Annotated in this window: 54 protein-coding genes and 2 pseudogenes (1 of these 56 only partly in view); 28 read left to right on the plus strand and 28 right to left on the minus strand. The window is 59.7% G+C overall.

Going from position 1 to position 56,286, the window contains the following annotated elements; all coding sequences use genetic code 11:
• A pseudogene (locus DYL59_RS15075) lies at positions 1-535 on the minus strand (oligopeptidase A); the annotation flags it as partial.
• A gap of 102 nt (positions 536-637) precedes the next feature.
• On the opposite strand from DYL59_RS15075, the gene DYL59_RS15080 reads away from it, so the two are divergent.
• Positions 638-1,180 (plus strand): gamma carbonic anhydrase family protein, encoded by a 543-nt coding sequence (locus DYL59_RS15080; RefSeq protein ID WP_135289913.1) that lies wholly within the window; start codon positions 638-640, stop codon positions 1,178-1,180.
• Positions 1,177-1,836, plus strand: a complete 660-nt coding sequence (locus tag DYL59_RS15085; RefSeq protein ID WP_135289914.1) for an HAD family hydrolase — start codon at positions 1,177-1,179, stop codon at positions 1,834-1,836. Before DYL59_RS15080 ends, DYL59_RS15085 begins: the two co-directional genes overlap by 4 nt.
• Before the next feature lie 95 nt (positions 1,837-1,931).
• Here DYL59_RS15085 and DYL59_RS15090 read toward each other — a convergent pair whose 3' ends face one another.
• Positions 1,932-2,975, minus strand: coding sequence for an aminopeptidase (locus DYL59_RS15090; RefSeq protein WP_135289915.1), 1,044 nt, complete (start codon positions 2,973-2,975; stop codon positions 1,932-1,934).
• A gap of 116 nt (positions 2,976-3,091) precedes the next feature.
• Here DYL59_RS15090 and DYL59_RS15095 point away from each other — a divergent pair, with 116 nt between their 5' ends.
• Positions 3,092-3,514, plus strand: coding sequence for a PA0061/PA0062 family lipoprotein (locus DYL59_RS15095; RefSeq protein ID WP_135289916.1), 423 nt, complete (start codon positions 3,092-3,094; stop codon positions 3,512-3,514).
• On the opposite strand, the gene DYL59_RS15100 is transcribed toward DYL59_RS15095, so the two are convergent.
• Both DYL59_RS15100 and DYL59_RS15105 read right to left on the minus strand, forming a co-directional pair.
• Entirely contained in the window at positions 3,515-3,754 is a 240-nt protein-coding gene (locus tag DYL59_RS15100) for a DUF1161 domain-containing protein (RefSeq protein WP_135289917.1), read from the minus strand.
• A 219-nt stretch (positions 3,755-3,973) separates the two neighbouring features.
• Positions 3,974-4,405 carry an OsmC family protein gene (locus DYL59_RS15105; RefSeq protein WP_135289918.1) on the minus strand — a complete coding sequence of 144 codons (432 nt, stop codon included), beginning with the start codon at positions 4,403-4,405 and terminating at the stop codon, positions 3,974-3,976.
• Between the two features lie 218 nt (positions 4,406-4,623).
• On the opposite strand from DYL59_RS15105, the gene DYL59_RS15110 reads away from it, so the two are divergent.
• The gene (locus DYL59_RS15110; RefSeq protein ID WP_101265098.1) at positions 4,624-5,625 is read left to right on the plus strand and encodes an LLM class flavin-dependent oxidoreductase; all 1,002 of its coding nucleotides are present in this window, start codon (positions 4,624-4,626) and stop codon (positions 5,623-5,625) included.
• A gap of 60 nt (positions 5,626-5,685) precedes the next feature.
• On the opposite strand, the gene DYL59_RS15115 is transcribed toward DYL59_RS15110, so the two are convergent.
• A complete protein-coding gene (locus tag DYL59_RS15115) occupies positions 5,686-5,913 on the minus strand; it encodes a DUF1161 domain-containing protein (RefSeq protein ID WP_135289919.1) in 228 nt (75 codons plus the stop codon).
• Positions 5,914-6,029: 116 nt separating this feature from the next.
• Positions 6,030-6,245, minus strand: a complete 216-nt coding sequence (locus DYL59_RS15120; RefSeq protein WP_135289920.1) for a dodecin — start codon at positions 6,243-6,245, stop codon at positions 6,030-6,032.
• Positions 6,246-6,416: 171 nt separating this feature from the next.
• On the opposite strand from DYL59_RS15120, the gene DYL59_RS15125 reads away from it, so the two are divergent.
• Positions 6,417-6,743 (plus strand): ElaB/YgaM/YqjD family protein, encoded by a 327-nt coding sequence (locus tag DYL59_RS15125; RefSeq protein ID WP_003170746.1) that lies wholly within the window; start codon positions 6,417-6,419, stop codon positions 6,741-6,743.
• Here the strand turns inward: DYL59_RS15125 and DYL59_RS15130 are convergent.
• Positions 6,740-7,636: a LysR family transcriptional regulator gene (locus tag DYL59_RS15130; RefSeq protein ID WP_135289921.1), complete on the minus strand. Its 897-nt coding sequence runs from the start codon at positions 7,634-7,636 to the stop codon at positions 6,740-6,742. The genes DYL59_RS15125 and DYL59_RS15130 overlap by 4 nt on opposite strands.
• A gap of 110 nt (positions 7,637-7,746) precedes the next feature.
• Here DYL59_RS15130 and trpB point away from each other — a divergent pair, with 110 nt between their 5' ends.
• The 3 genes from trpB to DYL59_RS15145 all read left to right on the plus strand — a co-directional run bounded on the left by trpB (position 7,747) and on the right by DYL59_RS15145 (position 10,366).
• Positions 7,747-8,973 carry a tryptophan synthase subunit beta gene (gene trpB / locus DYL59_RS15135; protein ID WP_135289922.1) on the plus strand — a complete coding sequence of 409 codons (1,227 nt, stop codon included), beginning with the start codon at positions 7,747-7,749 and terminating at the stop codon, positions 8,971-8,973.
• Positions 8,974-9,783, plus strand: a complete 810-nt coding sequence (trpA, locus tag DYL59_RS15140) for a tryptophan synthase subunit alpha (RefSeq protein ID WP_135289923.1) — start codon at positions 8,974-8,976, stop codon at positions 9,781-9,783. It begins immediately after the preceding gene.
• Between the two features lie 139 nt (positions 9,784-9,922).
• On the plus strand, positions 9,923-10,366 hold the full coding sequence (locus tag DYL59_RS15145) for an anti-virulence regulator CigR family protein (protein WP_135289924.1): 444 nt from the start codon (positions 9,923-9,925) through the stop codon (positions 10,364-10,366).
• A 41-nt stretch (positions 10,367-10,407) separates the two neighbouring features.
• On the opposite strand, the gene DYL59_RS15150 is transcribed toward DYL59_RS15145, so the two are convergent.
• The 6 genes from DYL59_RS15150 to DYL59_RS15175 form a co-directional block, all read right to left on the minus strand.
• Entirely contained in the window at positions 10,408-11,715 is a 1,308-nt protein-coding gene (locus DYL59_RS15150) for an MFS transporter (RefSeq protein ID WP_135289925.1), read from the minus strand.
• 179 nt (positions 11,716-11,894) lie between these two features.
• Complete coding sequence (gene dgoD, locus DYL59_RS15155) at positions 11,895-13,043, minus strand: galactonate dehydratase (protein WP_003170741.1); 1,149 nt, start codon at positions 13,041-13,043, stop codon at positions 11,895-11,897.
• A gap of 48 nt (positions 13,044-13,091) precedes the next feature.
• Positions 13,092-13,712 carry a 2-dehydro-3-deoxy-6-phosphogalactonate aldolase gene (locus tag DYL59_RS15160; protein WP_135289926.1) on the minus strand — a complete coding sequence of 207 codons (621 nt, stop codon included), beginning with the start codon at positions 13,710-13,712 and terminating at the stop codon, positions 13,092-13,094.
• 1 nt (position 13,713) lies between these two features.
• Positions 13,714-14,673, minus strand: coding sequence for a 2-dehydro-3-deoxygalactonokinase (locus DYL59_RS15165; protein WP_135289927.1), 960 nt, complete (start codon positions 14,671-14,673; stop codon positions 13,714-13,716).
• A gap of 96 nt (positions 14,674-14,769) precedes the next feature.
• Entirely contained in the window at positions 14,770-15,099 is a 330-nt protein-coding gene (locus DYL59_RS15170; RefSeq protein WP_135289928.1) for a DOPA 4,5-dioxygenase family protein, read from the minus strand.
• 31 nt (positions 15,100-15,130) lie between these two features.
• Positions 15,131-16,081, minus strand: a complete 951-nt coding sequence (locus DYL59_RS15175) for a choline sulfate utilization transcriptional regulator (protein WP_135289929.1) — start codon at positions 16,079-16,081, stop codon at positions 15,131-15,133.
• Between the two features lie 103 nt (positions 16,082-16,184).
• Here DYL59_RS15175 and betC point away from each other — a divergent pair, with 103 nt between their 5' ends.
• From betC to DYL59_RS15190, 3 genes are all read left to right on the plus strand, one after another.
• Complete coding sequence (gene betC / locus DYL59_RS15180) at positions 16,185-17,699, plus strand: choline-sulfatase (RefSeq protein ID WP_135289930.1); 1,515 nt, start codon at positions 16,185-16,187, stop codon at positions 17,697-17,699.
• A gap of 15 nt (positions 17,700-17,714) precedes the next feature.
• Positions 17,715-18,629: a choline ABC transporter substrate-binding protein gene (gene choX, locus DYL59_RS15185; RefSeq protein WP_135289931.1), complete on the plus strand. Its 915-nt coding sequence runs from the start codon at positions 17,715-17,717 to the stop codon at positions 18,627-18,629.
• A 158-nt stretch (positions 18,630-18,787) separates the two neighbouring features.
• Entirely contained in the window at positions 18,788-20,356 is a 1,569-nt protein-coding gene (locus DYL59_RS15190) for a SulP family inorganic anion transporter (RefSeq protein ID WP_135289932.1), read from the plus strand.
• Between the two features lie 129 nt (positions 20,357-20,485).
• Here the strand turns inward: DYL59_RS15190 and aroE are convergent, their stop codons facing one another.
• Together aroE and hemF are read right to left on the minus strand one after the other, a co-directional pair.
• Positions 20,486-21,304, minus strand: coding sequence for a shikimate dehydrogenase (gene aroE / locus DYL59_RS15195; RefSeq protein ID WP_135289933.1), 819 nt, complete (start codon positions 21,302-21,304; stop codon positions 20,486-20,488).
• Positions 21,304-22,236 (minus strand): oxygen-dependent coproporphyrinogen oxidase, encoded by a 933-nt coding sequence (gene hemF, locus DYL59_RS15200; protein ID WP_135289934.1) that lies wholly within the window; start codon positions 22,234-22,236, stop codon positions 21,304-21,306. The genes aroE and hemF overlap by 1 nt, the downstream gene beginning before the upstream one ends.
• Before the next feature lie 159 nt (positions 22,237-22,395).
• On the opposite strand from hemF, the gene DYL59_RS15205 reads away from it, so the two are divergent.
• Positions 22,396-23,373, plus strand: coding sequence for a quinone oxidoreductase family protein (locus DYL59_RS15205; protein WP_135289935.1), 978 nt, complete (start codon positions 22,396-22,398; stop codon positions 23,371-23,373).
• A gap of 132 nt (positions 23,374-23,505) precedes the next feature.
• On the opposite strand, the gene tsaC is transcribed toward DYL59_RS15205, so the two are convergent.
• The 3 genes from tsaC to DYL59_RS15220 all read right to left on the minus strand — a co-directional run bounded on the left by tsaC (position 23,506) and on the right by DYL59_RS15220 (position 26,052).
• The gene (gene tsaC / locus DYL59_RS15210) at positions 23,506-24,063 is read right to left on the minus strand and encodes an L-threonylcarbamoyladenylate synthase type 1 TsaC (RefSeq protein WP_135289936.1); all 558 of its coding nucleotides are present in this window, start codon (positions 24,061-24,063) and stop codon (positions 23,506-23,508) included.
• 54 nt (positions 24,064-24,117) lie between these two features.
• The gene (dprA, locus tag DYL59_RS15215; protein WP_135289937.1) at positions 24,118-25,212 is read right to left on the minus strand and encodes a DNA-processing protein DprA; all 1,095 of its coding nucleotides are present in this window, start codon (positions 25,210-25,212) and stop codon (positions 24,118-24,120) included.
• A gap of 63 nt (positions 25,213-25,275) precedes the next feature.
• Positions 25,276-26,052, minus strand: coding sequence for a peptidoglycan-binding protein (locus DYL59_RS15220; protein ID WP_135289938.1), 777 nt, complete (start codon positions 26,050-26,052; stop codon positions 25,276-25,278).
• Between the two features lie 135 nt (positions 26,053-26,187).
• Here DYL59_RS15220 and def point away from each other — a divergent pair, with 135 nt between their 5' ends.
• From def to DYL59_RS15245, 5 genes are all read left to right on the plus strand, one after another.
• Positions 26,188-26,694 (plus strand): peptide deformylase, encoded by a 507-nt coding sequence (gene def / locus DYL59_RS15225; RefSeq protein WP_135289939.1) that lies wholly within the window; start codon positions 26,188-26,190, stop codon positions 26,692-26,694.
• Between the two features lie 69 nt (positions 26,695-26,763).
• Positions 26,764-27,717 (plus strand): methionyl-tRNA formyltransferase, encoded by a 954-nt coding sequence (fmt, locus tag DYL59_RS15230; protein WP_135289940.1) that lies wholly within the window; start codon positions 26,764-26,766, stop codon positions 27,715-27,717.
• The gene (rsmB, locus tag DYL59_RS15235) at positions 27,714-29,024 is read left to right on the plus strand and encodes a 16S rRNA (cytosine(967)-C(5))-methyltransferase RsmB (RefSeq protein WP_135289941.1); all 1,311 of its coding nucleotides are present in this window, start codon (positions 27,714-27,716) and stop codon (positions 29,022-29,024) included. Before fmt ends, rsmB begins: the two co-directional genes overlap by 4 nt.
• Positions 29,025-29,045: 21 nt before the next feature.
• Positions 29,046-30,419 (plus strand): Trk system potassium transporter TrkA, encoded by a 1,374-nt coding sequence (gene trkA / locus DYL59_RS15240; RefSeq protein WP_135289942.1) that lies wholly within the window; start codon positions 29,046-29,048, stop codon positions 30,417-30,419.
• A gap of 18 nt (positions 30,420-30,437) precedes the next feature.
• Positions 30,438-30,749, plus strand: coding sequence for a tetratricopeptide repeat protein (locus DYL59_RS15245; RefSeq protein ID WP_135289943.1), 312 nt, complete (start codon positions 30,438-30,440; stop codon positions 30,747-30,749).
• Between the two features lie 125 nt (positions 30,750-30,874).
• Here DYL59_RS15245 and DYL59_RS15250 read toward each other — a convergent pair whose 3' ends face one another.
• Positions 30,875-31,762, minus strand: a complete 888-nt coding sequence (locus DYL59_RS15250) for a lysophospholipid acyltransferase (protein WP_135289944.1) — start codon at positions 31,760-31,762, stop codon at positions 30,875-30,877.
• Positions 31,763-31,802: 40 nt separating this feature from the next.
• Entirely contained in the window at positions 31,803-32,360 is a 558-nt protein-coding gene (locus DYL59_RS15255) for a DNA-3-methyladenine glycosylase I (RefSeq protein ID WP_135289945.1), read from the minus strand.
• Between the two features lie 81 nt (positions 32,361-32,441).
• On the opposite strand from DYL59_RS15255, the gene glyQ reads away from it, so the two are divergent.
• The 4 genes from glyQ to DYL59_RS15275 all read left to right on the plus strand — a co-directional run bounded on the left by glyQ (position 32,442) and on the right by DYL59_RS15275 (position 36,838).
• On the plus strand, positions 32,442-33,395 hold the full coding sequence (glyQ, locus tag DYL59_RS15260) for a glycine--tRNA ligase subunit alpha (RefSeq protein ID WP_003187265.1): 954 nt from the start codon (positions 32,442-32,444) through the stop codon (positions 33,393-33,395).
• Entirely contained in the window at positions 33,392-35,446 is a 2,055-nt protein-coding gene (glyS, locus tag DYL59_RS15265; protein ID WP_135289946.1) for a glycine--tRNA ligase subunit beta, read from the plus strand. The genes glyQ and glyS overlap by 4 nt, the downstream gene beginning before the upstream one ends.
• 2 nt (positions 35,447-35,448) lie before the next feature.
• A complete protein-coding gene (gene gmhB / locus DYL59_RS15270; RefSeq protein ID WP_166655292.1) occupies positions 35,449-35,985 on the plus strand; it encodes a D-glycero-beta-D-manno-heptose 1,7-bisphosphate 7-phosphatase in 537 nt (178 codons plus the stop codon).
• An 82-nt stretch (positions 35,986-36,067) separates the two neighbouring features.
• The gene (locus DYL59_RS15275; protein ID WP_135289947.1) at positions 36,068-36,838 is read left to right on the plus strand and encodes a lysophospholipid acyltransferase family protein; all 771 of its coding nucleotides are present in this window, start codon (positions 36,068-36,070) and stop codon (positions 36,836-36,838) included.
• A gap of 181 nt (positions 36,839-37,019) precedes the next feature.
• Here the strand turns inward: DYL59_RS15275 and DYL59_RS15280 are convergent, their stop codons facing one another.
• On the minus strand, positions 37,020-39,299 hold the full coding sequence (locus DYL59_RS15280; protein ID WP_135289948.1) for a CHASE2 domain-containing protein: 2,280 nt from the start codon (positions 39,297-39,299) through the stop codon (positions 37,020-37,022).
• A gap of 379 nt (positions 39,300-39,678) precedes the next feature.
• On the opposite strand from DYL59_RS15280, the gene DYL59_RS15285 reads away from it, so the two are divergent.
• Positions 39,679-40,398, plus strand: a complete 720-nt coding sequence (locus DYL59_RS15285; RefSeq protein ID WP_135289949.1) for a response regulator transcription factor — start codon at positions 39,679-39,681, stop codon at positions 40,396-40,398.
• 85 nt (positions 40,399-40,483) lie between these two features.
• On the opposite strand, the gene gyrB is transcribed toward DYL59_RS15285, so the two are convergent.
• From gyrB to dnaA, 4 genes are read right to left on the minus strand one after another with little or no spacing between them, the layout of a single operon-like run.
• Entirely contained in the window at positions 40,484-42,901 is a 2,418-nt protein-coding gene (gyrB, locus tag DYL59_RS15290; RefSeq protein WP_105521368.1) for a DNA topoisomerase (ATP-hydrolyzing) subunit B, read from the minus strand.
• Between the two features lie 4 nt (positions 42,902-42,905).
• Complete coding sequence (gene recF, locus DYL59_RS15295; protein ID WP_135289950.1) at positions 42,906-44,009, minus strand: DNA replication/repair protein RecF; 1,104 nt, start codon at positions 44,007-44,009, stop codon at positions 42,906-42,908.
• Positions 44,010-44,019: 10 nt separating this feature from the next.
• Positions 44,020-45,123, minus strand: a complete 1,104-nt coding sequence (gene dnaN / locus DYL59_RS15300; RefSeq protein ID WP_122485322.1) for a DNA polymerase III subunit beta — start codon at positions 45,121-45,123, stop codon at positions 44,020-44,022.
• 38 nt (positions 45,124-45,161) lie between these two features.
• A complete protein-coding gene (gene dnaA / locus DYL59_RS15305) occupies positions 45,162-46,679 on the minus strand; it encodes a chromosomal replication initiator protein DnaA (protein ID WP_135289951.1) in 1,518 nt (505 codons plus the stop codon).
• 586 nt (positions 46,680-47,265) lie between these two features.
• Between dnaA and rpmH the strand changes: the two genes are divergently transcribed.
• From rpmH to mnmE, 5 genes are all read left to right on the plus strand, one after another.
• Positions 47,266-47,400: a 50S ribosomal protein L34 gene (rpmH, locus tag DYL59_RS15310; protein ID WP_003213577.1), complete on the plus strand. Its 135-nt coding sequence runs from the start codon at positions 47,266-47,268 to the stop codon at positions 47,398-47,400.
• Between the two features lie 16 nt (positions 47,401-47,416).
• Positions 47,417-47,821, plus strand: a complete 405-nt coding sequence (rnpA, locus tag DYL59_RS15315) for a ribonuclease P protein component (protein WP_010168490.1) — start codon at positions 47,417-47,419, stop codon at positions 47,819-47,821.
• Complete coding sequence (gene yidD / locus DYL59_RS15320; protein WP_010207715.1) at positions 47,814-48,059, plus strand: membrane protein insertion efficiency factor YidD; 246 nt, start codon at positions 47,814-47,816, stop codon at positions 48,057-48,059. Before rnpA ends, yidD begins: the two co-directional genes overlap by 8 nt.
• 2 nt (positions 48,060-48,061) lie before the next feature.
• Positions 48,062-49,765, plus strand: coding sequence for a membrane protein insertase YidC (gene yidC / locus DYL59_RS15325; RefSeq protein ID WP_135289952.1), 1,704 nt, complete (start codon positions 48,062-48,064; stop codon positions 49,763-49,765).
• A gap of 79 nt (positions 49,766-49,844) precedes the next feature.
• Positions 49,845-51,215 (plus strand): tRNA uridine-5-carboxymethylaminomethyl(34) synthesis GTPase MnmE, encoded by a 1,371-nt coding sequence (gene mnmE, locus DYL59_RS15330; RefSeq protein WP_135289953.1) that lies wholly within the window; start codon positions 49,845-49,847, stop codon positions 51,213-51,215.
• Positions 51,216-51,234: 19 nt separating this feature from the next.
• Here the strand turns inward: mnmE and DYL59_RS15335 are convergent.
• The 3 genes and pseudogenes from DYL59_RS15335 to DYL59_RS15345 form a co-directional block, all read right to left on the minus strand.
• Positions 51,235-53,673, minus strand: a pseudogene (locus DYL59_RS15335) (TonB-dependent siderophore receptor).
• 93 nt (positions 53,674-53,766) lie between these two features.
• On the minus strand, positions 53,767-54,711 hold the full coding sequence (locus tag DYL59_RS15340) for a FecR domain-containing protein (protein ID WP_135289954.1): 945 nt from the start codon (positions 54,709-54,711) through the stop codon (positions 53,767-53,769).
• Positions 54,711-55,217 carry a sigma-70 family RNA polymerase sigma factor gene (locus tag DYL59_RS15345; RefSeq protein ID WP_135289955.1) on the minus strand — a complete coding sequence of 169 codons (507 nt, stop codon included), beginning with the start codon at positions 55,215-55,217 and terminating at the stop codon, positions 54,711-54,713. Before DYL59_RS15345 ends, DYL59_RS15340 begins: the two co-directional genes overlap by 1 nt.
• Positions 55,218-55,781: 564 nt before the next feature.
• Here DYL59_RS15345 and mnmG point away from each other — a divergent pair.
• Positions 55,782-56,286 carry the start of a tRNA uridine-5-carboxymethylaminomethyl(34) synthesis enzyme MnmG gene (mnmG, locus tag DYL59_RS15350; RefSeq protein WP_105521474.1) on the plus strand. It continues 1,388 nt past the right edge of the window, so the window shows 505 of its 1,893 coding nt (coding positions 1-505); the start codon lies at positions 55,782-55,784; its stop codon lies beyond the right edge, outside the window.

The raw sequence follows: 56,286 nt of genomic DNA on the forward strand, positions 1-56,286 counted from the left end.
CCTGGGTGGCGTCCAGCAACTGGTTGGAGAACTTGCTGCCCAGTTCGGAGAGTTTGCTCTGCACTTCGGCGTAGCGTTTTTGCTGCTCCGGCGGCAAATCGATACCCGACAGGCGGAAGTCACGCAGGGAGTGTTCCAGGATAGTTTTTTGCGCCACGTCGAAACCGGCAGCTTCCGGGCTGTTGGCCAGGGCTTCAAAAGCCTGGAACAGTGCGCGGTTCTGACCCATCTCGGTGGAGTAGGCGCTCAACGCCGGCAGGCAGCCTTCGTAGGCTTCACGCAGTTCGGCGCTGTTGCACACGGCGTTAAGGTGGCTGACCGGGCTCCAGGCGGCGCCCAGGCGGTCGTTCAGTTCATCCATGGCCAGGACCAGGCCGGCCCACGTCGGATTTTTCCCCTGGCTTTGCAGGATGCCTTCGATGGCAACACGGTTGTCGGCGAGGATCTGTTCAATGGCCGGCTGAACGTGCTCGGCACGGATCGCCGAGAACGGCGGCAGGTCGTAGGGCTGCAGAAGAGGGTTGTTCGCGCTCACGGTGGGCACCTTGGCTGAAGAAACATGTAAGAACAAAGATGGGGCCATCTTAATTACAATCAACGCCCACCGCAGCTATCAGCAGATAAGAGAGAGGCTATCGTGACCCTTCGCACCTATCAGAACCACACGCCAACCCTGGGCGCCGGGGCTTTTGTCGATATTTCGGCGGTGGTGATCGGCGATGTCGAAATCGGCGCCGACAGTTCGGTATGGCCGCTGACGGTCATTCGCGGCGACATGCACCGCATCCGTATCGGTGCGCGCACCAGCGTGCAGGACGGCTGCGTGCTGCACATCACCCATGCCGGGCCCTTCAACCCGGACGGTTTCCCGCTGCTGATCGGCGATGATGTGACCATCGCCCATAAGGTCATGCTGCATGGCTGCACCGTGGGTAACCGCATCCTGATCGGCATGGGCAGCATTGTGATGGACGGCGCCGTGGTGGAAGACGACGTGATCATCGGTGCCGGCAGCCTGGTGCCGCCGGGCAAGAAACTCGACAGTGGCTTTTTGTACGTGGGCAGCCCGGTTAAACAAGTGCGCGCACTGACCGACAAGGAGCGTGCCTTTTTCACCTACAGCGCTGCCAACTACGTGAAGCTCAAAGACCTGCACCTGGCTGAAGGATTCGACCGATGACCCTGCATTACCAAACCGTGCTGTTCGACCTGGATGGCACCCTCACCGACCCGCGTGAGGGCATCACCCGCTCGATCCAATACGCCCTCGGCAAACTGGGGATCGACGAGCCGGACCTGACCAAGCTTGAGCACTTTATCGGCCCGCCACTGCTGCAAGCCTTTATGCAGTTCTACGACTTCGATGAGGCCAAGGCTTGGGAAGCCGTGAATTTCTACCGTGAACGCTTCAAGGTCACCGGGCTGTATGAAAACCGCGTATTCGATGGCGTGATGCCGCTGCTGGAAGACTTGGGCGCCCAAGGCCGCCAGCTGTACGTGGCCACTTCCAAACCCTGGGTATTTGCCCGAGAGATCGCCCGGCACTTTGATTTTGCCAAGCACTTCAAGGTGATCTACGGCAGTGAACTGGACGGCACGCGCACCAACAAGGTCGAGCTGATTGCCCACTTGATGAGCGAAGAAGGCCTGGACCCGGCCACCACCCTGATGATCGGCGACCGCAAGCACGACCTGATCGGTGCGCGCAGCAATGGGCTGGACTCGGCGGCGGTGGGGTATGGGTTTGGTAGTTTTGAGGAATTGAATGCCGAGGCGCCGACTTGGCATTTTGAGACGTTGGCGCAGATGCATCAGGCGTTTTTGCAGCGGCCTTAAAACCCCTTTCGCGAGCAAGCCCGCACACACAGTTGACCGATTTCCAACATGAGAATGCGGTCGAATGTGGGAGCGGGCTTGCTCGCGAAGAGGCCCTATAGATCACCACCTTCCAACTGCCTCAACGCCGCCCTGCGCTGCGCCACCGGCAACCCACCCATCTTCTCCACCGCCGCATAAAACCTCACCCAATCCCCGCCTTCTTGCGCAAACAACGCCGCAAACGCCGGCACCCACTGGTCATACAGCCCAAACGGCAACAACCGCGCATTGTTCATCGGCAGGTTGATCCAGGCGTCATAACGTTTATCTCCACCCCAACGACTGTCGCGCATTTGCCGATAGTCACTGCGCAAACGCTCAAACTCTGCCGCCTTGGCGCGACGCATCATGTCGGCTGACAACGGTTGGGCATAGAGTTTCTCCAGCCGTTGACGGGTGTCGAGAACCAGTTGGGTGAACTCGTCCCGCTGCTTCACCGCCGCCAGGCTGGCCGGCGCCAGCCCCCGCGCCGCACGCCATTGCCGGGTGCCTTCCTGCTCAACGAAGTTGGCGTAGGACTCGTTGAACTCGGTGTCATCCTTCACATAGAAGCGCTGATGCGCCAACTCATGAAAGATCAGCGTGGCCAGGCGCTCATCGCCCCAGTGCATCATCGAGTTCATGATCGGGTCATTGAACCAGCCCAATGTGGAATAGGCCTCGACTCCGCCAATCGACACGTCCATGCCCCGCTGCTTGAGCAGCGCCGCCTCGCCGCGCGCGGCACCCTGGCTGTAGTAGCCGCGATAGGCCACGCAACCGGCGATGGGAAAGCAATGGGTTTCGGGCGAAAGGGAAAATTCCGTCGTGGCAAACACGTTCCAAACGACGTAGGGCCGACCAATGTCCGCGTACAAGCGGTAACTCTGGTTGTCGGGCAAGTGCAGATGTTCACTGGCAAAGGCGCGTGCTTGCTGCGATTGCGCCAGATGCTCACGTAATGATTGCGGCCGGGACGGATCGGCAATCACCTCGGAAACCGGCTCTCGGGCCCGCAACAACTTCCACTGGCCGCTGGCCAACTGGCTGTAGTAGCTGACGCTGGAGCAGCCGCTGAGCAGTACCCCCAACAACCCTGGAAGAAAACGCCTGATCATGCCCGACTGCTCCTGGGAAATGTGCTCGCCAGACTATCGCGCCAGCGCGCAACTTTTCCATGGCATGACCTGTTTATACTCACAGGCAGCCATCAACCCCTCTTCGAGTGCCTGCCATGCGCCAGCTCTTGCTTCCCGTCGCCGCCCTGTTCCTCAGTGCTTGCACATCGACGCCCATTCCGCCGGTGGATCCGCAACAGGCCTGGGTCGACTTCGCCACCCCGACGCCCGGTGCCAAACTGGTGATGGCCCAGCGCCTGGACGGCAAGAACCTCAACGACGGGCGCTTTTTCCAGATGCCGCCGGGCAGCCACGAATTGATGGTGCGCTTTGACTTTGAGGTGCCTACCGGCGGCAGCCTGGGCGGGCTTGGGCAAACCGCCGAGCGTACCTGCTTCATGACCCTTGAATACGCGCATTTCGAGGCCGGCCAACGTTATCGCCTGGAGGGACGCTCATTGGGCTACACCCCCAACATCCGCCTGTATAACGCTGCTCGCCAGTTGCTGGCCGAAGAACGCAGCGTCAACTGCCTGTGATCAGTCGTTGTTTTTCTGATAGATGATGGCCTTGGTTCCGTTCTCACAGCTGCCGACCACCATGGCTACATCGTGTTTCTCGGCTTCTTCCTTGCTGACGATTTCCAGGGTGTAGGACGGCACCGCGTTGGCTTGGATCTTGACCTCGATCTCTTTCCTGAGCTCTTCACAATCTTTGGGAGCGGCCACGGCCGAAGTGGCCAACACACCGCAGATGATCGCCAAGGCAAAACGTTTCATGTGTGAAGCTCCCTGAATGCACTGCGCACGGGTGTGCGCCTAGGCAGTAATGGCCATTCGACCACAGTTTGTAGATGCGAGTTCTGATCTAACACAAAACCAAATGTGGGAGGGGGCTTGCCCCCGATGGCGGCAAGACAGCCACCACCTGCTTGGCTGATCCACCGCTATCGGGGGCAACCCCCTCCCACAGTCTTGTTTACATAAAAATCCGCAGCGTTAGCTAACCAGGGTGGCATCCAGGCTGATTGTTGCATTCAACACCTTGGACACCGGGCACCCTTCCTTGGCCTTCTTGCTCAGCTCATCGAACTGCGCCTGGCTGGCGCCCGGGATCTTGGCTTTGAGGATCAGGTGTACAGCGGTGATCGCAAAGCCGCCCTCTACCTGATCCAGGGTGACTTCAGCCTGGGTATCAATGCTGTCAGCCTTGAGCCCGGCATCGCCGAGGATCATGGAGAACGCCATGGAGAAACAACCGGCATGGGCTGCGCCAATCAATTCTTCCGGGTTGGTGCCCTTGCCGCCTTCAAAACGGGCCTTGAAGCCGTAGGGCGCTTCGCGCAGCACGCCGGTTTCCGTAGAGATGGAACCCAGGCCAGTCTTAAGGTCACCTTCCCAATGCGCGGATGCTTTTTTCACGATACTCATAGCGGTCTCCTCGAACGGTGGTTTTGTGTGGTTAAGGGTTCTGAGGATAGTCGGCCTGGCAAAGTTCATCTTGTCGGAGAAACCTAGCGATCTAGTAGGAAATTTCCAAGTCTGCTATTGAAACTCGGGTATATGCCCTCATTGCATAGACCATGCACATGAAGCGGCAGGTTTTGGTTCGTCTAAAAAGCCTGCGGCCCTTTTGGAGAAGCAGGCTTATGAAATCGCTGTCCGACGTTAAATTCTCGACCCTCGACCTGGTGCCCGTGCGCGCAAACGGCAGTCCGGCGCAGTCGCTGCGCAATTCCCTGGACCTGGCCCAGCATGTGGAAAAATTTGGCTACAACCGTTTCTGGGTGGCTGAACACCACAATATGGACGGTATTGCCAGCTCGGCCACCTCGGTGCTGCTGGGCTACCTGGCCGGCGGCACCTCGACGATTCGTGTCGGCTCCGGCGGCGTGATGCTGCCCAACCACGCACCTTTGGTGATCGCCGAACAGTTCGGCACCCTCGAAAGCCTCTACCCCGGCCGTATCGACCTGGGCCTGGGCCGCGCCCCCGGTTCCGACCAGATGACCGCCCGCGCCCTGCGCCGTGAGCGCTCCGGCAGCGCCGATGAATTCCCCGAAGACGTCGCCGAGCTGATGGCCTACCTAGGCCCGCGCACCCCCGACCAACGGATCATCGCCGTACCGGGTACCGGTACCAACGTCCCGGTGTGGCTGTTGGGTTCGAGCCTGTTCAGCGCGCAACTGGCCGGCGAGCGCGGTTTGCCCTACGCCTTCGCCTCCCATTTCGCACCGCGTTTGATGCACGAGGCAATTCGGGTGTATCGCAACCACTTCAAGCCTTCGGCCGTATTGGATAAGCCCTACGTGATGCTCGGCATTCCTCTGGTAGCGGCAGATACCGACGAGCAGGCCGAATACCTGGCCACCTCGGTCTACCAGCGCATCCTCGCGTTGATGCGCGGGCAGAGCCTGGTGCAACGCCCACCGGTCAAAACCATGGACGGGCTGTGGCTGCCTCATGAAAAAGACGCCGTGGGCAGCTTCCTGGGCCTGGCGATGGTGGGCAGCCCGGCGAAGATCCGCGCCAAGCTGGAGGTGCTGATCGAACAAACCGGTGCCGATGAGTTGATCTTCACCTGCGACCTGTACGAGCACGCCGACCGGATTCATTCCTACGAGCTGTTGGCGCAGTTGATGAAGGGGTAAACCATCGGGCAAAAAAAAACCGACTCACCTGAGTCGGTTTTTTATGTCTGCAACACGGGATTAACCGCGCTTGTAAGCAATTTCCTTGGTACCGGCCTCGCAGCTACCGACGACTTCGTAACCTTCAGCTGCAGCGCCTTTATCCACCACTTCCAGCGAATAACCCGAAGCGCCCTTGGCATCGATTTTCGCTGCAATCTCGCTTTTGAGCTCTTCACAAGGCTTGCCCGCCGCCAGGGCTGTACCCGCAATGCTTAACAAACCTACCGCTAACAGGAACTTCTTCATCCGTTACTTTCCTTGCGCTGATCGAAAAGAGCGTGCCGACGCTTGTGGCGTCGGCACCCATTGGGTGTAGCGCAGGTTATGGCAATCGGCCAGTTGGCAAAGTTCAACCGGTGCGATCAACTACTGGCAATACGGAACCCCACCTTGAGGGTGACTTGGAAGTGCGCGGCCTTGCCGTCCTTGATGTGCCCGCGGGTTTCGGTCACTTCGAACCACTCCAGGTGCTTGATGCTCTTGTGGGCCTCGGCCAAGGCATTATTGATGGCGTCCTCGATGCTGGAGGTGGACGAACCCACCAGTTCGACTTTCTTGTAGGTGTGATGATCACTCATGGCAGTTCTCCTAAGGGTCGTGAATCAAGAGGGTCGTGAATCAAGCGTAGCAGTCAATCTCCTACTGCTTCTGGCGGCCGTTCCTACGGGAAAGTTCAGATTTACTGCACTTTCTGAAACGGGCGCAGTCGGTATCTACACACGCCACTCAATCACTTCAGGAGAGTCCACATGGCCAACACTTCTTTACGCAAAGCGTCGCTGGAAAGCATGGAAGCCGAGATTTCGAGCCTGCTCAAGTCTCTGGAAAGCCTCAAGGACGATGCGTCTGACGAGTCGCGCAAAACCTTGAAGGCCCTGAAAAGCAATGCCGAGAATGCCCTCAAGCATTCGCGCCACTTGATCAGCGATGCCTACGAAGAAAGCAAAGTCAAAATCCGCGAAACCGGTGTTGCAACCCGGGACTACGCGCAAGAACACCCATGGACTACGGCCGGTGTGGCAGTAGGCGCGCTGGGTTTGCTGGCGGCCTACCTGCTGTGCAAACGCGGTGACTAAACCGGCTGGCGCACCAGCTCTTCCTTGAGCCACTGCGCGAGTTGCCCGGCGCGCCCGTCTGCGGCGCGCTTGGGTAGCCACAACGCCAGGTGCGCCGGGGTTTCGCTGAAACCCCACGGCGCCACCAGGCGACCGGCCCGTAAGTCTTCAGTTACCAGCGGCTCGGGCGCAATCGCTACGCCCAATCCCGCCACCGCGGCCTCCAGCAAATAATACAAATGCTCAAACCCCTGGCCGTGCTTCAGCGCGCCGGGCTCGATGCCGTGCTGCTGTGCCCAGCTGGGCCAGGCTTGCGGACGCGATGTGGTGTGCAACAGTGCTTCGCCACACAGCGCCGGGGCAGGCGCATGGCGCAGGCGCTCGTAACCGACGAATCGGGGGCTCATCACCGGGCCGATACGCTCGCTGGCCAATTCGTACACCTGCATGTCGGCCGGCCACGGCGGCTCGGCGAACACCAGCAAGGCATCCAGCCCGGGGCGCCTGGGGTCGAGGTCACCGTCACCCGCCGAAAGGTGTAGGCGCAGGTCTGGCAGGTCCGCATTCAAACGGCCCAAGCGTGGAATCAACCAGCGCGCCAGCAAACTGCCCGAGCAACCCAGCACGAATGGCGCATTGGCGCTGATTTGGGTGAGCTCGGCGCAAACATCCCGCAAACGCTCGAATGCTTCGGCGCTGGCATCGCGCAGCCGGATACCGGCATCTGTGAGTTTAATGCCGCGCCCATCCTTGACGAACAGACTCACGCCCAAGTGTTCCTCCAACACCTTCAGCTGTCGGCTGACCGCACCATGGGTCACATGCAGTAGCTCTGCCGCCTGGCTGACACTGTTCAGCCGCGCGGTGGCTTCGAACGCACGCAGGGCATTAAGGGGGGGAAGGTCTCGGCTCATCTGTGAGTTTTCCTGACAGGTTGCGGCGATCTTATCGGTTTTCACACGCCAGTGTGAGGGGTAGAGTGGCCGTCATTGCCACTCAAACACAGTCTTTCCTGGAGCGTCCCATGACTCAGTCCCAGACCGATCTACGCAACGGCCCTGACGCCAGCGGCATGTTCGGCGCATTCGGCGGCCGCTACGTCGCTGAAACCCTGATGCCGTTGATCCTCGACCTGGCCCGCGAATATGAAGCGGCCAAGGAAGATCCGGCATTCAAAAAAGAACTGGCCTACTTCCAGCGCGACTACGTGGGCCGTCCGAGCCCGCTGTACTTTGCCGAACGCCTGACCGAGTTCTGCGGCGGCGCCAAGATCTATCTCAAGCGCGAAGAGCTGAACCACACCGGCGCGCACAAGATCAATAATTGCATCGGCCAGATCCTGCTGGCGCGGCGCATGGGCAAAAAACGCATCATCGCCGAGACCGGCGCCGGCATGCACGGTGTGGCCACTGCCACCGTCGCCGCACGATTCGGCCTGCAATGCGTGATCTACATGGGCACCACCGACATCGAGCGCCAGCAGGCCAACGTGTTCCGCATGAAGCTGCTGGGCGCCGAAGTCATCCCAGTGGTCGCCGGCACCGGCACCCTGAAAGATGCGATGAACGAAGCCCTGCGCGACTGGGTGACCAACGTCGACAGCACCTTCTACCTGATCGGCACCGTGGCCGGCCCACACCCGTACCCGGCGATGGTGCGTGACTTCCAGGCCGTGATCGGCAAGGAAACCCGCGACCAGCTGCAAGCCCAGGAAGGCCGCCTGCCGGACAGCCTGGTGGCGTGCATCGGTGGCGGCTCCAACGCCATGGGCCTGTTCCATCCGTTCCTGGATGACAAAAACGTCGAGATCATCGGCGTTGAAGCGGCAGGCCACGGGATCGAGACCGGCAAACACGCCGCCAGCCTCAACGGCGGCGTACCGGGTGTACTGCACGGCAACCGTACTTTCCTGTTGCAGGATGACGATGGCCAGATCATCGACGCCCACTCCATTTCCGCCGGCCTGGACTACCCTGGCATCGGCCCGGAACACGCCTGGTTGCATGACATCGGCCGCGTCCAGTACACCTCGGTGACCGACGACGAAGCCCTCGACGCCTTCCACAAATGCTGCCGCCTGGAAGGGATTATTCCTGCACTGGAAAGCGCCCACGCCCTGGCCGAAGTGTTCAAACGCGCACCAACCCTGCCGAAAGATCACCTGATGGTGGTCAACCTGTCCGGCCGTGGCGACAAAGACATGCAGACCGTGATGCACCATATGGAACAGTCTCAGCAGGAGAAACACTAAATGAGCCGCCTGCAAACCCGCTTCGACCAACTCAAAGAACAAAACCGCGCCGCCCTGGTGACCTTCGTCACCGCTGGCGACCCGGGCTATGACACCTCGCTGGCGATCCTCAAAGGCTTGCCCGCCGCTGGCGCCGACGTGATCGAGCTGGGCATGCCCTTCACCGACCCGATGGCCGATGGCCCGGCGATTCAGCTGGCCAACATCCGTGCGTTGGAAGCCAAGCAGAACCTGCTCAAAACCCTGCAAATGGTTCGCGAGTTCCGCAAAGACAACAACGACACACCGCTGGTGTTGATGGGCTACTTCAACCCGATCCACAAATACGGCGTGCCGACGTTCATCGCCGATGCCAAGGAAGCTGGCGTCGACGGCCTGATCGTGGTCGACATGCCACCTGAGCATAACGGCGAGCTGTGCGATCCGGCCCAGGCCGCCGGCATCGACTTCATCCGCCTGACCACGCCAACCACCGATGACGCACGCCTGCCCACCGTGCTCAACGGCAGCTCTGGCTTTGTGTATTACGTGTCGGTGGCCGGTGTGACCGGTGCTGGCGCCGCCACCCTGGAGCACGTCGAAGAAGCCGTGGCCCGCCTGCGTCGCCATACCGACCTGCCGATCAGCATCGGCTTTGGTATCCGCACTCCGGAACAAGCGGCGGCCATCGCCCGTCTGGCCGATGGCGTGGTGGTGGGGTCCGCGCTGATCGATCACATCGCCAATGCGAAAAATGATCAGCAAGCCATTGATGGCGTGCTGGGCCTTTGCGCGCAGCTGTCGGAAGGTGTCCGCAGCGCTCGTAAGTAAGCGGCTCGTAAGCGGTAGGTAAAGTTCCTGATACAGAGGAATCAAACTGAGTATTCAGTACCTAAACTGACAAGACCAAGGGATTTCGAACCTCGTTCGAAATCCCTTTTTGTTGTTTGTGCCGTTGAGGAAGCCCCCCATGAAAATGCCTAAAACCCTGATTGCCAGTATTGGTGTGCTGGTCCTGGGCGCCAGCGCCCTGGCGCAGGCCGCTCCGAATGACCAGGGCGGCCCTGACCGAGGCGGCCCGCAAGGCCAGCATGAGCAGCAGCGCGGTGATGACCATCGCGCGCCCCAGTCCAAGGGCCGCGGCGGCCCGCCCCAGGACTTCGGCCCGGTGCGTCAGGTGATCCGCGATAACCACGACCAGTTCTCCCGTGGTGCACCGCCACCGCGCAATGTGCGCCTGGAACGTGGCAAGCCGCTCCCGCACGGCTACTACGGTGAGCGCCTGGACCGCCGTGCCCTGGAACGCCTGCCGGTGTATCCAGGCTACGAATGGCGCCGCTCGGGGCCGGACGTGGTGCTGATTGCCGTATCGACCGGCATCGTCTACGAAATTCTCGAAGGCGTGCTCAACTAACCCGCCCCCTGTAGGAGCGAGCAAGCTCGCTCCTACAGAGGTTAATTGAGTTCGATGCGTTCGACTTTGCCTACCAGCAATACGTAGGAAAGCGCCCCCAGCAACGCCAGCACCGCAATGTAGGTAATCGCCGGCGCAAACGAATCCCCACTGGCCAAAAAGCCAATCACAATCGGCGTCGCAATCGCCGACAAGTTGCCAATGAAGTTGAACACCCCACCCGTCAGCCCCAGCAACCGCGCAGGCGCCAAGGTCGACACCAGCGACCAGGTAATCGACGCCAAGCCATTGCCAAAGAACGCCACGGCCAAAAAGGCAATCACCCACGCCGTCGAGTCCACATAGTTGGCACCGATGATCGCCGTAGAAATCAGCAGCCCGCCAATGATCGGCAACTTGCGCGCAAAGCCCACCGAGGCGCCACGTCGAATCAGCCAGTCGGAAAAGATCCCGGAACACAGCACGCCGACAAACGCCGCGAGAAAGGGCAGCGACGCCAGCAGGCCGGACTTGATGAAGTCCATGCCGCGATATTTCACCAGGTAGGTCGGGAACCACGTCAGGAAAAACCACAGTGTGGAGTTCAGGCAGAACTGCCCCAGGTAGATGCCCCACAGCTTGCGCTTGCTCAGCACAATGCCCAGGTCCACCCAACTGAACGGCGCCTTGGCGGCTTTTTCCTGCATGTCCACCAGGCCGCCGCCATCGCGGATCAGCTCGATCTCGGCTGTGTTGGCGCCTTTGAAATCCTTGGGCTCGCGGTACACCGCGTACCAGATGGCGGCCCAGAGGATGCCCACGCCACCGGTGACCACAAACACCATGTGCCAACCGAACGCATGTTGCAGCCAAGCCAGCACCGGCGTCAGAAACGCCAGCCCAACAAACTGCCCGGAGGTGTAGAAGCCAATCGCCGTGGCGCGCTCACGCTCGGGAAACCACGTAGTGACCACACGGCTGTTGATCGGATACGCCGGGGCCTCCAGTGCGCCCACCGCCATGCGCAGGACGAACAGGGCGATAAAGCTGGCGGCAAACCCCAGCATCACCGTGGCGATGGACCACAGCAACAGCGCGGCGGTATAGAGAATGCGCGGCGGCACGCGGTCCACCAGCCACCCGCCAGGGATCTGCATGGCGGCGTAGGTCCAGCCGAACGCGGAGAAAATCAGGCCGACGTGAACCGGGTCGATGCCCAGCTCACTGGTGAGCGCCGGGGCGGCAATCGACAGGTTGCTGCGGTCGAGGTAGTTGATGACCACGGTGATAAACAGCAGCACCATGATGAAAAAACGCTTTCTGGTAGGCGTGACTAAAGAAGCCTGGCCGGTAAAGGATTCAGGATGCATGAGGGGGTGCCTCTTCTTATGTTTATTGAGGACAGGTCTTACTGACGGAACCGGGTCAAATGTGGGAGGGGGCTTGCTCCCGATTGCAGTGTGTCAGTCACAGACTGGTTAGCTGAACCACCGCCATCGGGAGCAAGCCCCCTCCCACATTTTTGACCGTATTTCAGTCAGTCAGGAAATCACCACTCGGCAAAGCTGCCATCAGCGTGGCGCCAGATCGGATTGCGCCAGCGATGGCCGATGGCCGCGCGTTCGATCACGTATTCCTCATTGATCTCGATCCCCAGGCCCGGCCCGTTGGGGATCTTCACAAAGCCCTGGTCATAGTCGAACACGCCAGGGTCGCGCACGTAGTCGAGCAGGTCGTTGCTCTCGTTGTAGTGAATGCCCAGGCTTTGCTCCTGGATAAACGCGTTGTAGCAAACCGCGTCCAGTTGCAGGCACGCGGCCAGGGCAATCGGACCCAGCGGGCAGTGCAGGGCCAGGGCCACGTCGTAGGCTTCGGCCATGTTGGCGATTTTGCGGGTTTCGGTGATACCACCGGCGTGGGAGGCGTCCGGCTGGATGATGTCGACGTAGCCTTCACTGAGCACCCGCTTGAAGTCCCAACGCGAGAACAGGCGCTCGCCCAAGGCAATCGGAGTGCTGGTCAGCGGCGCAAGTTCTTTGAGGGCTTCGTAGTTTTCGCTGAGCACCGGCTCTTCGATAAACATCAGCTTGTACGGGTCCAGCTCTTTCATCAGCACCTTGGCCATGGGCTTGTGCACCCGGCCATGGAAGTCCACGCCGATACCCACGTTCGGGCCTACCGCATCACGCACGGCAGCCACGTTGGCCAGGGCCAGGTCGACTTTTTCGAAGCTATCAACGAACTGCAGCTCTTCGGTGCCGTTCATTTTTACTGCGGTGAAACCACGGGCCACGGCCTCTTTGGCGGCGCGGGCGGTGTCGGCGGGGCGGTCGCCGCCGATCCAGGAGTACACGCGGATCTTGTCGCGCACCTGGCCACCCAACAGGTCGCTGACCGACACGCCGAGGGCCTTGCCCTTGATGTCCCACAGCGCCTGGTCGATGCCGGCGAGGGCGCTCATGTGCACGGCGCCGCCCCGGTAGAAGCCGCCGCGATAGAGCACGGTCCAGATGTCTTCGATATTGCGTGGGTCTTTGCCGATCAGGTAGTCGGACAGTTCTTCAACTGCAGCGGCCACGGTGTGAGCTCGGCCTTCGACCACGGGCTCACCCCAGCCGGTCACGCCCTGGTCGGTTTCGACTTTAAGGAAGCACCAGCGCGGCGGGACGATAAAGGTCGTCAGTTTGGTGATTTTCATCTGTTATCTCTCTTATAGATGCGGCGCCTGTGGGCGCGGAACTTGATATCAGCTCAGGGCTTTCCAGGCGGCGACATAAGCCTGGGCGCGGCTCGCGACCTGATCCACTGTCATACCCGGTTTGAACAACCCGGAACCCAGCCCGAACCCTTTGGCGCCGGCGTCGATAAACACCTGCATGTTGTCCGGGGTAATGCCGCCCACCGGCAGCAGCAAGGTGCCCGCCGGCAATACCGCCAGCCACGCCTTGATCACCGCCGGGCCCATTTGCTCGGCGGGGAACAGCTTCAATACATCGGCGCCTTCGGCCAGGGCGGCGAAGGCTTCGGTGGGCGTTGCCACCCCCGGCGACAGGAACAGACCCGCGGCCTTGGCGGCACGCAATACCTTGGCGTCGCTGTGGGGCATGACGATCACTTGGCCGCCTGCCGCTTTCACCTGCTCGACCTGTTCGGGCGTCAACACCGTGCCCGCACCGATCAGGCAATCGGCGGGCAAGGTGTCGCGCAGGGTGCGGATGCTGGTGTAAGGGTCCGGCGAATTGAGCGGCACTTCGATGACGCGAAACCCAGCCTGGTACAGCACCTGGCCAACGGCCTGGGCTTCGTCCGGGCGAATGCCGCGCAGGATGGCGATCAAACCGTTTTGCGCGAGTGCTTGCTTGAGCATGTCAGGCCTCCGATACAGGGTGAATGAGCCCGGCCGCCACGGCCAGTTGCCACAGGCCGCGCTCGCTGGCTTCCTGCGCCAGGCTGACCTGGGCAAAGCCGCACAGGGCGAGGGCGCGTTGATAGCGGGCACACAGGGGCGCTGCACCGACCAGGATGATCGGCTGTTGTTTGGCGCGCTCCGGCAGGCCGGCGAGTTCATGGCCAATCAGCAGGCCGGACAGATAATCGGGCTGTTGCTGCGGCGTCAGTTCAGCCGTAAGCCCAAGGGTGCGGGCGCTGAACAGGGTCGAAAGCAGGCCGCGCTGGCCATCCTTCGACAGTGCCACCTGCACGCCTCGGTCAAAGGCTTCGGCCTGGAATTGTTCGCATGTCTGTTGAGTTCGCCCCAGGATGCTGTGCTTGCTCAACACCGCAAACACCTCACCGGTCATAAACGTATCGAAGTGCGTAATGCAACCATCCACCACTTCGACCCATTTGGAATGGCTGCCCGGCAGGCCGATCAACACCTCGGCACCGAGCCCTTGCAGCACACCCAGCACTTGGGTTTCTTCGCCGCGCATCACATTGGGCAAACCGGCCTGCTCGATCACGCCGGGCACGATATGCACGTCCACGCCGCGCAGGCTGCGCACGCGGTGCAGGGCCTGGCCGAGGCTGGCGACATCCACAGGCGTATTGCGATAGGCCGCTTCACTCCAGCCCTGGGCGCTGCCAACCATGCCGCAAGCGATCACGGGCAAGTCGGGCTGGGCATCAAGCCAATCGCCACAGGCCGCATCGAAGGCCAATTCAAAACCATCGCTGCACGGCACGCCGGCAATGTCACGAGGCTCGCTGGGCAAGTGCATGATCCCCGACGCCAGCGAGCGCTGTTCCAGCACCACGCCTGCGGGGCCGAGTTTGTAAGCACGAAGGGAGCTGGTCCCCCAATCGAGCGCGATCAATTGCGCCTGCATCGCTTCACCTGAGTTCTGAGCGGATGCGGCGAATATAAACCTATGGGCGAGAAAGTCTCAATATATAAATATCAATCCCATATTTAGGGATTTTATTTAGGAGAAGGCTGACAGGTTCAGCTCACGCATGGCCCCCATCCAGACCGCATAGTCCGTGTGGTCCTTGAGGTCATCGCCGGTATCGGGGTGCAGGAACACCACCAGCCCGTTGCGATGGATCACCAGCCACGGCAGCACCACGCCGATGTATTCGGCGTCGAACGCCAGCTGGCAGCTCCAGTCCGGGTGCGGGCCCACGGGCTTTTCGTGCACGCGGCCCATGCGCAGGGGGAAGAGTTTGGCCGCGTCTTCGCACAGGGTGCGCGCCTGCTCAATGGTGCTGGCGTCGAAATAGATATGGGCGTGATAACCCTTGATACGTTGCATGACGGACTCCGAATCCAATGTGGGCCAAATCCTAGACGGCAATCGAGGGCAGGGCCAGCCCGGTCAATGACTGCGCGCTGTTGGCCTGCTCAGCCACCAGCCACTCGACGAAACGCTCCACCAGCTGCCCACGGCGCTTGCGCTGGGGTTGCACCACGTAATAGCCGAAACGTGAGATCACCGTGTCGCTGATCGGTCGGCACAGCCAGTTTTGCTCCAGCAGGTTATCCACCAGATGGCGCCAACCAATGGCCACGCCCTGGCCAGCAATCGCGGCCTGGATCAGCAAGGTGTAGTTGTCGAAGCGCAGCTGGCCCGGCGTGGGCGCGGCGCTGATACCCAGTTCGCGGAACACACCGCTCCAATCGAACCACTGGCTGTTGTTTTCTTGGCGCAGGTGCAGCAGGGGGAAATCGTGCAAGTTTTGTACAGTCAGCGGCGTCGCCTGTTCCTTGAGCCACTGCGGGCTGCACACCGGGAACACTTCTTCGTTGAACAGCCACAGGCTCTCGCCCTGCTTGAAGCGGCCATCGCCAAACAGCACCGCCACATCGATGTCGCTGCGCAGGGTGGCGTGGTTGCGCTCGCTGGTCACCAGGCTTACGTCCACCTGGGGGTTGGCCTGGTGGAAGCGGTGCAAGCGCGGCATCAGCCAATAGGCGGCGAAGGCAAAATCGGTGGCCACTTGCAGCACTTCGTGTTGGTCCTGCTGGGTGATCAGGCTCAGGCCCTGGTTGATACCCTGCAAACCACCTTGCACATGCTCGAACAGCAGCGCGCCGGCGTCGGTCAGTTCGATACCTCGGTAGATGCGGTCGAACAGGCGGATCGCCAGTTGTTCCTCCAGCCGTTTGATCTGCTGGCTGATAGCCGGCTGAGTAGTGCCCAACTCCATTGCGGCAGCGGTAAAGCTGCGATGGCGTGCCGCCGCCTCAAAGGCGCGCAGCAGGTCGAGGGACAGGTCACCGAGGGCTTCATACATAAGCTGTGCTTATCCTAGACATTGCATTTCATGGGCTTTACCCCATTTTCCATGGGCCGCATGCTCACTGGCATAAACACCGCCTATGGAATGCCGAAGACTCATGAAGCGCAAGAACATTCTTTTCATCATGGCCGATCAAATGGCCGCGCCGCTGCTTCCGTTCTACGGATCTTCGCCCATCAAGTTGCCCAATCTCAGCCGTCTTGCCGCACAAGGCGTGGTCTTCGATGCCGCCTACTGCAACAGCCCGCTGTGCGCGCCGTCGCGTTTCACCCTGGTCAGTGGCCAGTTGCCGAGCAAGATCGGCGCCTACGACAACGCCGCCGATTTCCCCGCCGATGTACCGACTTATGCCCACTTCCTGCGTCGCCTCGGCTACCGCACCGCGCTGTCGGGCAAGATGCACTTTTGCGGGCCCGACCAACTGCACGGTTACGAAGAACGCCTGACCAGCGACATCTACCCCGCCGACTACGGCTGGGCGGTGAACTGGGACGAACCGGACGTGCGCCCTAGCTGGTATCACAACATGTCGTCGGTACTGCAAGCGGGCCCTTGCGTGCGCACCAACCAGCTGGATTTTGACGAAGAGGTGGTGTTCAAGGCCCAGCAGTACCTGTTCGACCACATCCGCGAGGATGGCGACCAGCCGTTCTGCCTGACCGTGTCGATGACCCATCCCCACGACCCGTACACCATTCCCAAACCGTTCTGGGACCTGTACGACGATACCGATATCCCCTTGCCTACAACCCCAGCGCAAGGCGATCTCGACCCGCATTCCCAGCGCCTGCTCAAGGTTTACGACCTGTGGGACAAACCGCTGCCCGTGAATAAGATCCGTGATGCACGCCGTGCCTACTTCGGCGCGTGCAGCTACATCGACAGTAATGTCGGCAAGCTGCTGCAAACCCTGGAAGACACCGGCCTGGCCGACGATACGATCATCATTTTCTCTGGCGACCACGGCGACATGCTCGGCGAGCGCGGCCTCTGGTACAAAATGCACTGGTTTGAAATGGCCGCCCGCGTGCCGCTGCTGGTCAGCGCACCGGGGCAGTTTGCGGCGGGTCGCGTCAGCCAGGCGGTGTCCACCGCCGACCTGCTGCCCACCCTGGTGGAACTGGCCGGTGGCGAGCTTGACCCACGCCTGGCGCTGGACGGCCGCTCGCTGGTCCCGCATTTGCAGGGGCAGGGCGGACACGACGAAGTATTTGGCGAATACATGGCCGAAGGCACCGTCAGCCCGCTGATGATGATTCGCCGGGGCGCCTACAAATTCATCTACAGCGAAGACGACCCGTGTCTACTGTTCGATGTACACAACGACCCGCACGAGCGGGAGAACCTCAGCCAGTCACCGGAACACCGGCCACTGTTCGAGGCGTTTTTGAATGAGGCGCGGGCCAAATGGGACATCCCGGCGATCCACCAGCAGGTGCTCGCCAGCCAACGCCGCCGTCGCCTGGTGTTTGAAGCACTGACCCAAGGCAAGCTGAAGAGCTGGGACCACCAGCCACTGGTAGACGCCAGTCAGCAATACATGCGCAACCATATCGACCTCGACGACCTGGAGCGCAAGGCACGTTATCCACAACCCTGCCAAAACCAATAAAACTGAGGGAAGGCCATGCAAAAGTTGACCGTGGTACTTGGAATGTTGGCGCTGGGCAGCGCCAATGTGTACGCAGACGCCAGTTGTGACACGGTAAAAATGGCCGATCCGGGCTGGAGCGACATTGCCGCCACCAATGCCATCGCCGGTTTCTTGCTCACCGGCATGGGCTACAAGGCCAAGGTCGACACCCTGGCGGTGCCGATCACCTTTGGTGGGCTCAAGGATGGCCAGGTAGACGTGTTCCTGGGCAATTGGATGCCGGCCCAGCAGGGCTTTTACGACAAGTTCGTGGCCAATGGTGATGTGGTGCAGCTGGCCAAGAACCTCGACGGTACCGAGTTCACCCTCGCCGTGCCGGATTACGTGTGGGACGCCGGGGTGCATGACTTTACTGATCTGAACAAGTTTGCCGACAAGTTCGACAAGAAGATCTACGGCATCGGCTCTGGTGCTCCGGCCAACATCTCATTGCAGGAGATCATCAAGAAGAACGACTTTGACCTCGGCCAGTGGAAGCTGATCGAGTCCAGCGAACAGGCGATGCTCGCCGAAGTGTCGCGGGCGGTGAAGAAGCAGAAGTTCGTGACCTTCCTCGGTTGGACGCCTCACCCGATGAACGTGCAGTTGAAAATGCACTACCTCAAGGGCGGCGAAAAGTACTTCGGCGACACCGGCAGCGTGTACACATTGACCCGCAAGGGTTACGCACAGGCCTGCCCCAATGTCGGAAAACTGCTGACCAACCTGAGTTTTAGCCAGGAAATGGAAAACAGCATCATGGCCGAGGTGGTGAATAAGAAAGTCAGCAATGCCGAGGCGGCCAAGGCGTGGATCAAGGCCAATCCGGCGGTGTTGGATAAGTGGCTGGAGGGTGTGAAGACGGTGGACGGCAAGGATGCGTTGCCCGCCGTAAAAGCCAAACTGTAAGGCCCAACGCAATCCAAATGTGGGAGCAGGCTTGCTCGCGAATGCGGTGTGTCAGCCAACAATTGCTTAGCTGATCCACCGCATTCGCGAGCAAGCCCGCTTCCACAGGGTTCTGCATGTACTGATATTCTGCGGCAAACCTTCAAACCGAGACCCTGATGCCCCGGCCCAACCGCCACACTCTCTTCCCCTTCCTCAGCTGGCTCCCGCGCCAAACCCGCGCCAGCGTCGGGCGAGATGCCATCGTCGGATTAAGTGGCGCTGTTCTGGCGTTGCCCCAGTCCATTGCCTACGCCCTGATCGCCGGCCTCCCACCGGAATACGGGCTGTATGCCGCCATCATCCCCGTATTGATCGCGTGTCTCTGGGGCTCGTCGTGGCACCTGATCTGCGGCCCTACGGCGGCAATTTCCATCGTGTTGTACGCCAGTGTCAGTCCGTTGGCCGTACCCGGTTCGCAGGACTACATCACGCTGATCCTGTTGCTCACTTTTCTCGCCGGGGTTTTCCAGTGGTTGCTGGGGATGCTGCGCTTCGGCGCGCTGGTGAATTTCGTCTCTCATTCAGTGGTACTGGGCTTCACCCTGGGCGCCGCCGTGGTGATCGCGTTGGGGCAACTGCCTAACCTGCTGGGCTTGGACCTGCCCAGCCAGGCCACGGCGATCAAGAGTCTGCTGGCGCTGCTGGAGCATGGCGGCGAATGGGACCACGCCTCCCTCGCGCTCGGGCTGGGCACCTTGCTGGTGGGCGCGTTGCTCAAGTATCTGGTGCCGCGCTGGCCGACGCTGCTGATTGCTCTCGCGCTGGGCAGTTTGGTGGCCTGGGTGTGGCCTGCGATGTTCGGGCATGTGGCGCTGGTGAGTTCGTTTATCGGCAGGCTGCCGCCATTCAGCCCGTTGCCGATGGACCTGGACATGATCCTGCGTCTGCTGCCCAGCGCGGTGGCAGTGGGCATGCTGGGGCTGGTGACCAGCCTGTCGATTGCCCGTTCGTTGTCGGCCCGCTCGCAGCAGTTGCTCGATGCAAACCAGGAGGTTCGGGCGCAGGGCTTATCCAATATCGTTGGCGGATTTTTCTCTGGTTACCTGTCGGCCGGTTCGTTTACCCGCTCCGGGCTCAGCTATGAAGCGGGCGCCTGCTCGCCGTTGGCGGGTGTATTTTCGGCACTCTGGGTAACGTTGTTTGCATTGTTCGGCGCGGCGTTGATCGCCCATATTCCGATCCCGAGCATGGCGGCCAGCATCTTGCTGATCAGCTGGGGGTTGGTGGATCGGCGGGGGATTCGCGCGTTGTTCCGCGTCAGTCGTGCCGAATTTGTGGTGATGGCGCTCACCTGCGTCGCCACGCTGCTGCTGGAGCTGCAAACAGCGATTTATGCAGGGGTATTGGCGTCGCTGTTTTTCTACCTCAAGCGCACGTCGCAACCTCGGGTGCAGCAGTGGCGCGACGGGGATGAAGATGTGCTGCGGGTGGGCGGCTCGATCTTTTTTGGCGCCAGCCATTACCTGCAAGTGCGCCTGCAACGGTTGCAGGGCGAACGGGTGGTGATCGAGGCGCAGCAGATCAACTTCATCGACTATTCCGGGGTGGAGATGCTGCACCAGGAGGCGCGCAGGTTGCGGGGGTTGGGGCGGTGTTTGACGCTTCGGCGGGCGCGGCCGCAGGTTGTCGAGGAACTGAAAAAACTGGAAGGGCCCGACAACTGCCCCATCCATTTCGAAGACTGAATACAGTCAAAAATGTGGGAGCGGGCTTGCTCGCGAATGCGGTGTGTCAGTCGACATGCTCATTGACTGACCCTGCGCATTCGCGAGCAAGCCCGCTCCCACATTGACCGTGCCCACATTAAGTGGGCGTCAAGCCAACTGGCGGCGTAATTCGGCGAGCACCGGCGCCGACTCCGGACGCACACCGCGCCACAGGAAGAACGCTTCCGCTGCCTGCTCAACGAGCATCCCCAAACCATCCATCGCCACGGCTGCACCTTGCTCAGTGGCCCAGCGACAAAACGCGGTGGGCGCCTTGGCGTACATCATGTCGTAGCAAAAGGTCTTGCCTGGCTCAATCAGGCTGCTGGCAATTGGCGGTACATCGCCTGACAGACTGGCGGACGTAGCATTGATGATCACGTCCACCGGCTCACGCAGCCAGTCGAAGCCGCTGGCCGACACCGGGCCCAGGTCGTCGAACAGTTCGGCGAGCATTTCAGCCTTTTCCACGGTGCGGTTGGCGATGATCAACGAGGCAGGCCGCTCGGCCAGCAACGGCTCCAATGCACCACGTACCGCGCCGCCTGCACCCAGCAACAGGATGCGCTTGCCTTGCAGGCTCAACCCGGCGTTCACCGTGAGGTCGCGCACCAGGCCAGCGCCGTCGGTGTTGTCACCCAGCAAGCTGCCATCGGCCAGTTTGCTCAAGGTGTTCACTGCGCCAGCGCGCTCGGCACGTTTAGTCAGGCTGTTGGCCAAGCGGTAGGCATCTTCCTTGAACGGCACAGTGACGTTGGCGCCACGCCCCTGTAGGAAGAACTCACGAGCACAGCCGGTGAAATCCTCCAGTGGTGCGAGCAAGGTGCTGTAGTCCAGTTGTTCACCGGTCTGCTCGGCAAACATGCGGTGGATCAATGGCGACTTGCTGTGGCCGATGGGGTTGCCGAATACGACATAACGGTCCATCAGACAGCCGCCTTGGGCGCAGCAACGCCCAGCCAGTCGCGGTCTTGCAGGTAGTAGTCGGTGAGGCGCGCTTCTTCGCTGCCGGCCTCGGCCTTCCAGTCATAGCTCCAGCGCACCTGCGGCGGCAACGACATCAGGATCGACTCGGTGCGCCCACCCGATTGCAGGCCAAACAAGGTGCCACGGTCGTAGACCAGGTTGAATTCAACGTAGCGGCCACGGCGGAACTCCTGGAATTGGCGCTGTTGCTCGGTGTAGGCGCTGGCCTTGCGGCGCTGCACGATCGGCAGGTAAGCGTCGATGTAGGCGTCGCCGATGGCGCGGATGAAGGCGAAGCAGGTGTCGAAGTCCCACTCGTTCAAGTCATCGAAAAACAGGCCGCCGATACCGCGCGGTTCGTTGCGGTGCTTGATGTGGAAATAGGTGTCGCACCAGGCCTTGTAGCGCGAGTACACATCCGGCCCAAAGGGTGCACAGGCCTGCTCGGCCACGCGGTGCCAGTGAATGCAGTCCTCTTCATTGCCATAGTAAGGCGTGAGGTCAAAGCCACCACCGAACCACCACACCGCTTCTTCGCCTTCTTTTTCCGCAATGAAAAAGCGCACGTTGGCGTGGGAAGTCGGTACATGCGGGTTGTGCGGATGGATCACCAGCGACACGCCCAAGGCTTCAAAGCCACGCCCGGCCAGTTCGGGACGATGGGCACTGGCGGACGGTGGGAGGCCGCTGCCAAAGACGTGGGAAAAGTTAACGCCGCCTTTTTCGATCACCGCCCCGTCTGCAATCACACGGGTGCGACCACCGCCGCCGGCAGGCCGGGTCCAGGCGTCTTCGATAAAGCGCGTGTCCGGCTCGAAGGTTTCCAGGGCGCTGCAAATGCGGTCTTGCAGGTCGAGCAGGTAGGCCTTTACAGCCTCGGTGCGGGTAGTCATGGCATCACCTTGAATCGGGCAAAGCTACGCGAGGCCATTGGGCGTCGGCGGCAAATGGGCGCACAGGATACCACCGCACCCGGCACCGCCGCAGTTGACGAAGATCAAGCTTAGGAGTTCGATAGCCGACTACGCAAATTCGACCCAAGGAGAAGGCAGATGGCAAAACGTATCCAGTTCAGCGCCCATGGCGGCCCCGAAGTGCTTGAGTATGTGGACTACACGCCAGCGGAACCGGGCCCACAGCAGGTTCGCGTGCGCAACGAGGCCATCGGCTTGAACTTCATCGACACCTATTTCCGCAGCGGCCTGTACGCGCCACCCGCATTGCCCTCCGGGCTGGGCGCAGAAGGCGCCGGTGTGGTCGACGCCGTCGGCAGTGAAGTCAGCCAATTCAAGGTCGGCGACCGCGTGGCCTACGGTAGCGGCCCGCTGGGTGCCTACAGCCAGCTGCATGTGCTGCCTGCTGCCAACCTGGTGCACCTGCCGGACGAAATCAGCTTCGAACAAGCTGCCGGCGCCATGCTCAAGGGCCTGACCGTGCAGTACCTGCTGCGCCAGACCTATGAGCTTAAGGGCGGCGAAACCATCTTGTTCCACGCCGCCGCCGGTGGCGTGGGCTCCCTGGCCTGCCAATGGGCCAAGGCGTTGGGCGTGAAGCTGATCGGCACGGTCAGCTCTGCGGAAAAAGCCGCCCTGGCCAAATCCCTCGGCGCCTGGGAAACCATCGACTACAGCAAGGAAAACGTCGCACAGCGCGTACTGGAATTGACCGACGGCAAAAAAGTGCCGGTGGTGTACGACGGTGTGGGCAAGGACACTTGGCTGACGTCACTCGATAGCGTTGCGCCGCGAGGCCTGGTGGTGAGCTTCGGTAACGCATCAGGCGCTGTGGATGGCGTGAACCTGGGGATCCTGGCGGCCAAGGGCTCGCTGTATGTCACCCGCCCGACCCTGGCAACCTACGCCAATAACCCGCAAAACCTGCAGGCGATGGCCGATGACCTGTTTGCGATGATCAAGAGCGGCAAGGTGCGCATTGATATCAACCAGCGGTATGCGCTGGCGGAGGCGGCCAAGGCGCAAACGGAGTTGTCGGGGCGCAGGACCACTGGGTCGACTATTTTGTTGCCGTAAGACGAGAGGGTTGCAGGGGCTTTGAGGGCCTCTTCGCGAGCAAGCCCGCTCCCACATGTTGACCGCATCCCTTCAGTTGGAAATCGATCAAAATGTGGGAGCGGGCTTGCTCGCGAATGCCGCGACTCGATCTCAGGAAGGCCGCACCACCTCACCCGTCGCCAAATCCCGAATCAGGCTCGGGTTCTTGCGCCCGCCCAGGGCGCCACCCAATACCAGGTCCACCTGCCCACGGAAATACTGCTCCACACGAATGCGCGTGCGCGCAGCGGGGCGGCCTTGAGGGTTGGCGGAAGTGGAAATCAGCGGCCCCACCTGTGCGCACAAATCCCGCACCAACGGATGATCACTGACCCGCAACGCGACCGTGTCATGCACCCCGGTAACCCACTCCGGCAGCAGGCCTTGATGGGGCACCAACCAGGTGTTCGGCCCTGGCCAGGTACTGGCCATGCGGTCGATCCAGTCTTGGGGGAAATCTTCAAACAGGAAGTCGAACTGGCGAATATTGTCCGCCACCACAATCAGGCCCTTGTCCACCGAGCGGTTCTTGATCGCCAGCAGGCGATCCACAGCCTCTTCATTCCAAGGATCGCAACCCAGGCCCCACACCGCCTCGGTTGGATAGGCAATCACCGCGCCTGCGCGAACTTCTCGTGCGGCTTCCAGCACACGCCACCTGTTGACCATTGCTCACTCTCCGGACTTTAGCTGTGGGCAGTTTACCGATCTCTGTTACAAAACCTAGCAGCGTGCGAGCCAACGCCCGCTTTCGCAGATCACCTGGCCTTCCAGCTCCAATTCCGTGAGGGTCGCCAGTACCTGGGATAACGGGCGCCCACTGGCAATTGCCAGGGCTTCGCTGGTATGGGGCGCGGCGTGCAGCAGCGCCACCAGCGGGTGAGTCACCGGCATCGGGGCCGGGCGCGACAATGCCTGCCAGCCGCGCAGCCCCTCCAGGATGTGCTCGATGGTTTCCACCAACACCGCGCCCTCGCGGATCAACTGGTGGCAACCCTTGGCGCCTGGGTGGTGGATGGAGCCAGGAATCGCATACACCTCGCGCCCGTGCTCGGCCGCCAGCTTGGCAGTGATCAACGAACCACTGGCCATGCTGGCTTCCACCACCAGCACACCAAGGGACAGGCCGCTGATAATCCGGTTGCGCCGTGGGAAGTTGCCAGCCTGGGGCGCAGCGTCCAGCGGAAACTCGGAAACCACCGCGCTGCCCCGCTCAATCATCGCCGCCGCAAGCCGCCTGTGCCGCTGTGGATAAAAGTTTTCAAGGCCGGTGCCCAACACGCCGATTGTCTGGCCACCCACATCCAACGCCGCTTGATGCGCTGCACCGTCGATACCCAACGCCAGGCCGCTGGTGATGACAAAACCGGCACTCGCCAGGCTGCGGGAAAACGCGGCAGCGGTGTCCATGCCAGGGCGTGAAGCACGACGGCTGCCGACCATCGCCAGCTGCGGTTTTTCCAGGATCGAAGGGTCACCTGCCACGAATAACAGCGGCGGCGCGTCGTCAATCTGGGCAAGCAGTGCGGGGTAGTCAGGTTGGTCCCACATCAGCAAATGCTGGGCCGGACGCGCCAGCCAGGCCAACGCCTCACTGGCGCCGTCACGCACTTGATGGCTGCGCCGGGCCTCGGCGCTGATGGTGGGCAACCCCAGGGAACGCCAAGCGCTGGCAGGGGCACTGATGGCCTTGGAGGCGCTGCCGAAGGCTTCGATCAAGATGCGAAAACGCTTCTGACCCAGTTCTGGCAGCCTGTGCAAGCGTAGTCGGGCTTCCAGTTCTGAAGGGGATATTTCATGGCTATTTGTCGGATACATCTGATCATCCTTGACCGGAACAAGCTGTGGATAAGTCTGTTGGTAACTTATTTAGCAGGCTATTTATTGCGTTTGACGGGCAGTCTCGAAACGGTCCATCACCGCCAACGAGCGGGAAGCGCTGAGGACCAGCCCGTAACTGAGCTTTTCGTAGGTGCGAAACACCAGCAAAGTGCCGGCACGCTCATCGGGAAGTCTGGTGTTGGCGCTGCTGAGGAGATCTCTTACGGTGGCGCCAGCCTTGATAACCGCGAGCAGCTGGCCTTCAACCAGACCGTCGCGCCGGCCCTTGTCGAGGGTGACGGCGTCCAACACGCCGATCTGGGTGACACCTTTGGGAACATCGATAATGTGGCCTTTGACCAGGGGAGGGGCCTGTGGAGCCTGCAAGGTGGCGGGATCCACCGGCGATTGGGCGCGGAGCAGGCGGTCGCCAGCGCGTATTTCCTGGGTCACCCGTTGCACGGCCAAGGTGGTGAGGTCGCCAGCCGTGACAAAGCGGGCACTGCCGATATCGTCGGCATTGATGCCCAGTAACTCCTGGGTCTGAGGGTCGGTATAGACCTTACCGCGTCGGAATATTCCGTAATCGGGCTGGGAAGGGTCCAGGGCGCCCCTGGCGTGAACCCGCTCGCCATTGGCGCCAAGTACACGGCCGGCGTCGGCGGCGACGATATAAGGCGCATTGTCCAGATCCTGGGGGGTATCAAGAATGCGGTTGTGCAGTAAAAACCGCTGTATGGCCTGTTGGGTGGGCAGGTCCAGGCGCTGGACAGGCGGGGGAAGCAGGGCCATGGCGAACGGGGCCCATAGCAGCAAGACGAGTAGCGATTTCCTCATGGGGTGAATCTCCTTTATTATGTGCGTTCGCGTGAAATGCCTTGGCCTTCGCGGCTTTTAAGGGTTTCACACCGGTCGTGTGGGTCCATCCCAACGCCGATTTGCCTCTACCTCACATGTGCAGCAATTACGCTTATGGCTATTTTGAACATCCTCGAATTCCCCGACTCGCGCCTGCGCACGATCGCCAAACCGGTGGCCGTAGTGGACGACAAGGTTCGTCAGTTGGTCGATGACATGTTTGAAACAATGTATGAAGCCCCGGGCATCGGCCTCGCCGCCACCCAGGTCAACGTGCATCAGCGTGTCGTGGTCATGGACCTGTCGGAAGACCGTACCGCCCCCATGGTGTACATCAACCCGGAGTTCGAGCCGCTGACCGACGAGATGGGCGAATACCAGGAAGGCTGCCTGTCGGTGCCGGAGTTCTACGAGAACGTCGAGCGCCCGCTGCGCGTGAAGATCAAGGCCCTGGACCGCGACGGCAAGCCGTTCGAGCTGATTGCCGAAGGCCTGTTGGCGGTGTGCATCCAGCACGAATGCGACCACCTCAACGGCAAGCTGTTCGTCGATTACCTGTCCACGCTCAAGCGCGACCGAATCAAGAAGAAGCTGGAAAAAAAGCATCGCCAGCAAGCTTGATGCCCTTCTTCCAAAGGCTTGCTGCGGCAAGCCTTTTTCTTTTGTGACTGCTTTTAACCGAGACCTCCCATGACCGAGCCACTGCGCATTGTTTTTGCCGGCACTCCTGAATTTGCCGCCGAACATCTGAAGGCCCTGCTTGCCAGCCCTTATGAGATCGTCGCGGTGTACACCCAGCCGGATCGCCCGGCCGGTCGCGGGCAAAAACTGATGCCAAGCCCGGTCAAGCAACTGGCCCTGGAGCACAACATCCCTGTGCTGCAACCGCCGACCCTGCGTAACGCCGAGGCCCAGGCCGAGTTGGCCGCGCTCAAGCCGGATCTGCTGGTGGTGGTCGCCTATGGTTTGATCCTGCCCCAAGCGGTGCTGGATATCCCGCGCCTGGGTTGCATCAACAGCCACGCCTCGCTGCTGCCACGCTGGCGCGGTGCGGCGCCGATCCAGCGCGCGGTTGAGGCCGGCGACAGCGAAAGCGGCGTGACCGTGATGCGCATGGAGTTGGGCCTGGACACCGGCCCCATGCTGCTCAAGGTCACCACCCCGATCACCGCCCAGGACACCGGCGGCAGCCTGCACGACCGCCTTGCCGAACTCGGCCCGCCCGCCGTACTCCAGGCCATCGCCGGCCTTGCCGCCGGCACCCTGGAAGGCGAAGTGCAGGACGACAGCCTGGCCACCTACGCCCACAAATTGAACAAAGACGAAGCACGCATCGACTGGAGCCGCCCGGCCGTGGAGCTGGAGCGCCTGGTACGTGCCTTCAACCCGTGGCCGGTCTGCCACAGCACCCTCAACGGCGAAGCCTTGAAAGTGCTGGCCGCCACCCTGGCCGAAGGCAAAGGCACCCCCGGTGAAATCATCGGCGCCAGCAAGGACGGCCTGTTGGTCGCCTGCGGTGAACAGGCGCTGTGCCTGACCCGCCTGCAATTGCCCGGCGGCAAGGCGCTGAATTTCAGCGATTTATTCAACAGCCGTCGTGAGAAATTTGCCTTGGGCACGATCCTCGGGGTGGCTGCGCAATGAACCCACGTCTGGCCGCCGCCAAGGCTCTCGCTGCCGTGCTCAACGGCAAGGCTTCGCTGAACAGTTCGCTGCCCACGCAGCTGGATAAGGTCGAAGACCGCGACCGCGGTTTCACCCAGGACCTGGCCTTTGGCACCGCCCGCTGGCAGCCGCGCTTGTCGGCGCTGGCGGCCAAATTGCTGCAAAAGCCGTTCAAGGCCGCTGATGCCGATGTGGAAGCGCTGCTGCTGGTCGGTCTCTATCAACTGCTTTACACCCGCGTACCGGCCCACGCCGCCATCGGCGAAACGGTGGGTTGCGCCGACAAGCTGAAAAAACCCTGGGCCAAGGCGCTGCTCAACGCCGTATTGCGCCGTGCCCAGCGTGAAAGCGAAGCGCTGCTGGCCGAGTTGGAACATGACCCGGTGGTGCGCACCGCCCACCCGCGCTGGCTGCAAAAATCACTCAAAGCGTTTTGGCCTGAGCAGTGGGAAGCCATCTGCGCGGCGAACAATGCGCACCCGCCGATGATCCTGCGGGTCAACCGTCGCCATCACAGCCGTGACGCCTATCTGCAATTACTGGCCGACGCAGGCATCAACGCCACGCCGTGTGAGTACAGCGTCGACGGCATCGTGCTCGAAGCTGCCACCGACGTGCGCAGCCTGCCAGGCTTTGCCGAAGGCTGGATCAGCGTGCAGGACGAAGCCGCCCAATTGGCCGCCGACCTGCTGGATCTGGCCCCTGGCCAACGCGTGCTCGACGCCTGTTGCGCACCCGGCGGTAAGACATGTCACATCCTGGAAGTCGAAAAAGACTTGGCCGGTGTGGTCGCCGTCGACCTGGAAGCCAAGCGCCTGGTGCGCGTGCGCGAGAACCTCGCACGCCTGGGCCTGAGCGCCGAACTGATCGCCGCCGATGGCCGCGACACCGCCACCTGGTGGGACGGCAAACCGTTCCAGCGTATCCTGCTGGACGCGCCGTGCTCCGCCACCGGCGTAATCCGTCGTCATCCGGACATCAAGCTCACCCGCCAGCCCGACGACATCGCTGCCCTGGCGGTGCTGCAAGGCGAACTGCTCGACGCCATGTGGCCAACCCTCGAAGTGGGCGGCATCCTGCTCTACGCCACCTGCTCCACCTTGCCTACGGAAAACACCGAGGTCATTGAAGCCTTCCTCGCCCGCACCAGCGGCGCACGGGAGCTGGACCTGGCCACGACCGCCGGCATCAAGCAGCCCCACGGTCGCCAACTGCTCGCGCAAGAAGGCGGACACGATGGCTTCTACTACGCCAAACTGATCAAGATCGCCGCCGCACGCGGCTGAATGATTTAAGGGAGTGACCGGATGAAAATCATCATCCTTGGGGCAGGGCAGGTTGGCGGTACATTGGCCGAACATTTGGCCAGCGAAGCCAACGACATCACCGTGGTCGACACCGACAGCGAGCGCCTGCGCGACCTCGGCGACCGCCTGGACATCCGCACCGTGCAAGGCCGCGCGTCGTTCCCGACGGTGCTGCGCCAGGCCGGGGCCGACGATGCCGACATGCTGGTGGCGGTGACCAACAGCGACGAGACCAACATGGTCGCCTGCCAGGTCGCCCACACCCTGTTCCACACCCCGACCAAGATCGCCCGCGTGCGTGAAGCGGCGTACCTGACTCGCGCCGGCTTGTTCGATAACGACGCGATTCCGGTGGACGTGCTGATCAGCCCCGAACAAGTGGTCACCCACTACATCAAGCGCCTGATCGAAATTCCCGGCGCCTTGCAGGTGATCGACTTCGCCGAAGGCAAGGCGCAACTGGTCGCCGTAAAGGCTTACTACGGCGGGCCGTTGGTGGGCCAGCAACTGCGCCAGTTACGCGAGCACATGCCCAATGTGGAAACCCGCGTAGCGGCGATTTTCCGCCGTGACCGGCCGATACTGCCCCAGGGCGACACGGTAATCGAAGCCGATGACGAGGTGTTTTTCATCGCCGCCAAAGCGAATATTCGCGCAGTGATGAGCGAAATGCGCCGCCTGGATGAAACCTACAAGCGCATCGTCATCGCCGGTGGTGGGCAAATCGGCGAGCGCCTGGCCGAGGCCATTGAAAGCCGCTACCAGGTCAAGATCATCGAAATGAGCCCTGCGCGCTGCCGGCATTTGTCCGACACCCTGGACAGCACCGTGGTACTGCAAGGCAGCGCCTCGGACCGCGACCTGCTGCTGGAAGAAAACATCGCCGATGCCGATATCTTCCTGGCCCTGACCAACGATGACGAAGCCAACATCATGTCGTCGCTGCTGGCCAAGCGGTTGGGGGCCAAGAAGGTGATGACCATCATTAATAACCCGGCCTACGTCGACCTGATCCAGGGCGGCGATATCGACATCGCCATCAGCCCGCAGTTGGCAACCATCGGCACCTTGCTGGCCCACGTTCGCCGTGGCGATATCGTGAGCGTGCACTCCCTGCGCCGGGGTGCGGCCGAAGCCATCGAGGCGATTGCCCATGGCGACGCCAAGTCGAGCAAGGTGATCGGCAAGGCCATCCGTGATATCGGCTTACCGCCGGGCACCACCATCGGCGCGATCATCCGTGACGAAGAGGTGCTTATCGCCCACGACGACACCGTGATCGCCACCGGTGACCATGTGATCCTGTTTCTTGTGGATAAAAAACATATCCGCGACGTGGAGAAACTGTTCCATGTGGGCCTGAGCTTTTTCTGATTTGATGGAGTGACCGACATGCTCGAATCCCTGGAAAAAATGCTCGCCAAGGGTGTGGATAACTCGCTGCTGCGCTTTGGCTTGGGCAAGGGTTACCTGGACTTGAAGGACAACGCCAAGGCGGCGCAGCATTTGCAGAAATGCGTGGAGTTCGACCCCAAGTATTCGGCGGCATGGAAGCTTTTAGGCAAGGCCCAATTAGGTTTGGAAGACAGTTCGGCGGCGCGGCTGGCGTGGGAGAAGGGCATTGAAGCGGCCCAGGCCCATGGCGACAAACAGGCAGAAAAAGAGATGACAGTGTTCCTGAAGAAACTCGACCGCCAGACCTGAATGAAGATCAAAAATGTGGGAGCGGGCTTGCTCGCGAATACGGTGTGTCAGCTACATATTCAGTGACTGACACTCCGTATTCGCGAGCAAGCCCGCTCCCACATTTGTTTTGTGTGGAGCTTACGTCAGTACCACCGCTCCTCACCCGGCGGGCGTTTCTTGAAGCGTTTCATGCTCCACATGTACTGGCTCGGGTAGGCGCCGACATACCGCTCCACCACCTTGCTCATCGCCGCGCAGGACGTGGCAGTGTCGGTGCTGTACATATCTTCCGGCGCAGCTTCCAAAATCACTTTGTAACCCGAACCATCCGGCAGCCGCAGGGCATGCAGGAACACGCCAACGGCTTTATGCCCGGCCAGCATGTTCGGCACAAATTTGCTGGTGAGCGCCTGGGTGGCGAAGAACGGCACGAAGATCCCCGCGGATTCAGCCGGTTCCGGGTCGGCAGGGATACCCACCTGGCCGCCTTTGCGCACTTCCTTGATCACGCTGAGGATGCCTTCCTTGGTGGACGCCGCCACGCGGTTGCCCAGTTGCACGCGCTGTTTGCGCAGCAATTCATCCACCGCCCTGAGCTTGGGCGGGCGGTAGAAAATGATCGGTTTGCACTGGCTGCAATAGAAGTGGTTCAACACTTCCCAGTTGCCCAGGTGGCTGGTGATGCCCACCACGCCTTTGCCCGAGGCCAGCGCCTCATGCAGCACTTCCAGGCCTTCGACTTCACGCACCAGGTCGATGGAGCGCTGGGCGGGCCAGATCCACGCGCAGGCGCTTTCGGTCAGGGACTTGCCGATGTCCATCAGGCTTTGGCCGACCAGGCGCTCGCGGGCGGCCGGGTCCATGTCCGGGAAGCATTTGGACAGGTTGATCCGCACCGTTTCGCGGGAGCGGTTGGGGGTTTTCCACATGATCCAGCCAATCGCGGTGCCGACGGCCTGGACAGCGCGCCAAGGCAGCAGCGCGAACAATCGCAGAGCGCCTACCAGCATGGCGCCTTTAAACTTTTCCACAGGTCACTCCTGATCGTGTGTGGTGCGCAAAGCCGGCATTCTAACCGGCGTTGGCCAGGTCCGCGTAACGGTCGCAGTCTTGGGTATGGTCCATGACCATGCCCGAGGCCTGCATGAACGCATAGCAAATGGTGGGGCCGACGAAAGTGAAACCGGCTTTTTTCAGGGCTTTGCTCATGGCTTCGGCCTCGGGGGTAATCGCCGGGACTTCGCTGCGGTCCTTGAAGTGATTGACCTTGGGCACACCGCCCACAAACGACCAGAGCCACCCCACGGGATCCTCCAGCGCCAGCCACGCGGCGGCATTGCGGCGGGTGGCGTTGAGCTTCAAGCGATTGCGCACGATGCCTGGGTCCAGCATCAGCGCTTGAATCTCACCATCGGTCAGCCGTGCCAGGCGCTTTGCATCAAAGCCGAACAAGACCTTTCGATAATGCTCGCGTTTGCGTAAAACGGTGATCCAGGAAAGGCCCGCCTGGAACCCTTCGAGTAAAAGCAACTCGAACAAACCCTGCGCATCGCGCAGCGGCGTTCCCCACTCTTGATCGTGATATGCCATGTACAGCGGATCTTCAGAACACCAAAAGCAGCGTGGCATAAGGCTCCAGGGAGTGGTGGCAGGGCCGAATCGGGTATACTCCCGCTCTTTAAATCGCAGCCCAAGTAACAGGTGAATTTTGTGAGCCAGCCTACGCCAGCCGTGCGTACCTTCCAAGACTTGATCCTCGCCCTCCAGCAATACTGGGCCGAGCAAGGTTGTGTGGTACTTCAGCCCTACGATATGGAAGTAGGCGCCGGCACTTTCCACACCGCAACATTCCTGCGGGCCATTGGCCCGGAAACCTGGAACGCCGCTTATGTGCAGCCCAGTCGTCGCCCGACTGACGGCCGCTACGGCGAAAACCCGAACCGTCTGCAGCATTACTACCAGTTCCAGGTGGTATTGAAGCCGAACCCGGACAACTTCCAGGAGCTGTACCTGGGCTCGCTCAAGCATGTTGGCCTGGACCCTCTGGTGCACGACATCCGTTTTGTCGAAGACAACTGGGAATCGCCAACCTTGGGCGCCTGGGGCCTGGGCTGGGAAGTCTGGCTCAACGGCATGGAAGTGACGCAGTTCACCTACTTCCAGCAAGCGGGTGGCATCGAGTGCTACCCGGTGACCGGCGAAATCACCTACGGCCTTGAGCGCCTGGCCATGTACCTGCAGGGCGTGGACTCGGTCTACGACCTGGTATGGGCTGACGGCCCGTTCGGCAAAGTCACCTACGGCGACGTGTTCCACCAGAACGAAGTGGAGCAGTCCACCTACAACTTCGAGCACGCCAACGTCGACAAGCTGTTCGAACTGTTCGATTTCTACGAAAGCGAAGCCAAGCGCCTGATCGAACTGGACCAGCCGCTGCCGTTGCCAAGCTATGAAATGGTGTTGAAGGCCTCCCATACCTTCAACCTGCTGGACGCCCGCCGTGCCATCTCGGTAACGGCGCGCCAGCAATACATCCTGCGTGTGCGCACCCTGGCGCGTTCCGTCGCTCAAGCCTACCTGCTGGCCCGCGCCAAGCTGGGCTTCCCGATGGCGACCCCGGATTTGCGTGATGAAGTGTTGGCTAAGCTGGAGGCTGCACAATGAGTGCTCAAGATTTCCTGGTTGAACTGGGCACCGAAGAGCTGCCACCCAAGGCACTCAACACCCTGGCCGACGCGTTCCTGGCCGGTATCGAAAAGGGCCTGCAAAGCGCCGGCCTGAAGTTTGAAGCGAAAAAAGTCTACGCCGCGCCACGTCGCCTGGCTGTGTTGCTGACTGCGCTGGAAACCCAGCAGCCGGACCGCAGCATCAACCTCGACGGCCCGCCACGCCAGGCCGCTTTCGACGCTGAAGGCAACCCGACTCAAGCGGCCCTGGGCTTCGCCAAGAAGTGCGGCGTAGAACTGAGCGAGATCGACCAGAGCGGCCCGAAACTGCGCTTCAGCCAGGTCATTACCGGCAAGCCGACCGCGAGCCTGCTGCCGACCATCGTTGAAGATTCCTTGAACGACCTGCCGATCCCCAAGCGCATGCGCTGGGGGGCACGCAAAGAAGAATTCGTACGCCCGACTCAATGGCTGGTGATGCTGCTCGGTGACCAGGTCATCGACTGCACCATCCTCGCCCAGAAGGCTGGTCGTGACTCCCGTGGCCACCGCTTCCATCACCCTGAAGCCGTTCGCATCACTTCGCCGGCCAACTACGCCGCCGACCTGCGTGCCGCCTACGTGCTGGCCGATGCCAACGAGCGCCGCGAGCTGATCAACAAGCGCACTGAAGAACTGGCTCGCCTGCAGGAAGGCACCGCCATCGTGCCGCCAAGCCTGCTGGACGAAGTGACCGCCCTGGTTGAATGGCCAGTGCCGCTGGTGTGCTCGTTCGAAGAACGCTTCCTCGACGTGCCGCAAGAAGCCCTGATCACCACCATGCAGGACAACCAGAAGTACTTCTGCCTGCTGGACGTGGACGGTAAGTTGCTGCCGCGCTTTATCACCGTGGCCAACATCGAAAGCAAAGACCCACAGCAGATCATCGCCGGTAACGAGAAAGTCGTGCGCCCGCGCCTGACCGATGCCGAGTTCTTCTTCAAGCAAGACAAGAAGCAGAAGCTGGAAGACTTCAACCTGCGCCTGCAGAACGTGGTGTTCCAGGAAAAACTCGGCAGCGTCTACGACAAAGCCGTGCGCGTTTCCAAGCTGGCGGCCTACATTGCGCCGCGCATCGGCGGTGATGCGGCCTGGGCTGCGCGTGCGGGCCTGCTCTCCAAGTGCGACTTGGCCACCGAGATGGTCGGCGAGTTCCCGGAGATGCAAGGTGTTGCCGGTTACTACTACGCCCTCAACGACGGCGAGCCAGACGACGTAGCCCTGGCCCTGAACGAGCAGTACATGCCGCGCGGTGCCGGAGCAGAGCTGCCAAGCACCCTGACCGGTGCGGCCGTGGCCATCGCCGATAAGCTGGACACCCTCGTTGGCATCTTCGGTATCGGCATGTTGCCCACCGGCAGCAAAGACCCGTATGCCCTGCGCCGTGCGGCCTTGGGTGTGCTGCGGATCCTGATCGACAAAAAGCTCGACCTCGACCTGACCCAGGCCGTGGTGTTCGCCGTCGGTCAGTTCGGTGCCAAGGTCAAGCAAGCGGGCCTGGCCGAGCAAGTGCTTGAGTTCGTGTTCGACCGCCTGCGTGCGCGCTACGAAGACGAAGGCGTGGACGTGTCGGTGTACCTGGCAGTGCGCGCCCTGCAACCGGGTTCGGCGCTGGACTTCGACCAGCGCGTACAAGCCGTACAGGCCTTCCGCAAACTGCCGGAAGCCGATGCCCTGGCCTCCGTGAACAAGCGCGTATCGAACCTGCTGAGCAAGGCCGAAGGCCTGGGCAACGCTGAAGTCGACCCTGGCCTGTTTGCCGATGCCAAGGAGTTCTCGCTGAACTCGGCTATCGCCAAAGCGGAAACAGCGGTGAAACCGTTGATCGCCGAGCGTAACTACGCCGAAGCGCTGGCGCGCCTGGCCACCCTGCGCGAGCCGGTGGATGCGTACTTCGAAGCGGTGATGATCAATGCCGACGATGCCAACGTGCGCAAGAACCGCTACGCCATGCTGGCGCGTCTGCGGGGCTTGTTCGTCAATATCGCTGACATTTCGACGCTGAGCTGACCATGTTGAAACTGCTGATTCTCGATCGGGACGGGGTGATCAATTACGACTCCGACGCTTACATCAAGTCAGTGGCCGAGTGGATTCCACTGCCCGGTTCGATCGAGGCCATCGCGCAGTTGAGCAAAGCTGGCTGGACGGTGGCCATCGCCACCAACCAGTCCGGCATCGCCCGCGGTTACTACGACATCGCCACCCTGGACGCCATGCACACGCGCTTGCGCACGTTGGTGGCCGAGCAGGGCGGTGAAGTGGGGTTGGTGGTGTACTGCCCCCACGGACCGGACGAGGGCTGCGATTGCCGCAAGCCCAAGCCGGGGATGTTGAAAACTATTGCAGAACATTACAAGGTGCCACTGGCTGGGATATGGTTCGTCGGGGACAGCCTCGGTGACCTGGAGGCGGCCAAGGCCGTCGACTCTCAGCCAGTTTTGGTTAAGACCGGGAAAGGCGAAAAGACCCAGGCGAAAAACCTGCCGGTTGGCACTTTGATTTTTGACGATCTGGCGGCGGTTGCCGCAGAACTTATCAACAACTAGCCGCCCTCGACTTCCTGGCCAAGGAGTGTTCGGGAGTGCGCTTTTAGCAGGCGGGCATTGTCCCGCAACGGTAAATGCCGCCATGTCGATTTTGCAGGCCATCAGAACCTTTTTCTTTTACCTGCTGTTGGGCACCAGTTCGTTTCTCTGGTGCACCCTGAGCTTTTTTATTGCGCCCTTTTTGCCGTTCAAGGCGCGCTATCGCTTTATCAACGTCTATTGGTGCCGCTGTGCGTTGTGGCTGACCAAGGTGTTCCTGGGCATCCGCTTTGAGGTCAAAGGCGCTGAAAACGTGCCGGAACAGCCTTGCGTGATTCTGTCGAACCACCAGAGCACCTGGGAGACGTTCTTTCTCTCGGCGTATTTCTCGCCATTGAGCCAAGTGCTCAAGCGCGAGCTGCTGTACGTGCCGTTCTTCGGCTGGGCCATGGCCATGTTGCGACCGATCGCCATTGACCGTGACAACCCCAAGGCGGCCCTCAAGCACGTCGCCAAGAAGGGCGACGAGCTGCTCAAGGACGGCGTCTGGGTGCTGATCTTCCCGGAAGGTACACGCGTGCCCTACGGCACGGTGGGCAAGTTCTCGCGCGGTGGTACTGCATTGGCGGTAAATGCCAACCTACCGGTGCTGCCCATTGCCCACAACGCGGGCAAGTTCTGGCCCAAGACTGGCTGGGCAAAACGCGAGGGCACCATCACGGTGGTGATCGGCGAACCTATGTATGCCGAAGGTGAAGGCCCGCGCGCCATTGCAGCACTGAATGACCGCGCTGCAGCCTGGAACGAAGCGCAACAACGGGCCATGGGATCGCTGCCACCGGAGCCGGTTGTGGCCGAGAAGCCGGCCGCTTGAGCATCTGTGGATAACCTGTGTACGGTTTGTTGGCGAATTGCCTTTTTTGACTTATAAGAAACTGATTTTATTGGATATTTCTTAAAACTTAAAAAAACGGAAAAAGGTGCATAAGTTTTTTCCGCATTAAAAAACCGGTCCTTGCGACCGGTTTTTTATACACGGTGCAAAAGCCGATTGTTCAGTCCTCCAACAAGGGCAATTCCAGCCGGAACGTAGTGCCCTTATCCACCACGCTTTCGCAACTGATACGCCCGCTATGGCGTTCCACGACGGCCTTGACCATGGTCAAACCCAACCCCAGCCCCTCGCTGCCCTGAGACGAATCGAAGCGCCGATACTGGCTGAACAGCTCAGGTAAATCCTCGGTGGAAATCCCCGGGCCCTGGTCGCTGATGCGGCATTCCAGCCAGCCCTGCGTGCTTGTGTGACTCAACCTTACGGTGGTTCCGGACGGTGAGTACTTAATCGCGTTCTCCAACACGTTGAACAATGCGCGGGTCAGCAGGGATTGATCGGCTGACACCATGCCTTCGTCGGCTTCATCCAGGTCGTGGACCAAATGGATGCCCTTGAGTTGAGCGATCACCGCCACCTGATCAAACGCATCCATTACCAACATGGCAAATAGCGTTGGCTGGAAGTGGTAACCGTCGGCCTCCGCTTTGGCCAGTTGGACAAACGATTCGGTGAGGCTCAGGGCACGTCGCACTTGCTGCTCGATCTGGGCATACACCGGGGATTCACCGTTGTGCACATCCAACAACGCGAGAATTGCCGAATGCGGCGCGCGGAGGTCGTGGGAGAGGAAGCGCAACATGGTTTCACGGTGCTGCTGGGCTTCACGCTCTTTGCTCAAGTCCGTCAGGCTCAGTAGCCAGCCAAGCGCCACATCACCCTCGGCGGGCAGCAGGGGGGCGAGCTCCATGCGCAGGCTACGTTGGTGGATATCGCGGAACTCAATCAGCTCCAGGGCCGAAAGGGCAGGGCGCACGCCATTGTGCAGCGGTGGATAACCTAGATCCGCCAGTTGCTCCAGAAGGTTTTCGTTAACCAGGTCGCTCCCGAATACTTGCCGGGCGATGCGATTGGCCAGGAGGATATTGCCCCTGGGGTCGGTGATCAGCGTGGCCACCGGCAAACACTCCAGCCCATCGGCCATAAAGCGTCGGGTATCGCGTGTGCGGCTGACGGCCTGTTCCAGGGCGAAGATACGCGACTGCAGTACGTCGCCATTGCTGGCCGGCGCACGACGGCGTTCAGGCAGTACTTTGGGTTCATTATCCAGGCGCGCCAATTCCCAACCGAAATAGGCCAGGATCACGCTCAGGCGGCGCCAGTTCCAAATCAAGTAGCTGAGCAAGAGGCCGATCAGGCACGCCGCCGGCGACCACCAATACCCCATGCGTAGCAGGGCCAACGACGCCAGCATTGCCACCGCCATGCAGCCTACGGTCATCCACAAGGCGTAGCGTGGGCGATACAGCAGCAGACCCAACAGCAACGCCACCAGGGAGGTCGCCATCAATGCCGCAAGCCAACCGGGTAGATCCACAATACTGCGGCCTTGCAGCAGGCCATTGAGTACGTTTGCCTGGATCTCAACGCCCGCGGTGGTACCGGCCGCTGAGGAGAGCTGAGTGACAAAGCGGTCGCCCATGCCAGAGGCCGTGGCGCCCACCAGAATCAGACGATCGCGAAATAGCTCAGGAGGCACTTCACCGTGCAATACGCTGGCATAGGACACACTGGGGAAATGGGTGTGGGCGGCGATGAAGGGGATACGAATGGCATGTTCCCGGTGCCAGTGCGGTGTGATCGGCGCCAGGGACGCCCCAGGCATTTCCGACGTCGTTCCACTCAAGGTGTAGGCCAGCCAGGCCAACTGCGGGGCGGTGCTGTCGGGCGGGCCTTCGCGCAAATACAGGCTACGCACGACACCATCGTTATCCGCTTCCACATTGATATGGCCTACGCCCTTGGCGCATTTGAGCAGCGGCAGCAACTGCGCCCCCGGCTGGCTGTAGTTGGTGGTGCCTTCACGCACCAGCGGCAGCAACACATTGCCGGCGTTGCACACGGCATCAGCCAAGCGCTTGTCGCTGGTGGGCTCACCTGGATCACTGAACATGACATCAAACAAAATAGCGGCCGGCTGTGCTGCGCTCAGGCGGTCAATCAGGTCCGCATGAAGGCTTCGGGGCCAAGGCCATGGTCCAAGCTTTTTCAGGCTGGAGTCATCGATGGTCACCAGCAGAATGCGCGGGTCGACCGGCAGCGGCGTGAGGCGGCGCAGGCTGTCATACAGCGGATTGTTCAGGGCCAGGCCTGCGCTCAATGAGAGGTACGCCGTAATGGGGAGAAGCAACAAGCCTATCCACAACCACTCGCGCACCAGGCCATGGAACAGGCGCTGGGCATGGGTGGGTTGACGCTTTTCGGCCTTGCCCCACAGCATCACGGGGCTATGCGCCTGTGTGGTTGGCGAGTGTATGAAGCTGTCATAGGCCCCCGGTTTTTATTCAGGTGATGGAACGACGCCCTGCCCAGTGAAGCTGATTTTCGGCAGACCGAAAAGTTTTCCTGCGGGATATTCCGTACGCGACAGTTTACGGCAGCGCATGCGTCGGCTGATCCTTTTCCTTAGGGTCGGGAGCCGGTATCTTTCCCACATAGGTACCGAGGACTTTCAACAGGCTGTCCGCTCATTGATCCCAGCGTACCGAGAGTTCCAAGGGGCATACCGATCTGAGCATAATTCTTCAGATTCAAACGCCGGAATCTGCGCAGTAAGTGCCCTCAAGGCGGCTGCCGTACTCTTCAACACAAAAGGACCACCCATGCGTGTCGCAATACTGGATGACGAACCCGCCGAACTGCGCCGGGTGGAACAGACACTGCGACAAATCCCCAGCACCGCCGAACAGCCCTGGACCTTGCATTGCTTCGAACGCGGTGAAGACCTGTTACGTCAACTGCGCCGGGAAACCTTCGACCTGCTGATTCTCGACTGGCAGCTGCCGGATATCACCGGGATTGCCTTGCTGCGCTGGACCCGTGAGCACATGGAGTCACCGCCCGCCGTGATCATGCTCACCAGCCGTGATGCCGAGAGCGATATCGTCACCGCATTGAACAGTGGCGCTGATGATTACGTCAGCAAACCTTTTCGGCCCAATGAACTCAAGGCCCGTGTCAGCGCAGTTTTACGCCGGCATGGTCTGCAGAAATCGGCGACTCATGAAGTGCAAAGCTTCAACGACCTGACCTTTGATGACGCGGAATTGACCGTCACCCGTGCGGGTAAACCAATCAACCTCACAGAGCGCGAGTACCGATTGGCCAGCTGCCTGTTCGCCAATCTGGCGCGGCCGTTGTCCCGCGAATATCTGTACGAACGCTTCTGGACCCACGAAGAGATGGTCTCCTCACGGCCGTTGGATACCCATATCTATCGGCTGCGTAACAAGCTGGGGTTAACGGCAGATCGGGGTTGGCAGCTGTTGACGATCTACGGGTATGGGTATCGGTTGGAGAGTGTGGCAACGGTTTCACCGTGATGTTCCACGTGGAGCATTTGATTTTTTGAGCAATAAAAAAGGCCAACGCTAAGCGTTGGCCTTTTTGTTTAACGGTGTACCTGAATCAGAAGTCCAGGTTGGAAACCGCCAAGGCATTGCTCTCGATGAAGTCACGACGAGGCTCGACCGCATCACCCATCAGGGTGTTGAAGATCTGGTCTGCGCCAATGGCGTCTTCGATGGTCACGCGCAGCATACGACGCTGGCTTGGGTCCATGGTGGTTTCCCACAATTGATCCGGGTTCATTTCGCCCAGACCTTTGTAGCGCTGGATGGTGTGACGCTTGGTGCTTTCGGCCATCAGCCAGTCGAGGGCTTCTTTGAATTCCTTGACCTGCTTCTTGCGTTCGCCACGCTGGATGTAAGCGCCGTCGTCCAGCAGGGTGCTCAGTTGAGCGCCCAGGGTTACTACGGTTTTGTAGTCGTTGCTGCCGAAGAAGTCGCGGTTGAAGGTGACGTAGTTCGACAGGCCATGGGAGATCAATTCGACCTCTGGCAGCCAGACGTTACGCTCACGGTCTTCACGCAGGCTGGCTTTGTACACCAGGCCAGACTTCTCGACGGTACGCAGGCGCACTTCGTACTGAGCCAGCCAATCCTGCATCGCTGCGTGATCGCTCAGTTGCTCCAGGCTCACAGCTGGCAAGTAGATAAAGTGCTCGGTCAGCTCCTGAGGGTACAGGCGCGACAGACGCTTGAGGGTCTTCATCACCATGCGGAAGTCGTTAACCAGACGCTCCAACGCCTCGCCAGAGATCCCTGGGGCTTCGTCGTTCAGGTGCAGGCTGGCATCTTCCAGGGCCGACTGCGTCATGTACTCTTCCATGGCGTCGTCGTCTTTGATGTATTGCTCTTGCTTGCCCTTTTTCACTTTGTACAACGGCGGCTGGGCAATGTAGATGTAGCCGCGCTCGATCAGCTCCGGCAACTGACGGAAGAAAAACGTCAGCAGCAAGGTACGGATGTGCGAACCGTCAACGTCAGCATCGGTCATGATGATGATGTTGTGGTAGCGCAGCTTGTCGATGTTGTACTCGTCACGGCCAATACCGCAGCCCAACGCCGTGATCAAGGTGCCGACCTCCTGGGAGGAAATCATCTTGTCGAAGCGGGCTTTCTCGACGTTGAGGATCTTACCCTTCAACGGCAGGATGGCCTGGGTGCGACGGTTACGACCCTGCTTGGCGGAACCGCCAGCAGAGTCACCTTCCACCAGGTACAGTTCGGAGAGGGCAGGGTCCTTCTCTTGGCAGTCGGCCAGTTTGCCCGGCAGGCCAGCGATGTCCAACGCGCCTTTACGACGAGTCATCTCACGGGCTTTACGCGCAGCTTCACGGGCACGGGCGGCGTCGATCATCTTGCCGACAACCAGCTTGGCTTCGTTCGGGTTCTCCAGCAGGAAGTCGGAGAAGTATTTACCCATCTCCTGTTCCACTGCGGTCTTCACTTCGGAAGACACCAGCTTGTCTTTGGTCTGGGAGCTGAACTTAGGATCCGGCACTTTCACCGAGATAATCGCGGTCAGGCCTTCGCGCGCATCATCACCGGTAGTAGCGACTTTGTGCTTCTTGGCCAAGCCCTCGGCTTCGATGTAGGTGTTCAGGTTACGCGTCAATGCGGAACGGAAACCCACCAGGTGAGTACCGCCGTCACGCTGCGGAATGTTGTTGGTGAAGCACAACAGGTTCTCGTTGAAGCTGTCGTTCCACTGCAGGGCGATTTCCACGCCGATGCCGTCTTCACGCTGGATGTTGAAGTGGAACACCTGGTTGACCGCAGTCTTGTTGGTGTTCAGGTATTCAACGAATGCACGCAGGCCACCTTCGTACTTGAACAGTTCTTCCTTGCCGCTGCGTTCGTCCTTGAGGACGATACCTACACCGGAGTTGAGGAACGACAGTTCGCGAATACGCTTGGCCAGGATGTCCCAGCTGAAGTGGATATTCTTGAAGGTCTCGCTGGAGGCCTTGAAGTGAATCTGGGTACCGGTGGTTTCGCTATCGCCCACAATCGCCATCGGTGCCTGAGGCACACCATGCACGTAGGTTTGTTCCCAGATCTTGCCGCTGCGGCGAACGGTCAACACCAGTTCTTCCGACAGGGCATTTACCACCGACACACCTACACCGTGCAAACCGCCGGAGACTTTATAGGAGTTATCGTCGAACTTACCGCCAGCGTGGAGCACGGTCATGATGACCTCTGCCGCCGAAACGCCTTCTTCTTTATGCACATCAACCGGGATGCCACGACCGTTGTCGCGCACGGTGATGGACTCATCCGGGTGGATGATGATGCTGATATCGTCGCAGTAGCCGGCCAGCGCTTCGTCGATGGAGTTATCGACCACCTCGAACACCATGTGGTGCAGACCGCTACCATCATCGGTGTCGCCGATGTACATACCGGGACGTTTGCGTACGGCATCCAAACCTTTCAGCACTTTAATGCTGGTCGAGTCGTACGTTTGTTCTTCGCTCATGCCTTCACTCCCGATGGTCGTGGGTCTGGGTGATACGGCCCTGTTCCACGTGGAACAAAGCGACTGGCGTTTCCGTCTGCCAGCCTTCCCTCAATAAGTCGTGGTCTACACAGGTGATAAACACCTGGCAGCGTAAGTCTTCCAACAAGCGGCATAGCGCGAGGCGATGTTGCTCGTCGAGTTCGGACGGCAAGTCATCCACCAGATAAATACATTGTCCCCGCCGGGCTTGGCTAACCAAGTGGCCCTGGGCAATACGCAGAGCACACACCACCAACTTTTGCTGACCGCGGGACAAAATGTCCGCAGCATTGTGAGCGCCTAATCTAAGACGCAAATCAGCGCGTTGGGGTCCGGCCTGGGTATGGCCAATTTGCTGATCCCGTTGCAAGGACGTGGCGAGCACAGCACTCAACTCGCGCTCTTTGTCCCAACCACGGTAATAACTCAGCGTCAGCCCTTCGAGGTCCAACAACTCACTCAAGGTCTGCTCAAAGACTGGTTTCAAGGCTTTGATATAGGCGCGGCGGTATTCATCTATCTCATCGCTGGCCAGGCACAGTTCCCGGTCCCAGGCCGCCTGCGAAGCGGCGTCAAGTGTACCATGCCGCAGCCATGAGTTCCGCTGCCGCAGGGCCTTCTGCAGGCGCTGCCAAGTGGCCATAAAACGCGGTTCCACGTGGAACACTCCCCAATCGAGGAATTGCCTGCGGATTTTTGGCGCACCTTCCAACAGCCGGAAACTGTCGGGGTTGATCAGTTGCAGCGGCAGAATTTCTGCCAACTGCGCAGCACTTCGAGCATTCTGCCCGTCAATGCGGATTTGAAACTCACCACCGCGATCACGGGATATTCCCAGGCTGCTGTGTCCGCCTTCGGCCAATTCAACCTGGCCAAATACCGTGCACGCCAACTGTTCGTATTGGATAACCGGTAACAAGCGGGCGCTGCGGAACGAACGGGCGAGCCCCAGCAAGTGAATGGCTTCCAGCACGCTGGTTTTGCCACTGCCATTGGCGCCGTGGAGGATATTGATGCGGGGGGAGGGGGAGAAGGTCACCGGGTGCAGATTGCGCACCGCGGTGACCGAGACGCGACTGAGGGACATCTAGCTTCTATTACAGGCGCATCGGCATAACAACGTAGGCCGAGTCGTCGTTGTCGGATTCTTGCACCAGGGCACTGCTGTTGGAGTCCGACAGGATCAGGCGAACCTGTTCGGTGGTCATCACACCCAGCACGTCGAGCAAGTAACTTACGTTGAAGCCGATTTCCAGGGAGCCGCCATTGTAGTCAACGCCCACTTCTTCTTCTGCCTCTTCCTGTTCCGGGTTGTTGGCCTGGATTTTCAGCTGACCATTGGCCAGTTGCAGGCGAATACCACGGTACTTTTCGTTCGACAGAATCGCAGTACGGCTGAACGCTTCACGCAACGCTTGGCGGTCACCGAGCACCAGCTTGTCACCACCTTTAGGCAGTACGCGCTCGTAGTCCGGGAACTTGCCGTCAACCAGCTTGGAGGTAAAGGTGAACTCACCCGTCGTTGCGCGGATGTGGTGCTGACCCAACACGATACTGACGTTGCCATCCGGCTCGGTGAGCAGGCGCGCCAACTCAAGAATACCTTTGCGCGGCACGATCACCTGGTGACGATCCGGCTGACCGATATCAGCTTTCATCGAGCACATTGCCAGACGGTGACCGTCAGTGGCTACAGCCCTGATGATGCCTTCGGACACCTCCAACAGCATGCCGTTGAGGTAGTAACGCACGTCCTGCTGGGCCATGGCGAAGCTGGTGCGCTCGATGAGGCGGCGCAGTTTGCTTTGCTCAAGGCTGCAGGTCAGCGAGCCCGGGCCTTCTTCCACGGTCGGGAAGTCGTTGGCCGGCAAGGTGGACAGGGTGAAGCGACTGCGACCGGCCTTGACCACCAATTTAGCCTCATCAACCTTGATGTCGATGAGGGCGTCGTTCGGCAGGCTTTTGCAGATATCCATCAGCTTGCGCGCAGGTACGGTGATCTCGCCCGGCTCGGCAGGCTCTTCCAGTTGTACGCGACCAACCAGTTCGACCTCAAGGTCAGTACCGGTCAGGGACAGTTGCTGGCCTTCGACCACCAGCAATACGTTGGAGAGCACCGGCAAGGTCTGTCGGCGCTCGACGACGCCTGCGACCAGTTGCAGGGGTTTCAACAGGGCTTCGCGTTGAATGGTGAAATGCATGGTCTAGTCCCTTGCCTTAATAAGCTGCGCTGGTGTCATTACGTTGTCAGTGTGCGCAGCAGGTTCTTGTAGTCCTCGCGAATATCCGCGTCGGATTCCTTAAGTTCATTGATCTTGCGACACGCGTGCAAGACCGTGGTGTGGTCGCGACCGCCAAACACATCACCAATTTCCGGCAGGCTGTGGTTGGTCAACTCCTTGGAGAGTGCCATGGCCACCTGACGGGGACGTGCCACCGAGCGCGAACGGCGCTTGGACAGCAGGTCGGAAATCTTGATCTTGTAGTACTCGGCCACGGTGCGCTGGATGTTATCCACACTCACCAGTTTGTCCTGCAGCGCCAGCAAGTCTTTCAGGGATTCGCGAATCAGCTCGATGGTGATATCGCGGCCCATGAAGTGCGAGTGAGCGATGACCCGCTTGAGCGCGCCTTCGAGCTCACGCACATTGGAGCGAATGCGTTGGGCAATAAAGAAAGCAGCGTCGTGGGGCAGGTCGACTTTGGCCTGGTCGGCCTTTTTCATCAGGATCGCGACCCGGGTTTCCAACTCTGGTGGCTCGACTGCAACAGTCAGGCCCCAGCCAAAACGCGACTTGAGGCGTTCTTCCAGGCCTTCGATTTCCTTCGGGTAACGGTCACTGGTCAAGATGACCTGTTGGCCACCTTCGAGCAGGGCGTTGAAGGTATGGAAAAACTCTTCCTGGGAGCGCTCTTTACGGGCGAAGAATTGAATGTCATCGATCAACAATGCATCAACGGAGCGATAAAACCGCTTGAACTCGTTGATGGCGTTGAGCTGCAAGGCCTTGACCATGTCGGCGACGAAACGCTCCGAGTGCAGGTACACCACCTTGGCATTCGGGTTCTTCTTTAATAGGTGGTTACCGACCGCGTGCATCAAGTGCGTCTTACCCAAGCCCACGCCACCATAAAGGAAGAGTGGGTTGTAGCCGTGCTTGGGGTTATCCGCCACCTGCCAGGCAGCCGCGCGGGCCAGCTGGTTGGATTTACCCTCGACGAAGTTCTCAAAGGTAAAGGTGCGATTGAGGTAGCTGGTGTGCTTGAGCGCGCCCTCAACCTGCACAGTGCGCTGTTCGGCACGCACTGGGGCTTGTTGGGAGCTGGCTCCCGCCATTGGGTCGAAGCTGTCACGGGACGGCTCTTCATGCTCTGGCGCGCTTTTTTGCGCAGCTGTTTTCGAGGGCGTAGGCGCCGGAGCGGGCGGGGTAACCACCGGAGCAGCGGCAGCCTGGGCTTGCGATGCAGCTGCCGCCAAGGGTGCGTTCGGCGCAGCGCGAGGCGCGGAGCTACGCTTGCTACCTATTAATAAGGAGAGCACGGGGGCGAGCCCGTTGCCGTGTTCATCGAGCAATTCGAGAACGCGACTCAGGTATTTCTCGTTGACCCAGTCGAGAACAAAACGATTGGGTGCGTAGACACGCAACTCGTCGCCTTCGGCTTCGACCTGTAGCGGACGGATCCAGGTGTTGAATTGCTGGGCAGGCAGCTCATCGCGCAAAAGCTCCACGCACTGCTGCCAAAGTTCCACTGACACGGATATCCCCTAAGTTGAAAGCCGGTGAGGCAAAAACAGCCGCCATTGTAGCGGCGAGCCGCCCACTTATCCACATGTAGGTTGCGCACAGGCCAGCCAAAATCAATGCCTTATCCCCGAAAAAAGCGACCGATGGTCTGTGCATAAGGTCTGTGGATAAGCGTACCTGAGCTCGTTGTACAAGTGGGGGCGAAAGTCTGTGGGTAACTGGCCTGTGGATAACATCCCTTTTCACCCACAGCTTATCCGACAGCGCAGCACAGGCAGAGCCCAGTTTCTCCCCCGTGTTGTCATTCTCTGTACATCAAGTGGAATATGGCCTCAAGGCAGTTATCCACAGATGATCGGCTCCCTAGCTTTTATAAGCTTTACAGAAAAGCTTTAAATAACTTCCTTCTTTATTTTTATATCTATGGCATTGCCCATGAAAGCTGAGCGCAGAGAAAAGGGCCCTTTGCCCTATAGAGATCTAATTGAAGGAAAAGCTGGTTGGAAATTGACCTAGAGGCTTGCTTTCTCTAGAATCGCCGGTCTCTTAAAACGGGGGCCATTCCGGCCCGTTGTGGACGAACCAGGTAACAACGCCATGAAACGTACTTTCCAACCAAGCACCATCAAACGCGCCCGTACCCACGGCTTCCGTGCTCGCATGGCTACCAAGAACGGCCGTGCTGTCCTGTCGCGTCGCCGCGCCAAAGGTCGTGCGCGTCTGGCAGTTTGATAATCCGGTACTGGTGGTGAGTCAGGACTTCAGTCGGGAAAAGCGTCTGCTAACCCCCCGGCACTTCAAGGCAGTCTTTGACTCCCCCACCGGCAAGGTTCCGGGGAAAAATCTCCTGCTCCTTGCGCGTAACAACGATCTGGATCACCCCCGCCTCGGGCTGGTGATCGGCAAGAAGAGCGTAAAGCTCTCCGTTGAGCGCAATCGCCTCAAGCGTCTGATGCGCGAATCGTTTCGCCTCCACCAGGAGACTCTGGTTGGTTGGGATATTGTTATCGTCGCGCGCAAAGGCTTGGGTGATGTAGAAAACCCCGAATTGATTCAGCATTTCGGCAAGCTCTGGAAACGTCTGGCGCGTACCAACAAGCCAGCTCCAGCAGTCAGCACCGAAACTGTAGGGGTAGACAGCACTGATGCGTAAACTGGCACTCGTTCCGATCCAGTTTTATCGCTATGCCATTAGTCCTTTGATGGCCAGCCACTGTCGTTTCTACCCCAGTTGTTCCTGCTACGCGTTAGAGGCCATAGAAAATCATGGTCTTCTGCGCGGTGGCTGGCTGACCTTTCGTCGTTTAGGTCGCTGTCATCCGTGGAATCCCGGTGGTTATGACCCGGTTCCGCCTATCCCTACCTCCCGTTCTTCTTCGATGGCCGAGTAATCATGGATATTAAACGCACGATCCTGATCGTCGCCCTGGCAATCGTGTCCTACGTTATGGTTCTTAAATGGAACCAAGACTATGGCCAGGCTGCCCTGCCGACTCAGAATGTTGCTGCCAATGCTGTTCCTGCGGGACTTCCCGACACAGTGAGCGGTACCAACACTGCCGCCAGTGATGACATTCCACGCGCAGCGGGCGAAACAAACGCACCCGCGGAAGTTCCAGTGGCCGCCAGCACCGACCTCATCCAAGTCAAAACGGATGTGTTGGACCTGGCTATCGACCCACAGGGTGGCGATGTCGCCAAACTGACTCTTCCGCTGTATCCGCGTCGTCAGGATCACCCGGAAATTCCATTCCAGCTGTTCGATAACGGTGGCGAACGTGTTTATCAGGCACAAAGCGGCCTGATTGGCAGCAATGGTCCCGATGCGAGCCCTACCGGTCGTCCGGTTTTCTCTTCGGAGAAGAAAAGTTATCAACTGGTTGATGGCCAAGACCAACTGGTCGTTGACTTGAAGTTCAGCAAGGACGGCGTCAACTACATCAAGCGCTTCACACTCAAGCGTGGCCTGTACGACATCGTTGTCACCTACCTGATCGACAACCAGAGCGCCCAGCCTTGGACTGGCGCAATGTTTGCCCAGCTTAAGCGTGACGCCAGCTCCGATCCGTCCTCCAGCACCGCCACCGGCACCGCGACTTACCTGGGCGCAGCCCTGTGGACAAGTTCGGAGCCGTACAAAAAAGTGTCCATGAAAGACATGGACAAGGTCGCTGAAGACAAAACCAAGGCGCCGATCACCTATAACGTGAGCGGTGGTTGGGTTGCCTGGTTGCAGCACTACTTCGTGACTGCGTGGATTCCTCAGCCTGGCCAGAACAACGCAGTTCTGGCGCGCAAGGACACCAAAGGCAACTACATCATTGGCTACACCGGCCCGGCGTTGACCGTCGCACCAGGTGCCAAGGCTGAAACCAGCGCCACCCTGTACGCCGGTCCGAAAAGCCAGGCTGTACTCAAAGAGTTGTCCCCAGGTCTGGAACTGACTGTGGACTACGGCATCCTGTGGTTCATTGCTCAGCCGATTTTCTGGCTGCTGCAACATATCCACAGCATTGTGGGTAACTGGGGCTTCTCGATCATCTTCCTGACCATGCTGATCAAAGGGATCTTCTTCCCTCTGTCGGCTGCCAGCTACAAGTCGATGGCGCGTATGCGTGCCGTTGCGCCGAAGTTGGCTGCTCTGAAAGAGCAACATGGTGATGATCGCCAGAAAATGTCGCAGGCCATGATGGAGCTGTACAAGAAAGAGAAGATCAACCCGTTGGGTGGATGCTTGCCGATTCTTGTGCAAATGCCGGTCTTCCTGTCGCTGTACTGGGTGCTGTTGGAAAGCGTCGAAATGCGCCAGGCGCCGTTCATCCTGTGGATAACCGACCTGTCGATCAAAGATCCGTTCTTCATCCTGCCGATCATCATGGGTGCGACCATGTTTATCCAGCAGCGCTTGAACCCGACTCCGCCGGATCCGATGCAGGCCAAGGTCATGAAAATGATGCCAATCATCTTCACGTTCTTCTTCCTGTGGTTCCCAGCTGGTCTGGTGCTGTACTGGGTGGTCAACAACGTGTTGTCGATCTCTCAACAGTGGTACATCACACGTAAAATCGAAGCGGCTACTGCAAAAGCTGCGGCGTAATTTACTCTGTGGATAACCACTCAAGACGCCCCCTAGTGGGGCGTTTTGCTTTCCGTCATTTTTATTCTGGAACCTGCTGATGAGCGCTCCTCGTGAAACCATCGCTGCTGTCGCTACCGCTCAAGGTCGCGGCGGTGTCGGTATCGTTAGAATTTCCGGGCCGCTCGCCGGCATTGCTGCCAAGGCCATCAGTGGCCGTGAGTTGAAGCCGCGCTATGCCCATTACGGCCAGTTCCTGGATGCTGACGAAAGCGTCTTGGACGAAGGTTTGGCCATCTACTTCCCGGGGCCAAATTCCTTTACGGGTGAAGATGTCCTTGAACTGCAGGGCCACGGCGGTCCGGTGGTATTGGATATGTTGCTGCAACGCTGCTTGCAACTGGGTTGCCGCCTGGCTCGACCGGGGGAGTTCAGCGAACGCGCTTTCTTGAATGACAAGCTCGATCTGGCCCAGGCTGAGGCGATTGCCGATTTGATCGAAGCCAGTTCCGCACAGGCTGCGCGCAATGCATTGCGCTCGCTGCAGGGCGCATTTTCCCTGCGTGTGCATAACTTGACCGAACAACTGATCAGCTTGCGTATCTATGTCGAGGCTGCGATTGATTTTCCGGAAGAGGAAATCGACTTCCTGGCCGATGGCCACGTATTGGCGATGCTGGATAAAGTCCGCGATGAGTTATCCACAGTGCTGCGCGAGGCCGGGCAGGGGGCCTTGTTGCGTGACGGCATGACCGTGGTGATTGCCGGACGGCCAAACGCCGGCAAATCCAGCTTGCTCAATGCGTTGGCGGGGCGCGAAGCCGCTATCGTCACCGAGATTGCCGGTACCACTCGGGACATCCTGCGCGAACATATCCACATTGATGGCATGCCGCTGCATGTGGTCGATACCGCTGGCCTGCGCGACACCGATGACCAGGTGGAAAAGATCGGCGTAGAGCGAGCGCTCAAGGCCATTGCTGAGGCTGACCGTGTGCTACTGGTGGTAGACGCCACGGCACCCGAGGCTGTGGATCCTTTTGCCCTCTGGCCAGAGTTCCTGGAACACCGGCCGGACCCGGCCAAAGTGACGTTGATCCGTAACAAGGCCGATCTGACGGGTGAAGCCATTGCCATGGAAACCAGCGACGATGGCCATGTCACCATCAGCCTGAGTGCGAAGTCTGCCGGTGAAGGCCTGGAATTGCTGCGAGAGCACCTCAAGGCCTGCATGGGCTATGAGCAAACCTCAGAAAGCAGCTTCAGCGCGCGCCGCAGGCACCTGGAAGCGCTGCGACATGCCAGCGCGGCGCTGGAGCACGGTCGTGCACAACTGACCTTGGCGGGTGCAGGAGAGCTGCTGGCCGAGGATTTACGCCAGGCGCAGCAGCTGTTGGGGGAAATCACCGGCGCATTCAGCTCCGATGATTTGCTGGGACGGATCTTTTCCAGTTTCTGTATCGGTAAATAGCCGAGTTACCCACAGCTCCTTACCAGTTGTAGGACACCGTACCGAGCAAGGTACGGCTGTCCCCCCAGTAACAACGGCCAGCGTCGTTGCAACCAGAAACATATTCCTTGTCGAAAAGATTCTTGGCGTTCAAGTCGACCGACCAGTGCGTGTCGATCTGGTAACCGATTGCAGCATCCACCAACGTGACGCTGCCAGGATCCAGTTTCCCGTAGAGAGTCGGCTTGGTGTAGGAATACGCGCTATCGAAGTAACGCACGCCCCCGCCCAGGGACAAGCCTTTGAGTTGGCCATCCAGGAATCGATACTTACCCCAGACCGACGCTTGGTTGCGGGGAACACCAGTCATCTGGTGCCCCTCCACCAACGAACCCGCCGTGTCCTTGGTAATCCGTGCATCGGTGTAGGTGTAGGCCGCCGTCAGATTCAGGTTTGGCGTGATGTTGCTGTTGATCTCAACCTCTGCACCCTTGGCGCGGCTTTCGCCCACTTGGCGATAAGTATTGGTGGTGCTGTCGAGGTAGGTGTCGTCTTGCTTGCGCAGGTCATAGACCGACAGCGTCATGGCTGTGTCCCAACCGATTGGCTCGTACTTCACGCCCACTTCATATTGACGGCTGGTGATCGGCTTGAGCGGTGAGCCTGTCACCGCGATTTGCTGTACGGGTACGAACGCTGTGGAATAGCTGACATACGGCGTCAGGCCGTTGTCGAACTGGTACATCACGCCACCCTGGTAGGTGAACTTCTGCTCGGTGGTGCTCGAATCCGTCGAGCTTTTTACCTTGTCGCGAAAATCACTGTCGACCCAGTCCTGACGGCCGCCCAGCAGGAACAACCAGTGGTCGTACTTACTTTGGACCTGTGCATAAACGCCTTTCATCTGCTGCTCTAGCAGGGTGTTTTGCACAGCGATGGGGGTAGTCGGATCCTTTAGATACACAGGGTTATACACATTGATAGCGCCAACCAACCCCCCATCCCAGTCCTGATTGAACGAGGTGCGATCGTAGCTCGCGCCAAATAGCACGGTGTTCTCCAGGCTGCCCAGCTGGAATTTGCCTTCCAGTTGGTTATCCAGGGAATAAACCATCGACTTGTTGTAGCGGTCGTAGGCACTCATGTTCAGCTGAGTGCCAAAGCCCTGGTTATTCAAATCCCCTGGCCAGGTTTCATGCCGGGTGATACGTGACTGCATGTAGCGCGAGTTCTGGCGGAACTGCCAATCATCATTAAAGCTGTGGCTGAATTCATATCCGGTGTTCCAGGCTTCACGCTCGAAGGTGTTCCAGTCCGGGTCGCCGAGCATGGTGTGCTTGGACAGCTGGCCATTGGGGTTTGTGAGCAATGTGCCCGCCGCCGGTAAGCCGAGTTCCAGGTTGGTGTGGTCCTTTTGGTAGTTGGCCAGCAGGGTGAGGGTGTTGTAGTCGTCAAAGTTCAGGGTGAGGGAGGGCGCAATGTAGAGCCGGTCATCCGGGACGTGGTCGGTCTGCGTATCGGACTTGCGGCCCAACATCACCACCCGGCCAAGGATATTGCCGCTGTCATTGAGCGGGCCGGAGATATCCACACCCACCTAGCGGCGGTTGTTGGAGCCATACCCCAACTGCAACTCGCCCTGGGGCGTCGCAGTCGGGTGTTTGCTGACCAGATTGACCAGGCCACCCGGGGCATTTTCGCCGTAGAGCAGGGAAGAGGGGCCCCGGAAGATTTCCACACGCTCCAGCCCGTAGGGTTCGCTGGTAGTGTCGTACCTATTACCTTGCACGCGTAGGCCGTCGCGCAGCAGGCCGTAGCCGTAATCCGTGGCGTTGAACCCCCGAATGAAGAATAAATCTCCCGCCAGGCTATCGCCGGCAGCAAAGGGCGGCGCGAAAATACCGGGGACGTAGCCCAATACCTCTGTCAGCGTTTGAGATTTCTGGTCCTTGATGCGCTGGCCGGTGACCACTGAAACCGAGCGCGGCGTTTCCGACAACGGCGTACTGGTCTTGGTCCCTATGCGGCTGTTTTGTGCCTTGTAGCCTACGTCCCCGGCAATCTCCTGATTGAAACCGCTCTGTTGATAAGTGCTGACTGTCGTGGGCGAAAGGGTCAGTTGACCGGAAGGTGCCGCCTGCAGTACATAGCTGCCAGGGGCCTGGATCACCGCTTGCAGACCTGAGTTTTGCAGCAATAGCGCAAACCCTTGTTCCACCGAATAGTCACCTTCCAGGCCAGGGGTATCCAGGCGCGCAGTTTGCTGGGGCGAAAATGACAGGATCACATTCGCCTTGGCGGCAAACTGGCTGAGTGCATTGTCCAGCGGGCCGGCCGCAATCGCGTAGTGTTGTGACGAACTGGCTGCCAGGGCGCCGGCCGGTAACAAAACACCGGTGCCGGCGGCCGTGCCCAGCAGCAGGCCACAGGTGATGCCGTGATAAGAGAGTCGCTGGCGAAACTTGGTGGGAAGGCGCATAGGTGGATAAACCCTGAAGGTAGCGTCGTGATTACCTGTAGGGCCGCACCAGGTAGAAAAAAGATAACCCCCCTGTGGACTATTTTTTCGCGCTTAGCCGGCTCGTTTCACCGAAACCCAATAGCGGGTGAAATAGTTGACCTGGATGGGAAGGGTCGCTTGCAGGTTGGCCAACACGGCATCAGTGGAATCCAGCCGGAATGTGCCGGAAACACGTAGGCGCGCCGACGCCGAATCGCATTGCAAAACGCCTGTACGATAGCGGGCAAGGTCGTCGATCACCTCACCGAGCCTTCGGTCCAGCACAATCAACTGCCCATCGACCCAGGCTGCCTGGCTGCCGCGATATGGATGATTGGCCCCAACAACCTGCCGGTCAAAATCGGCGCTTTGGCCGGCGCTGAGTACCCGGCCATGTTCGGGCTGATCAACGGGTGACACCCTGACCCGGTCCTCCAACACCCCGACACGCGTGGAATCCGAGAGCTGGCGCACCGTAAACCGCGTGCCCAATGCCTGGACTCGGCCCTGGCGGGTTTCGACGTAAAAGGGGATCTGCCCGCCGGACTTTCCAGTGTGGATAAGTACTTCTCCCTCGCGTAGGCGGATCAAGCGCTGGTGTGTATCGAAAGCCACATCAATCGAGGTGCGAGTATTGAGATCCACCCGCGTACCGTCGGCCAACTCGATACGCCTGCGCTCACCAACGCCAGTGCGGTAATCGGCCCATGCATTACCCAATGACGTATGTTCCTGGACATTCCACCCCAGGTACCCGGTACCACCGAGCACCAGCATCCACTTGAGCACCTGCCGCCGTTGTTGCGTGGTCGACAACGCACGGCGGGTCAAATCTGGAGGCAGGGTGCCAAGGCTGCGCTGCAACTGTTCCATCTGGTTCCACGCGGCCTGATGGGCTGGGTCGCCATTGAGCCACTGCTGCCAGGCATGGCGTTCGGCCGCAGTCGGGGGCTGGGATTGAAACTGCACATACCAACTGGCGGCGGCCTCGAAGGTTTTGCGATCGGGAGCAGCCATTACACGTTGGCCATGATCAGCGAGCATTCCGTGAGTGCACGGATCATGTGCTTCTTCACCGTGGTGAGGGAAACCCGCAACTGGTCGGCGATCTGTTGATAAGTCAGGCCATCGATCTGCGAGAGCATGAAAATCCGCCGCGTTCGTTCACCCAAGGCAGACAAGGCTTTGTCCACAGCTACCAGGGTTTCAATGATGATTGCCTTGTCTTCTTCACTGATGGCGGTGGCTTCAGGGCGCTCGGCCAGCGTCAGCCTGTAGGCCTGTTCGATCGCGTGTCGCCGATAGCGATCAATCACCAGTCCCCTGGCGATGGTTGCCAAGTAATCCCGTGGTTCAAGGATCTGCGCAGCATGGCGACCGCCCAGGATACGCACGAACGTATCGTGGGCCACATCGGCTGCATCGCAGGCGTTATGCAACTTGCCTTTGAGCCATCCGTGCAGCCAGGAATGGTGTTGCTCGTAGATATGCTGGACGGCAACCGTATGGGAAGGAGGCGACATGGAGTGTGATAAGGCAGCTTAATGATAATCGCTATTATTAACTGCCCCACGGTTTTCTCACAATAGGTCTCTTTTAACTGCGCTTCACACTGAGTCTGAGGATTTCGGTGGCTTTGTCGTGGATGACATTCGGCGACATTGACCCATTTCTGTGGATTAAGCCCTGTGAATAACCGCCCCTGTGCCCAGTTGATAACAGGGCTCGAAAACTGAGTACAAACCCATCTGTGGATAACCAGCTGTTTAATCCACAGGCTTAAAGCACTTATCCAAGGGCCTCATGGGCACATGACCACAGACTTTTGAAACTCTGTACATCACGTAATTAAAGGGCTGTACAGATCTATCCACAGAAAGGTGGTCCAGTAGAAATAAACATAAAAACAAAGATTTAATAAATTTCTCTCTTTTAATTTCTATTGTCTGTGATTCATCCACAGCTGGTTAAATTTTGTGCAAAGGGTTCTTTAGGAAGGGCTAAGTCCCTATACTTGCCGCCAAAGCTCTAAATCTCTTTCAACAGACAATTCCTGATTACCTACATAAGCAGGCACGAGGTGCGTGGTGGATTTCCCTTCCCGTTTTGAAGTGATCGTCATCGGCGGCGGTCATGCCGGTACCGAGGCAGCACTGGCGTCAGCACGCATGGGCGTAAAAACCCTGTTGCTCACGCACAACGTGGAAACCCTCGGTGCAATGAGTTGCAACCCCGCCATTGGTGGGATCGGCAAAAGCCACTTGGTCAAAGAAATCGACGCCCTCGGCGGCGTAATGGCCATGGCAACCGACAAGGGTGGCATTCAATTTCGTGTGCTCAATAGCCGCAAAGGCCCAGCCGTACGTGCGACTCGAGCACAAGCCGACCGCATCCTCTACAAGGCTGCGGTACGCGAAACCCTGGAAAACCAGCCGAACCTGTGGATATTTCAGCAGGCAGCCGATGACCTGATCGTCGAGCAAGACCAGGTACGCGGTGTCGTTACTCAAATGGGTCTGCGTTTCTTCGCAGAATCCGTGGTGTTGACCACCGGTACTTTCCTTGGCGGACTTATCCACATCGGTATGCAGA

It is taken from the genome of Pseudomonas kairouanensis, assembly GCF_004682055.1.
Classification (GTDB): domain Bacteria; phylum Pseudomonadota; class Gammaproteobacteria; order Pseudomonadales; family Pseudomonadaceae; genus Aquipseudomonas; species Aquipseudomonas kairouanensis.

Excerpts from the sequence above, each read along its gene's own strand:
- DYL59_RS15085 (WP_135289914.1), top strand. The coding sequence starts at position 1,177 with ATGACCCTGCATTACCAAACCGTGCTGTTCGACCTGGATGGCACCCTC.
- DYL59_RS15090 (WP_135289915.1), bottom strand. The coding sequence starts at position 2,975 with ATGATCAGGCGTTTTCTTCCAGGGTTGTTGGGGGTACTGCTCAGCGGC.
- DYL59_RS15095 (WP_135289916.1), top strand. The coding sequence starts at position 3,092 with ATGCGCCAGCTCTTGCTTCCCGTCGCCGCCCTGTTCCTCAGTGCTTGC.
- DYL59_RS15100 (WP_135289917.1), bottom strand. The coding sequence starts at position 3,754 with ATGAAACGTTTTGCCTTGGCGATCATCTGCGGTGTGTTGGCCACTTCG.
- DYL59_RS15105 (WP_135289918.1), bottom strand. The coding sequence starts at position 4,405 with ATGAGTATCGTGAAAAAAGCATCCGCGCATTGGGAAGGTGACCTTAAG.
- DYL59_RS15110 (WP_101265098.1), top strand. The coding sequence starts at position 4,624 with ATGAAATCGCTGTCCGACGTTAAATTCTCGACCCTCGACCTGGTGCCC.
- DYL59_RS15115 (WP_135289919.1), bottom strand. The coding sequence starts at position 5,913 with ATGAAGAAGTTCCTGTTAGCGGTAGGTTTGTTAAGCATTGCGGGTACA.
- DYL59_RS15120 (WP_135289920.1), bottom strand. The coding sequence starts at position 6,245 with ATGAGTGATCATCACACCTACAAGAAAGTCGAACTGGTGGGTTCGTCC.
- DYL59_RS15125 (WP_003170746.1), top strand. The coding sequence starts at position 6,417 with ATGGCCAACACTTCTTTACGCAAAGCGTCGCTGGAAAGCATGGAAGCC.
- DYL59_RS15130 (WP_135289921.1), bottom strand. The coding sequence starts at position 7,636 with ATGAGCCGAGACCTTCCCCCCCTTAATGCCCTGCGTGCGTTCGAAGCC.
- trpB (WP_135289922.1), top strand. The coding sequence starts at position 7,747 with ATGACTCAGTCCCAGACCGATCTACGCAACGGCCCTGACGCCAGCGGC.
- trpA (WP_135289923.1), top strand. The coding sequence starts at position 8,974 with ATGAGCCGCCTGCAAACCCGCTTCGACCAACTCAAAGAACAAAACCGC.
- DYL59_RS15145 (WP_135289924.1), top strand. The coding sequence starts at position 9,923 with ATGAAAATGCCTAAAACCCTGATTGCCAGTATTGGTGTGCTGGTCCTG.
- DYL59_RS15150 (WP_135289925.1), bottom strand. The coding sequence starts at position 11,715 with ATGCATCCTGAATCCTTTACCGGCCAGGCTTCTTTAGTCACGCCTACC.
- dgoD (WP_003170741.1), bottom strand. The coding sequence starts at position 13,043 with ATGAAAATCACCAAACTGACGACCTTTATCGTCCCGCCGCGCTGGTGC.
- DYL59_RS15160 (WP_135289926.1), bottom strand. The coding sequence starts at position 13,712 with ATGCTCAAGCAAGCACTCGCGCAAAACGGTTTGATCGCCATCCTGCGC.
- DYL59_RS15165 (WP_135289927.1), bottom strand. The coding sequence starts at position 14,673 with ATGCAGGCGCAATTGATCGCGCTCGATTGGGGGACCAGCTCCCTTCGT.
- DYL59_RS15170 (WP_135289928.1), bottom strand. The coding sequence starts at position 15,099 with ATGCAACGTATCAAGGGTTATCACGCCCATATCTATTTCGACGCCAGC.
- DYL59_RS15175 (WP_135289929.1), bottom strand. The coding sequence starts at position 16,081 with ATGTATGAAGCCCTCGGTGACCTGTCCCTCGACCTGCTGCGCGCCTTT.
- betC (WP_135289930.1), top strand. The coding sequence starts at position 16,185 with ATGAAGCGCAAGAACATTCTTTTCATCATGGCCGATCAAATGGCCGCG.
- choX (WP_135289931.1), top strand. The coding sequence starts at position 17,715 with ATGCAAAAGTTGACCGTGGTACTTGGAATGTTGGCGCTGGGCAGCGCC.
- DYL59_RS15190 (WP_135289932.1), top strand. The coding sequence starts at position 18,788 with ATGCCCCGGCCCAACCGCCACACTCTCTTCCCCTTCCTCAGCTGGCTC.
- aroE (WP_135289933.1), bottom strand. The coding sequence starts at position 21,304 with ATGGACCGTTATGTCGTATTCGGCAACCCCATCGGCCACAGCAAGTCG.
- hemF (WP_135289934.1), bottom strand. The coding sequence starts at position 22,236 with ATGACTACCCGCACCGAGGCTGTAAAGGCCTACCTGCTCGACCTGCAA.
- DYL59_RS15205 (WP_135289935.1), top strand. The coding sequence starts at position 22,396 with ATGGCAAAACGTATCCAGTTCAGCGCCCATGGCGGCCCCGAAGTGCTT.
- tsaC (WP_135289936.1), bottom strand. The coding sequence starts at position 24,063 with ATGGTCAACAGGTGGCGTGTGCTGGAAGCCGCACGAGAAGTTCGCGCA.
- dprA (WP_135289937.1), bottom strand. The coding sequence starts at position 25,212 with ATGTATCCGACAAATAGCCATGAAATATCCCCTTCAGAACTGGAAGCC.
- DYL59_RS15220 (WP_135289938.1), bottom strand. The coding sequence starts at position 26,052 with ATGAGGAAATCGCTACTCGTCTTGCTGCTATGGGCCCCGTTCGCCATG.
- def (WP_135289939.1), top strand. The coding sequence starts at position 26,188 with ATGGCTATTTTGAACATCCTCGAATTCCCCGACTCGCGCCTGCGCACG.
- fmt (WP_135289940.1), top strand. The coding sequence starts at position 26,764 with ATGACCGAGCCACTGCGCATTGTTTTTGCCGGCACTCCTGAATTTGCC.
- rsmB (WP_135289941.1), top strand. The coding sequence starts at position 27,714 with ATGAACCCACGTCTGGCCGCCGCCAAGGCTCTCGCTGCCGTGCTCAAC.
- trkA (WP_135289942.1), top strand. The coding sequence starts at position 29,046 with ATGAAAATCATCATCCTTGGGGCAGGGCAGGTTGGCGGTACATTGGCC.
- DYL59_RS15245 (WP_135289943.1), top strand. The coding sequence starts at position 30,438 with ATGCTCGAATCCCTGGAAAAAATGCTCGCCAAGGGTGTGGATAACTCG.
- DYL59_RS15255 (WP_135289945.1), bottom strand. The coding sequence starts at position 32,360 with ATGCCACGCTGCTTTTGGTGTTCTGAAGATCCGCTGTACATGGCATAT.
- glyS (WP_135289946.1), top strand. The coding sequence starts at position 33,392 with ATGAGTGCTCAAGATTTCCTGGTTGAACTGGGCACCGAAGAGCTGCCA.
- gmhB (WP_166655292.1), top strand. The coding sequence starts at position 35,449 with ATGTTGAAACTGCTGATTCTCGATCGGGACGGGGTGATCAATTACGAC.
- DYL59_RS15275 (WP_135289947.1), top strand. The coding sequence starts at position 36,068 with ATGTCGATTTTGCAGGCCATCAGAACCTTTTTCTTTTACCTGCTGTTG.
- DYL59_RS15285 (WP_135289949.1), top strand. The coding sequence starts at position 39,679 with ATGCGTGTCGCAATACTGGATGACGAACCCGCCGAACTGCGCCGGGTG.
- gyrB (WP_105521368.1), bottom strand. The coding sequence starts at position 42,901 with ATGAGCGAAGAACAAACGTACGACTCGACCAGCATTAAAGTGCTGAAA.
- recF (WP_135289950.1), bottom strand. The coding sequence starts at position 44,009 with ATGTCCCTCAGTCGCGTCTCGGTCACCGCGGTGCGCAATCTGCACCCG.
- dnaN (WP_122485322.1), bottom strand. The coding sequence starts at position 45,123 with ATGCATTTCACCATTCAACGCGAAGCCCTGTTGAAACCCCTGCAACTG.
- rpmH (WP_003213577.1), top strand. The coding sequence starts at position 47,266 with ATGAAACGTACTTTCCAACCAAGCACCATCAAACGCGCCCGTACCCAC.
- yidD (WP_010207715.1), top strand. The coding sequence starts at position 47,814 with ATGCGTAAACTGGCACTCGTTCCGATCCAGTTTTATCGCTATGCCATT.
- yidC (WP_135289952.1), top strand. The coding sequence starts at position 48,062 with ATGGATATTAAACGCACGATCCTGATCGTCGCCCTGGCAATCGTGTCC.
- mnmE (WP_135289953.1), top strand. The coding sequence starts at position 49,845 with ATGAGCGCTCCTCGTGAAACCATCGCTGCTGTCGCTACCGCTCAAGGT.
- DYL59_RS15340 (WP_135289954.1), bottom strand. The coding sequence starts at position 54,711 with ATGGCTGCTCCCGATCGCAAAACCTTCGAGGCCGCCGCCAGTTGGTAT.
- DYL59_RS15345 (WP_135289955.1), bottom strand. The coding sequence starts at position 55,217 with ATGTCGCCTCCTTCCCATACGGTTGCCGTCCAGCATATCTACGAGCAA.